Raw genomic sequence first — 55,346 nt, 5'->3', positions numbered from 1 at the left:
GGTGGTGATGAACCAGCCCTGGTCCAGGCCTCCCGAGTGGTGTCCTGGGAAGGTCAGCCACTGCGGCTTCTCGGCGACGATCCGGTCCAGGAACGGCCCGTACCCGCCGAAGTAGTGCTGCGGAACGTAGACGGCCAGGAACGCCAGCGTCGCGATCACCAGCACGTCCTTGAGCACCGACACCCACGCGCTGCCGCGCAGGCCGCTGACCACGACGAAGAGCGTGGTCACCGCGAAGCCGATGAAGTACGCCCAGTTCAGGCTGATCGCGCCGTAGGAGATGGTGGTGACGACCACGCCCATGCCGGTGATCTGGAGCTGGATGTACGGCAGCAGGCAGACCGTGGCGAGGACCGCCACCGCCGTACCGAGCCAGCGCCGCCCGTAGCGGTGCGCCACCAGGTCGGTGATGCCGACCAGGTTGTGCCGGCGCGCGTACGACCAGAGCATCGGGCCGACCACGAAGCCGACCGCGTAGCCGCAGGACATGTACGCGAGGACGTACAGGACCGGGGCGCCGAAGTTGTAGCCCCAGCCCGCCGCGCCCAGATAGCTGAAGCTGGTGTAGCTCTCGCCCGCCATCAGCACCCAGATGAAGACCGTGCCGAGGCTGCGGCCGCCCACCGACCACTCGGCCAGCCCGCCCTTGCGGCGTCCGCCGCCGCGGACCGCCAGCAGGCCCAGGGCCAGCGTCAGCACCATGAACGCGGCGAAGATGGAGGTCGCGATGGTCGCGTTCACGCCGCGCCCCGCTCTCCGGCCGGGGCGGCGGCCGACCGCCGCGCGGCCCGCTTCCGGTCGCCGCGCCAGGCCAGCCACACCGCGGCGGGTGTCAGCAGGGTCGCGAGCAGCATCCAGAAGACGAGGAAGGGCAGCCCGAGGACGGTCGGCGTCACGCGGTTCACCAGCGGCAGCGCGCCGAGGTAGAGCACATGGGGGACCAGGAGCCACAGCAGCGTGGGACGTTTCAGCACAGCGGGAGAGCCTATCGGGGCAGCGCGCCCGTCAGACGGCCCCACACCACCAGCCGGTACGCCGAGGAGTACTCCGGCGTACACGTCGTCAGCGTCAGATAGGCGCGCGGCTCGGTGTAGCGGTAGGCCGGACGGGCGCTGCTGTACGGGACGGGGGCGATGACCGTGCCGTCGGAGGGCGCGGTGCGCGGCAGGGTCCGGTCGACCGTGTACGTGTAGCGGACGGCCGCGGTGAGCACCTCGACCGTGTCGCCGGGCCGCAGCCGGTCGAGGCGGCGGAACGGCTCGCCGTGCGTGTTGCGGTGCCCGGCCAGCGCGAAGTTCCCCTGCTCACCGGGCTGCGCGGTGTGCGCGTAGTGGCCCGCGTAGCCCTTGTTCAGAACGGCGGTCCTGCTGGTGCCCTCGGCGACTGGGACGGTCAGACCGAGGCGCGGGATACGCAGGATCGCGTACGCGTCGTCCTTGCGCGGGCGCGGCGGGGCCTGTTCGAGGGTGCTGTGGAACTCCTGGCGCATGCGGGTGCGCGGCTGCTCTGGTTCCGGCTGCGTTTTCGCATGCGTTTCGGTTCCGGGCGACGGCCCGGCGGGCGGCGCGCGCCGGGCGTCCCACTGCTGCTCCAGCCGGGTGACCTGGTCGCGGGCGCTCGCCTGTGCCTGCCGGTTGGTCCAGTACAGCTGATGTACGACCAGCAGCAGCACGAGCACGCCGAACGTCACCGCCAGCTCCGCGCCCGCCCACAGCACCCGTACGGCGGGCGGCCGTCGCCGCTGCCCCTGCACCACCACCGGTATCCGCTCGCGCACGCGGGCACGGTAGGGCCTGCGGCGGAAGACTTCCAGAGGCGGCGCCGCGCGCCCTGGCCGATGCCCCGCGCCCCGGTCGGCGCCCCGCGCGCTATCCGCCGAGCAGCCGCGACACCGTGTAGATGCACAGCCCGGCGAGCGCGCCCACGACCGTGCCGTTGATCCGGATGAACTGGAGGTCGCGCCCGATGTGCGCCTCGATCTTCTTCGAGGTGTGCTCGGCGTCCCAGCTCGCCACGGTGTCGGTGATCAGGGAGGTGATCTCGTCGCGGTACGTCGTCACCACGTAGACCGCGGCGCCCTCCAGCCAGCCGTCCACCTTGCCCTGGAGCCGCCCGTCCCCGGCCATCCGCTTCCCCAGCGACAGCAGCGCCGCCCGGGTGCGCAGCCGCAGCTCGCTGTTCTCGTCCTCCGCAGCCGCCACGATCATGGTGCGGACCGAGCTCCACGCCGAGGCGATCAGATCCTGCACCTCACCGCGCCCCAGCACCTCCGACTTCAGGCGCTCGACCCGCTCGCGGGTGTCGGTGTCGGACTGGAGGTCGCTCGCGAAGTCCCGCAGGAAACGGTCCACCGCGCCGCGCGCCGGGTGCTCGGGCATGTCCCGCATCTCGGTGACGAACCGCATCAGCTCCTTGTAGACCCGCTCGCCGACCTTGCGGTCCACGAAGCGCGGCGTCCAGCCGGGCGCGCCACCGGAGACCGCCGTCATCACCGAGTCGCTGTGCTCGGCCAGCCAGTCGTGGGCCCGTACGCAGACCAGGTCCACCACCCGCCGGTGGCCGCCGTCCGCGACGATCTTCTCCAGCATCTTGCCGAGGCCCGGCGCCACCTCCTGCGCGTCGGCGCGCCGGGTGATCGCCTCGCCGACCACCGCCTGTACGTCGGAGTCGCGCAGCACGGTCAGCGCGCCGCGCAGCGCGGTGGACAGCTCCGCCGTCACCCGGTCGGCGTTCTTCGGCTCGGCGAGCCAGGCGCCCAGCCGGCGGCCGATGCCGACCTTGCGCAGGCGCTGCCGTACCACCTCGCCGGACAGGAAGTTCTCGCCGACGAAGTCGCCGAGGCTCACGCCCAGCTGGTCCTTCTTCGTCGGGATGATCGCGGTGTGCGGGATCGGCAGCCCCAGCGGGCGCTTGAACAGCGCGGTCACCGCGAACCAGTCGGCCAGCGCGCCGACCATGCCGGCCTCGGCCGCCGCCGCCACATAGCCCGCCCAGCCGCCCGCCCCGGCGGCCTTCGCCCAGGTGGCGAGGGCGTAGACCAGGGCGACGCCGATCAGCAGACAGGTCGCCAGGGTCTTCATGCGCCGTACGCCGCGCCGCTTCGCCTCGTCAGCGGGGCTGTACGGGAAGCCGCCGGGCGGTACCGGGCCGCGGACCCGGCCGCCGCCCGCGTGCGCGCCGCCGGACGGCGTCCCGCCCGCTCCCGCGGCCGTATCGCCGCCGGGGATCACGTCCGTCTTCATCCGTTCCATCCGTTCCATCCGCTCGCACCCGATCGGACCGTACGTATCGGCGGGTGCCCCGCTCCGTGCCGGTACGTGCGTTCAACTGTGTCCTACTCCGGCCGCGAACCACGAGTTCCCGCGTCCGGTCCACGGGGCCGGGCCGCCGGGCAAAGCGGCGGGCCCGCGTGGCAGCATGAGGAACGGCGGACCACGCCGCCGCTACACGCTGCCCTGTGCCCGCCCGGAGCACCCCGTTCCGCGTCCCCCAGGAGACCGTGCCGCATGTCCAGCAGAGGGGGCCTGCCCGTCGGCGGGCGCCTGTCCGCCAGAGGTGCCCGTGCCCTGATCGCCGGGCTGGTGGCGCTGGCCGCACTGATCACCGCCGTGCTCCTGCTCGTCCCGGGCGGCGACGGCGAGGGGGCTTCCGAGGACGGCAGACCGGGGCCCGCCGCCGAACGGTGGGCCGGTACGTGGTCGGCCGCCGCGGCGGCCGTCGAACCCGGCAACCTCGACGGCTACGCGGGTACGTCCATCCGCAACGTGGTGCACACCAGCATCGGCGGCACCAGCGCCCGTATCCAGCTCTCCAACCTCCTCGGCACCCGCCCGCTGACCATCGGCCACGCCTCCCTCGCCCGCGCCGCGGCACCCGGCACCCCGGCCGCCGCGCCCGGCACCATGCGCCGGCTGACCTTCTCGGGGCGGCCCGGCGTGACCGTCCCGGCGGGCGGCGCGGTCACCAGCGACCCGGTCCGGCTGACCGTGCCGGCCGCCGCCGACCTGCTGGTCACCACCTACTCCCCCGCCCCCTCCGGCCCCGTCACCTGCCACCCGCACGCCCGCCAGACCTCCTACCTGGCGCACGGCGACCGGGCCGCGGACACCACCGGCGCCGCCTACACCAAAAAGGTCACCTCCTGGCGCTACCTGACCGGCGTGGACGTGCGCGGCCCGCACACCGGCGGCACCGTCGTCGCCATCGGCGACTCGATCACCGACGGCAACACCTCCACCCCGGACGCCAACCACCGCTGGCCGGACTTCCTCGCCGCCCGGCTGCGCACCGAGCCGGGCGCGCCCCGTTACGGCGTCCTCAACCAGGGCATCAGCGGCAACCGCCTGCTGACCGACGGCAGCCGCTGGGCGGTCAGCAGCGGACCGAGCGTGCTGTCGCGGCTGGAGCGCGACGTGCTCTCCCGCGCGGGCGTACGGACGGTGATCGTGGAGATCGGCCTCAACGACCTGTTCAAGTCACCGCGCCAACTCGACCCGGAGAAGCTGGCGGACGGCATGCGGGAGATCGAGCGCCGTGCGCGGGCGCGCGGCATCCAGGTCATCGGCAGCACGCTCACCCCGTTCGGCGGGCACCGCGGCTATCGGGCGGAACTCGACTCCGTACGGCAGGCGCTCAACGCGAAGATCCGCGCCGGGGAGGTCTACGAGCGGTACGTGGACTTCGACAAGGCACTGCGCGACCCGGGCAACCCGCTGCGGCTGCGGCCCGCCTACGACTCGGGCGACCATCTGCACCCGAGCGACGCGGGTTACCGGGCGATGGCCGAAGCGGTGGACCTGCGGCAGCTCAAGGGGACGGTGCCGACGGCGCCGTGAGCCGTCCGACAGCACCCGCAGCGCCGCAAACCGTCCGAGGGAACCGGCGGAGCCGTGAGCCGTCTGCCGATACCGGCGACGCCGCGAACCGTCTCCCGGTTCCCGCGGCGCAGTGAGCCGCCTGCCCCGCCCTCAGTCCAGTTCCTTGCGCAGCCGGTCCGGCACCTCGCGCCGGCCCGGCTCCCGCGGAAGCGCCGATTCCGCCCGGCGCTCGCGCTCCAGCTTCAGCCGTTCCTTCTCCCTCTTGGACATCTTGCGCCGGACCCCGACCCCGGCCATCATCGCGAACCCGGTGATCTTCACCCGCGGGGCGCCCGGGTCCCCCGGCTCGCCGTCGCCGTTGTCGAAGCCGCCCATGAAGCCCCAGCCCGTCACCTGCACCTCGACGCCCGGCGGCACCACGACGTCGATGCCGCCCATCAGCGCGAAGCAGCGCACCGTGACCTCACCGGCCTCGAAGTAGGCGTCCCGCAGGTCGATCTCGCCGCCGGCCTGGAACACCCCGGCGGTGAAGACCCGGGGCACCGTCCAGCGCCCCTTGCGCGAGAAGCCGCTCCAGAAGGCGAAGGCGCCGCGGGAGGTCGGCTCGCCGCCGATCCGCTCGCGCCAGGACAGCGCTCCCGAGGTGGCGGCGCGGGTGGCCGCCGTCCGGTCGTCGTGCGGCTGCGGCAGGTCCGCCACCAGCGGCTTCAGCGCGCCGACCGTACGCGCCTGATAGGCCGCGGTCAGCCGCTCGTCGAACTCCGCCATCTCCAGCCGGCCTTCGGCGAGGGCCTCGCGCAGGATCTCGGCGACCCGCTCACGGTCGGCGTCCGATGCGCGCAGATCGGGGAGTTCGTCAGTCATACGTTCAGATTAATGCCTTACGGCGCTCTACTGTCCGCGTACATCCGGGAGATGACATCCTCGATGTCCGGCTCCCGCACCGACAGGTCCACCAGCGGATAGCGCTCCGCCACCGCCGAGACGACCGGCGCCGCGCTCTGCGCCGCGGGGAACGCCAGCCACTGCCGCGGGCCCTCCACCTTGACCGTACGGGCACCGGGCACCCCCTCGATCGGCGGAAGCTCCCGTTCCAGATCCACCACCAGGGTCCGTTCGCCGCGCCCCGCGGCGTGCAGCCCGTCCAGCCCGCCGTCGTACACCAGCCGCCCGTGGTCGATGACCATCACCCGGCGGCACAACTGCTCGATGTCGGTCAGGTCGTGGGTGGTCAGCAGGACCGTCGTGCCGCGCTCCGCGTTCACCTCGCGCAGGAAGCCGCGGACCTTCGCCTTGCTGATGACGTCCAGGCCGATGGTCGGCTCGTCGAGGTAGAGCACCTCCGGGTCGTGCAGCAGGGCCGCCGCGATGTCGCCGCGCATCCGCTGGCCGAGCGAGAGCTGACGTACCGGCACCGGCAACAGCGGGCCGAGGCCGAGCAGTTCGACGCAGCGCTCCAGATTGCGGCGGTAGACCGCCTCCGGCACCCGGTACATCCGCCGCACCAGCTCGTAGGAGTCCTTCAGCGGCAGGTCCCACCACAGCGTCGTCCGCTGCCCGAACACCACCCCGACGCGGCGCGCGAGCCGGGTGCGCTCGCGCGCGGGGTCGATGCCCGCCACCCGCAGCCGGCCGCCGCTGGGCACCAGGATGCCGGTCAGCATCTTGACGGTGGTGGACTTGCCCGCGCCGTTCGGGCCGATGTAACCGACCATCGCGCCGCGCGGCACGCTGAAGCTGATGCCGTCGACGGCCCGCACCTCTTCCCGCACCCGCCGCAGCCGCCCCGCTCTGCGCCGTACGTGGAAGACCTTCTCGACGCCGTCCAGTTCGATGAATCCCGGCTCCGCGCGGCGGTCCGCCGCGTCCCGCTCCGCCTCGCGCCCGGCGCCCGGCGCCGTGTCCCGCGTACCGACTCCCATGCCGCCCCTCAGCTCCCCGTGCTCCGATAGTTGCGCAGGCCCGTCCGCCAGGCCAGCCACGCCAGTACGCACATCAGCGCCGCCACCGCGGGCCCGCAGAAGTCCACCCAGCCCGGCAGCCCGAGCGGGTCGTCGCGGCCCAGCAGGCGCAGCGCGGGCAGCCAGTTGACGAACGCAAGCGGCACGACGAAGGTGACGCCGCGCACCAGGTCCTTGGCGAAGACGGCGGGCGGATACTGAAGCAGCGTCGATCCGCCGTACGTGAAGGAGTTCTGCACCTCCGCCGCGTCCTGGGCGACGAACTGGAACGCGGCGCCGAGCGTGAAGACCGCCCCGAAGATCACCGTGCCGCTCAGCAGCATGAGCGGCACCAGCAGCACCCTGCCCGGCGTCCAGTCCACCTCCACCCGGGTCAGCGACCAGCCCAGCACCAGCGCCGCCTGGGTGATCCTGCCGAGCCGACGCAGCGCGAAGCGGTCCGCCGCGACCTGCGCGAAGACCGGTACGGGGCGCACGAGCAGCACGTCCATCGTGCCGTCGCGGACCCGGGAGCCGAGCCGGTCCATGCTGCCCAGGGCCAGGTCCGCCAGGCCGAGCGCGGCGTTGGACGTGCCGTACAGGAACGCCACCTCGGGCAGCGTGAAGCCGCCGAGGACGGTGATGTGCGAGAACATCAGGAGGATGGCCAGGAAGTCCAGGCCGGTGGCGGCGAAGTGGCCGAGCGCGGTCAGCAGGAAGGACGTCCGGTAGGCGAGCGTGGAACGTACCCACATCGCCGCGATCAGCCCGTACGCCCGCAGCCCCTCCCCGATCCGCACGGCCGCACCGGCCCGTTCCCGTACGGCCGCCCCGGCGCGCACCCGCTCCTCAGCCACCCTGCACCACGACCTTCCGCGTCGCCACGGACTGCAGCAGCCGCCCGGCCGCGAGCAGCACCGCCGCCCACCCCGCCTGGAAGGCCAGCGCCCCCGCGACGCCCGCGCCGTCGTGCACGCCGAGCAGCACGTCGGCGGGCACCTGGAGCATGGAGGACCAGGGCAGCAGCCGGACCACCTCGCCGAAGGCGCCGGGGAAGACGTTCAGCGGCAGCACCATCCCCGAACAGAACATGCACAGCAGCCCGGCGACCATCGAGACGCCCGCGCCGTCCAGCAGCCAGAAGGACGTCAGCGCCACGAGGTAGCGCAGCGCGAAGCCGACGACCACGCCGAGCGCCACCGACAGCAGGAACAGCAGCCAGGTCGCCGCGGAGGCGGGCAGCGCCGAAGGAAAGACGAGCGTGCCCACCGCCATCGGCAGCAGGCCCCGGCCGATCAGCTGGAAGGCGGCCCGCCCGAGGTCGGCGGCCAGCCACCACAGCTGGAGGTCGGCGGGCCGGTGCAGATCGACGGCGATGTCCCCGCTGCGGATGCGCTCCTGGAGGTCGTCCATGCCGCCGCCCATCAGCAGCCCGGTGGCGGCCAGCAGCGCCTGGCCGGTCCAGGCGTAGGTCAGGGCCTGCGGCAGGTCGTAGCCGCCCAGGTGGGGGCGTTCGGTCCACAGGGCGATGTAGGTGTAGGCGATGATGAAGCCGAAGACGGTGTTGGTGAAGACACCGGAGGCGGTGGCGATACGGTAGGTGGCGTAGCGCCGGAAGCTCCGGGCCGCTACGGCGGCGTACAACACGTCCCGTGCCTCCCGTACCCGACCGCGCGCCGGTCCGGCGCGGGCACCGGAGCCTAGTGCGGCGGCGCGGGCCCGGCCACGCATTTATTCACCCGTTCCAGTGAGCCGAGCGCCCCATTCGGCCGGTCACGGAGCGGTCACAGGTGCGCGCCGCCCCTCGTGACCGAAGGGCATGATGCGAGAGTTTCGTATCGGGCGACAGTTCCTTTTCCGGCTATGGGCACGATTCGCCCGACACGTCACCGATCCGCCCGCGGCACAACCGTCGGCGGCGGCCGAGGAGTCCTTACAGACATGAGCGACGATCCGCAGCAGGACGGCAAGGCCGGTCCCCGCGTTCCGAGGTGGGCCGCGCGCTCCAAGGCGCCCTCGACCGGCGGCGACGCGCCGGAGGAGGCCGGGCCCGGCCCTGGTTCCGGCTCCGGCGCCGGCGGGAAGGGTGGCAAGTCCCGCCCCAGGCGCACCGGCTGGCGACGTGTCATCCCCACCTGGCGGATGGTGCTGGGCGGCTTCCTGCTCATCCTGCTGCTGATCGCGGGCGGCCTGGTCGCCGGGTACCTCCTCGTCCCCATCCCCGCCGCCAACCGGGCCGCGCAGGCGCAGAGCAACGTCTACCTGTACGCGGACGGCAGCCAGATCGCCCGCGACGGCAAGGTCAACCGCGAGAACGTCCCGCTCAGCCAGGTACCCAAGACCACCCAGGAAGCCGTACTGGCCGCCGAGGACCGCGACTTCTACTCGGAGTCCGCCGTCGACCCCGTCGCCATGCTGCGCGCCGCCTGGAACACCGTCACCGGCAAGGGCAAGCAGTCCGGTTCGACCATCACCCAGCAGTACGTGAAGAACTACTACCTCGGGCAGGAGCAGACCCTCACCCGCAAGGCCAAGGAGTTCTTCATCGCGATCAAGCTGGACCGCGAGCGCAGCAAGTCCGAGATCCTGGAGGGCTACCTCAACACCAGCTACTACGGCCGCAACGCCTACGGCATCCAGGCCGCGGCGCAGGCGTACTACAGCAAGAACTCCGACCAGCTCACCACCGCCGAGGGCGCCTACCTCGCCACCCTGCTCAACGCGCCCAGCGCCTACGACGTCGCCGCCCACCCGGAGAACCGGCAGCGCGCCCTGGACCGCTGGAACTACGTCCTGGACGGCATGGTCAAGAAGAAATGGATCGGCGAGTCCGAACGGGCGGCGCTGAAGTTCCCCGCCCCGGGCAAGGCCAAGCCGCCGACCGGCCTGTCCGGGCAGCGCGGCTACCTCGTCGAGGCGGTCCGCGACTATCTGACCAAGAACGACATCATCGACGACCGGACACTGGCCGCCGGCGGCTACCGCATCACCACCACCCTCGACAAGAAGCGGCAGGACGCGCTGGTCAAGGCGGTGGACGAGCGGCTGATGGACGAACTGGGCACCTCGAAGGCGGACCGGTACGTACGCGCCGGCGGCACCTCCATCGACCCCGCCACCGGCAACGTCGTGGCCATGTACGGCGGCATCGACTACGCCAAGCAGTACGTCAACAGCGCCACCCGCCGCGACTACCAGGTCGGCTCGATCTTCAAGCCGATCGTCTTCGCCTCCGCGGTCGCCAACAACTCGGTCACCCAGGACGGCCGCAAGATCACCCCGAACACGGTCTACGACGGCACCAACAAGCGCGAGGCCGTCAGCAACGGCCGGGGTACCGGCTTCTCGCCCGAGAACGAGGACGGCCGCTCCTACGGCCCGATCACCGTCACCACCGCCACCGACAAGTCCGTCAACGCCGTCTACGCGCAGATGGGCGTGGACGTGGGGCCGCGGAAGGTCAAGGAGACCGCCATCGACCTCGGCGTCCCCAAGGACACGCCGAGCCTCGGCTCCTCCGAGGGCGCCATCTCGCTCGGCACCGCCACGCCCAGCGTGCTGGACATGACGCAGGTGTACGCGACGCTCGCCAACCACGGCAAGCAGCGCGCGTACAGCCTCGTCTCCAAGGCCACCAAGGGCGGCGAGACCGTCGAGCTGCCGGACCGCGGCGAGAAGACCGCGGTGCCGCGCAACGCCGCGGACACCACCACCTCCATCCTGCGCAGCGTCATCGAGAGCCCCGGCGGCACCGGCGCCGAGGCCCGCGCCGCCGGACGGCCCGCGGCCGGCAAGACCGGCACCGCCGAGGAGGACCGGGCCGCCTGGTTCGCCGGCTACACGCCCGAGCTGGCCACCGTCGTCGCCGTCCTGGGGCAGGACCCGGACTCCGGTGCGCAGAAGCCGCTGTACGGCGCCGCGGGCCTGACCCGTATCAACGGCGGCGGCTTCCCCGCCCGGATCTGGGCCCAGTACACGGCCGACGCCCTGGAGGGGAAGCCGGTCAAGGACTTCGACCTGGACCTGGAGGAGGGCGCGGACCAGCCGCCCTCCCAGGAGCCGAGCACCCCCGGCGAGTCGTCGAGCAGCAGCTCCGCGTCCCCGACCGACAGCGCCCCGCCCACCGGCCCCACCGGCCAGCCGCCGACCACCGGCCCCACCACGGCCCCCGGCCCCAGCCACCCGACGTACCCGACCCACGAACCGACCACCGGCCCCACCGAGGACTGGCCCACCGTGGAACCGCCCACCGGAGGCATCGACGGCGGGACGGGCGGCGGAATGGGCGGCGTCGGCGGAGGCCGGGGCGGGATCGGCGGCGGCGTCGGCGGGGACGGGGGTATGAACGGGTACGCCGGGGCCTATGGGGGGTGGGAGAACTTGCCGGGGATGTGATGGGGGGCGGGGGCGCGGGGCGCGGAGAGCGCGGGCGCGCCCCCGGGCCGGATCAGTGCCCCGACGTCGCCTTCAACCCCACCACCGCCACCAGCAGCAAACAAATGAAGAAGATCCGCGCGGCGGTGGCGGGCTCGCCGAGCACCAGCATGCCCACGATCGCGGCGCCCGCCGCGCCGATGCCGACCCATACGCCGTACGCGGTACCGATCGGCAGCGTCCGGGCGGCGTACGAGAGCAGCAGCATGCTGGCGACGATGCCCGCGCCCGTGAAGACGCTGGGCCACAGCCGGGTGAACCCCTCGGTGAACTTCATGCCGATCGACCAGCCGACCTCCAGCAGGCCGGCGACGACGAGCAGGATCCATGCCATGACGGCACCTCCGTGGAAAACGAGCTTCTACAGGGGTGCGTCGTCTTGTCGTGACCCGGTACGGCGCGTCTCGTCGGGATGCTTCCGACCCTAGCAAAAGGCGAACAAAACGGGCGGTGACCCTGGTCACCGCCCGCCGTCCGCCCACTGCGGCCGCAGCGCTACAGGTACAGCCCCGTCGCGTCCTCGGCCCCCTCCAGGCGCTCCGCCGCCACCGCGTGCAGATCGCGCTCGCGCATCAGGACGTACGCGACGCCGCGCACCTCGACCTCGGCCCGGTCCTCCGGGTCGTACAGCACCCGGTCACCGGGCTCCACGGTCCGTACGTTCTGACCCACCGCGACCACCTCGGCCCAGGCCAGGCGGCGGCCGACGGCCGCGGTCGCCGGAATGACGATGCCGCCGCTGGAACGGCGCTCGCCCTCGGCGATGTCGGTACGGACCAGCACCCGGTCGTGCAGCATCCGGATGGGCAGCTTGTCGTGGGTGTCCTTGGCGTTATTCGGGCTCACGGCAAGACGGTACCTGGCCGCGGGACCGGACAGCGCACGCGCCGGGGACCGGCCCCGGGAGCGGCGGCGTACGGAGCCCTGGGAACGGCTGCGTACGGGCCCTGGGAGCGGCGAGGTCCAAGCCCCTTAGGAGCGGCGAGATCCGGGGCCCTTAGGAGCGCCGAGATCCGGGCCCCTTAGGAGCGGCGGCGCTTCGAGCCCACCACCAGGAGCCCGACGACGGCCACACCGATCATCGCCAGCGGCACCACGCGCTCCAGGCGGGGTGCGCCGTCCTCCGACACGAGCTGGGCGCGGATGTCCGAGACGGCGCGGTTGGCGGCCACGTAGGCCCGCCCCGCCGTACGGTCCACGGCCGCCGCCGTCTTCGCCTTGGCGTCCCCCATGATCGTCTTCGGGTGCAGCCGCACGCCGATCTCGTCCAGCGTCACAGCGAGTTCCTGCCGCCTGCGGACGATGTCCTTCTCGATCTGCGCAGGGGTCCTGGCCTCCGACACCGCGCTGCCTCCGGTCGTCTCGATCCGTCTTCCGTGCGCACAGTCTGTCAGCCCACCGGCCCCGGCGCCCCACAGCACCCCCTTTTCGGGCGGCTCAGTAATCTCGGGACGTAGCGAAAACGGGGGCGCGACCCGCTCGCGCACCCGACCCCGTACGCGATCACCGCGTGCCGCCCCACCCACGCCCCAAGGAGAGCCATGAGCGAGCGACTGCAGCCCGGCGACACCGCCCCCGCCTTCACCCTCCCCGACGCGGACGGCAAGCAGGTCTCGCTCGCCGACCACAAGGGCCGCAAGGTCATCGTCTACTTCTACCCGGCCGCGCTGACCCCCGGCTGTACCAAGCAGGCCTGCGACTTCACCGACAACCTCGACTTCCTGGCCGGCCACGGCTACGACGTCATCGGCATCTCCCCCGACAAGCCGGAAAAGCTCGCGAAGTTCCGCGAGAAGGAGGAACTGTCGGTCACGCTGCTCGGCGACCCCGAGAAGAAGGTCCTGGAGGCATACGGCGCCTACGGCGAGAAGAAGCTGTACGGCAAGGTCGTGACCGGCGTCATCCGCTCCACCGTGATCGTCGACGAGGAGGGCAAGGTCGAACGCGCCCTGTACAACGTGAAGGCCACCGGCCACGTCGCCAAGATCATCAAGGATCTGGGGCTGTAGGGGGCACGTTGGGCCGGATGGGGGGCTGGGGGCGGGCGGGGGTCTGGTCGGGGGCTGGGCGGTCCTGTCGGTCCGGGGCTCGGCTGCCCGATGACTGGCCTCCCCCATCGGTCCGGCAGCCGGGCCCGTCGGTCCGGGGTTCAGCTGCTCTGGCGGGTGGTCCGCCCCGTCCGACCTGGCGCTCGGCCGCTCCGGCGGTCCGGCACCCGGCTGCCCCGGTGACTGGCCCGCCCCATCGGTCCGGCGCTCGGCCGCTCCGGTGACTGAGCCACCCCATCGGTCCGGCAGCCGGGCCCTTCGGTCCGGGGCTCAGCTGCTCTGGCGGGGGTCCGCCCCGTCGGCCTGGCGCTCGACCGCTCCGGCGGTCCGGCACCCGGCTGCCCCGGTGACTGGACCGCCCCACGGCCCGTCAGCCGGGCCCGTCGGCCCGGGGCTCAGCTGCTCTGGCGGGGGTCCGCCCCGTCGGCCTGGCGCTCGACCGCTCTGACGGTCCGGCACCCGACTGCCCCGGTGACTGGACCGCCCCATCGGCCCGGCGCTCGGCCGCTCCGGCGACTGGCCCGCCCCATCAGCCAGCCCGGCACCCGGCCGCTCCGGCCCCGGCGCCCGGCCGCTCCCCACCGGCCCCGCGCCCAGTCGAGCCCCCGGCACCTGACCGCCGCCGCCCCACCCGGCCACCTCCGTCGGCCCGGCACCCGGTCCAGTCCTCGGTGCCTGACCGGGCACCGGCCCCCGGGCCGGCCGAGGGCCTATCTGACCGCCCCGGCCCTCGGCACCTAACCGCCGCTCCAGCCCGGCGTCGGTCCCGGCGCCCGGCCGCTCGGGGTCCTGTCACCTGACCCCTCCGGCCCGTCATCCGGGCCCGGCACCCGACCCGGCCCGCCCGGCCGCCCCGGCCTCCGCACCCGGCCGCCCCGGCCTCCGCCGAACCCTCCCCCTACGACGCCGTCACCGCTCCCCGGTCCCCCACCGGCTCGGTCTCCGCGTCCGTCTCCGCCGGCTCCGGCAGCTCCAGTACCGCTTCCGCACCACCGCCCTCGGCCGCGCCGAAGAGCAGCCGGCCGCCCAGCACCTCCGCCTGACCGGCCGCGATCGTCAGCCCCAGGCCGTGGCCGGTGCCGCGCTCGGGTGCTGCCGTACGGAATCGGCGCGGCCCCTCCGCGCACAGCTCCGGCGGGTAGCCGGGACCGTGGTCGCGTACGACGATCCGGGTGCCCTCGACCCGTACCTCCACCGGCGGCCTGCCGTGCTTGGCCGCGTTCGCCAGCAGGTTCACCAGCACCCGTTCCACCCGGCGCCGGTCGGTCTCCACCACCCGCGCCGGGCCCGCCACGACGATCTCGACGTCCGTGATGCCGCGCACCCGCTCCGCCCGGCCCACGATGCCGCGCACCAGCGACGGCAGGTCCACCGCGTCCAGCTGCGCCGATTCCACGCCCGCGTCCAGCCGGGAGACCTCCAGCAGGTCCTCGACCAGGTTGCGCATGGTCTGCGCCCGGTCCCGTACCAGCTCGACGGCGCGCTCGTGCGGCAGCAGCTCGGCCGCCGCGACCAGCCCGGCCACCGGCGTACGCAGCTCGTGCGCCACGTCCGCGGTGAACTTGCGCTCCGCCTCCACCCGCGCCGCCAGCGATGTCGCCATGTGGTGCACCGAACGGCCCAGCTCGGCCACCTCGTCCCGGCCGGACGCCGCCAGCGCCTCGGCGTCCGGCGGCTCGCCCGCCGCGATCCGGCGCGCCGCCGCGGCGCTGTGCCGCAGCCGCCGGGACAGCCGCTGCGAGACGAACCACGACACGCCGGCCATCAGCACCACCGTGCCGATGCCCGCGATCAGCAGCGCCCGGTCCAGCGCCTCCTGGGCCGGGTCGTTGTCCGGGAACGCCGCCGAGACCGACAGCGTCCGCGGCTGCGCGCCGGTCCTGCCGGACCCGGAATCACCGGTACCGGAATTGCCGCTCCCGGAACCACCGGAACCGGAATCGCCGCTCCCGGAACCGCCGCTCCCGGAATGGCCCTCCGCGACCCCGCCGCCCACGCCGGTCGCCGCCCACACCCGCGGGTCCTCGCCCTGGCTCCGGTACGTACCGGATTTGCCCTCGAGGACCGCGGCGCGCAGCGGTGCCGGCAGCGTCGCGTCGTCCAGCTGGGCGCCCAGCGCCAGCGTGCCGTCCCGCTCGTAGATCTGCAGCGCCGAACTGAGCCGGTCGTCCTGATAGGAGCGCGCCGACCGCTCCCGCTCCGCGTCCGCGATGTGGTGCACCGCGAACCCCAGCACCACCACCGCCAGCGCCGTCACACACGAAATGGCCAGGGCGATCCGGCCTCGGATGCCCATCACGCGAGGTTGTACATCTCCGTCGAGTCACCGAGTGGCGTCGAGCCCTCGTACGTGACCTCCAGCCCCGTGAACGCCCGCGCGCCGTCCACCGTCTTCGCCCCGTACAGCCGGAACGTCGCCGGGAACCCGGCGTCCGTGCCCGCCCCCGCGGCGGCCTTCTCGACCTGCACCACGCCCTTGCCCTCGGCCTCCGCCGCGCCGTACCGCTCCCAAGTGATGCCGGTCGCCACCATGGCGGCGTCCGCGCACGTCAGCGTGATGACCTTCGGCTTGATCTCCGGCTCGCCGAAGCCGCAGTCGCGCACCCCCGGCAGCCCGCCGGTCGCCTTCGCCGCGCCCTTCACGTCCCGTACCGCGGACGTCTTCGGCGCCGCGTCCACCGCCGAAGCGCGGTCCGCCGCCTGGCTGAACCACACGCCGGCCGCCGCCAGTGCGGTGACCGCGGCGAAGGTCGCCAGGGCGGTGCGGCCGCTGAACCGGCGGGCGCCTTCGCGGTCGCGGTCGGTCATGAACTTCTCCTTCCGGGGCGGCGGCCCCGTGCCGACGCGGATCGGGCCACCACGCCGAACGCGTCACGCGCGCGCGGAACAAGGGACACATACGCGAGGTATCCGCAGAGCGAACGGTTCGGAGCATAAGGGCGGTTTCGATACCCGCAACTTTCCCCTCCCCGCCACACAGGCTGATTGCCCGGACGCTGCGGTGACCACTCGGCTTTGTACCAGTCCTGTAACAGCGGCCGTCGCACCCCTGGTGAGAACCAGCCCGAAACCGGGAGAAACCGCTGCTCCGGACGGCGCATGTCACGTGACGTACATCGCGTTGTGGGGTCAGAGTGGTTTGAGCCGCGCTCCAGCGCGCAGGCGCACCTGTCGTACGACCACCTTCGCGTGATCACGGCGACCGCCGACGGCCGAGCCGGCCAAGAGGCCGCCCACGACAGCTGCGACCCCCCTGCCGCGCATCGAGCGCGCTGACCGACCGAGAGGACTCGACTCGTGCCGACCGGCAGCACCGAAGCCGAACCCGCGACCGACCGGGACCCGGAGGCGTTCAAACGCCACAGAAACCTCTTCCGGGCCGTCGCCCGCCGCCGTAACCCCCGGCTGCGGCGCACCGACATCACGGTGACCGACGAGCGCGTCGTCAAACGCGCCGTGAAGGCCGCCGCGCTCGGAAACGCCATGGAATGGTTCGACTTCGGCATCTACAGCTACCTCGCGGTCACCATCGGCAAGGTGTTCTTCCCCGGCGGCAGCGACACGGTCAGCCTGCTGTCCTCGTTCGCCACCTTCGCCGTCGCCTTCCTCGTGCGTCCCATCGGCGGCGCGTTCTTCGGGCCGCTCGGCGACCGTATCGGCCGCAAGAAGGTCCTCGCGCTGACGATGATCATGATGGCCGCCGGCACCCTGTGCATCGGCCTGATCCCTTCCTACGCCAGCATCGGCCTGTGGTCCCCGATCCTCCTGATCGTCTTCCGCATGATCCAGGGCTTCTCCACCGGCGGTGAGTACGGCGGCGCCTCGACGTTCATCGCCGAGTACGCGCCCGACAAGAAGCGCGGCTTCTTCGGCAGCTTCCTGGAGATGGGCACCCTGGCCGGCTACACCGGCGCCGCCGGCCTGGTCCTGATCCTCAACACCACGCTCGGCGGCGAGACCATGCACGACTGGGGCTGGCGCATCCCGTTCCTGGTCGCCGGACCGCTCGGCCTGGTCGGTCTCTACCTGCGGATGAAGCTCGACGAGACCCCCGCCTTCCAGAAGCTGGAAGCCGCCCAGACCCACAACGGCGAAGCGACCGTCACCGAGACGGAGTCCGAGTTCTCCCACCTCTCCGAGAACGCCCCCAAAAAGAAGCTCAGCGAGATCTTCGCGCAGCAGTGGCCCATGCTGATCCTGTGCATCGCCCTCGTCGGCGCGTACAACATCTGCCACTACATGCTGCTGTCCTACATGCCGACCTACCTGACCGACACCCTCCACTACGACGAGGCGCACGGTCTGCTGATCGTCATCGGCACCATGGTCATCCTGATGTGCATCATCAGCTCCGTCGGCAAGCTCAACGACCGCTTCGGCCGCAAGCCCCTGCTCATGACCGGCATGCTCGGCTTCTTCCTCCTCTCCGTCCCCGCGTTCCTGCTGGTCAAGGCGGGCAGCCTGGCCGCGATCATCCCCGGCATGCTGATCCTGGGCCTCTGCCTGGTCTGCCTCCTGGGCACCATGTCCGCCGCCCTCCCGGCCCTCTTCCCCACCAGCGTCCGCTACGGCTCCCTGTCCATCGGCTACAACCTTGCCGTCTCCCTCTTCGGCGGCACCACCCCCCTCGTCATCACCGCCCTCATGGACGCCGCCGACGGCAACGACATGATCCCCGCCTACTACGCGATGGGCGCCGCCCTCATCGGCGCCATCGCCGTGGCCTGCATGAAGGAAACCGCCCAACAGCCCCTGGAGGGCTCCCCGCCCGCCGTCGCCACCAAGGAGGAAGCGGTGGAGATCGTCACGGCGCAGTCGCCGGATCCTCGGTTCTGAGGGGGTTCTGATCGGTCGGGCTTCGCACCACGGCCCTCGCCCTTGTCGGGCGGGGGCCGCCGGCGTTTTTTGGGCCGGATGGCGTAACCGGGTGGGGGTGAGGTCGTTGAGCAGTTCGAGGGTGCTACTCACGGCCGATACACGGCCGGAGCAAGTAACGGGGGGTCACATGCCGGTCAGTCCTTACACCCGCGAGCGTTTGGCCGAGGCGGCGGCTTCGTCCCGTACGTTGTCGGAGGCATTGGTCGCGTTAGGGGTGGATCCGAAGGGGGCGGCGCGTGCTTACATCCGTGAGCGCATGCGGCTGATGAAGGTCGACACCTCACACTTCGTCAGCGAGGGTGTTCGCTGGACCAAAGAAGTACTGGAGCCTGCGGTGGCTTCCTCCACGAACATCTATGAGGTACTGCGGTATCTCGGCCTCGACGAGGTGGGCGGCAATCACACACACATCAGCCGCCGCATCCGCTCGCTGGGAATCGATACTTCACATTTCACGCGCAGAAGCCGCACGAAGCGCACTTCCCTCCGCCGCTGCGGCGGTGACTTGCTGACGGAAATGCCGGCCACCGGTGCCCGCCGGGTGCCGAGCAGCCGCCTGAAGGCGGCGATTCTGGCCCGCGGCGTCGAGGAGAGGTGTGCTCGATGCGGCACAGGGCCAGTCTGGCACGGCAGCGCCATTCCCCTGGAAGTTGATCACATCGACGGAAACTGGCGGAACAACCGCCCAGAGAACTTGCGGATTCTTTGCCCCAACTGCCATTCGGTGACGGACTCCTATCGAGGACGCAACAAGAGGCAGCGCCCGACCACCGCAATGCCCGCCAAGGCGGTGGCATGAGCAGCGTCACCAAATACACGCCGGAATTGCTGGCGGAGGCGGCCAAGAGTTGCTCCAGCCTCGATGAGGTCATCGTCTTCTTCGGCACCCAGCCTTACGGGCGCCTGCGCCGGTATCTGCGCCGCCGATTCGAGCAGTTCGGCATCGACATCTCACACTTCCCGAAGCGGCGCGCGTACGAGAGGAACCGACCCCGGCCGACGCGGGACGCGCTCTGTGAGGCCGTTTCCGCCTCGATGTCGGTGGCCGACGTCGTGCGCAAGCTGGACCGCCCCGACAACACGCGGACTCGGCACCTCCTGTACCAGTGGATCGCCGAGGACGGCCTCAGTACCGCCCATTTCCTGGGCCAAGCCCATCGCCGAGGAAAACCGAGTCCCACGCCCATGAAGCCGCCCGAACAGATCCTGGTGAAGCACGACGGGGTGCGTCGGACGAAAACGGTCCTGCTGCGGCGAGCCCTCCGGCAGACCGGGGTGCCCGAGCGCTGCGCCACCTGCGGGACCGGCCCGGTATGGACCGGCAAACCCCTGACGCTGGAAGTCGACCACATCAACGGCGACTGGAGCGACGATCGCACCGAAAACCTCCGCCTGCTGTGTCCCAACTGCCACGCGGCAACTCGAACATGGTGCCGAGGTGGCGCTCGGCCTGCTTCCTTCCGCTAAGCCCATGGATCACACGGCCGCGCCACCAGTACCATGGCGTGGACGCGGCCGTGGCGGAATTGGCCTACGCGCAGCACTTAGGATGCTGTGGGAGAAATCCCTTGAGGGTTCGAGTCCCTCCGGCCGCACGCCTTTGAATCGAAGGCCCGGTCCCGTGAACGCACGGGGCCGGGCCTTCGGCGTACGGCGGGGTGTGGGCCCTCAGCCCAACAACTCCCGCACCACCGGCACCAGCCCCCGGAACGCCTTGCCGCGGTGGCTGATGGCGTTCTTCTCGTCGGCGGTGAGTTCGGCGCAGGTGCGGGTGTCGCCGAGGGGCTGGAGGATCGGGTCGTAGCCGAAGCCGCCGGTGCCGGCGGGAGTGTGGCGGAGGGTGCCTTCGAGGCGGCCCTCGACGACGCGTTCCGTGCCGTCGGGCAGGGCGAGCGCCGCGGCGCACGCGAAGTGCGCCGCGCGGTGGCCGTCGGCGATGTCCGAGAGCTGGGCGAGGAGCAGGTCGAGGTTGGCCCGGTCATCGCCGTGCCGGCCCGCCCAGCGGGCCGAGAAGATGCCGGGCGCGCCGCCCAGGACGTCGACGCACAGCCCGGAGTCGTCGGCGACGGCCGGGTGGCCGGTGGCCCGGGCGAGGGCGTGGGCCTTCAGGAGGGCGTTCTCGGCGAAGGTGACGCCGGTTTCCTTGACGTCGGGGACGTCCGGGTACGCGTCGGCGCCGACCAGCTCTACGTCGAGGTCGGCGGCGTCGAGGATGGCGCGGAGTTCGGTGATTTTGCCGGCGTTGCGGGTGGCTAGGATCAGGCGCTTCATAGGCCCCGATTATCCAGGCGCGCGGATCCCTGGTGCTTGAGCAGGCGTGCGGGTCCTGGTGCTTATCCAGGCGTACGGATCGCGGTGCTTATGCAGGCGTACGGGTCAAGGTCCCGACGCCTACCCCGGCGTGCACGTCTTCGTGAGCGAGCCGGCCGCGTCCTTCAGTCCGTCCAGGTCGGGGACCTTGCCGTCGCGTACCGCGTCGTCGGCCTTGTCCAGGGCCTTGGTCAGGTCGGTGAGTGCCTTTTGGACGTCCGGGTCGTCGGTGGACTTCTGGATCTTGCCGAGGTCCTTGTTGAGGCGGTCGACGGCGCGCTGGGCGTCCTGTGGGCTGTCGGCCGCGTTGCTCAGGTCCTGCCTGAGCTGGTCCAGGTCGTTGGCGAAGGTTGTGGCGATCTTGGCGCAGCCGACGGCCTTCTCGACCGTTCCGCAGGCGGTGAGCAGGGACGCTGCCAGCGCGGCGGTGGCCAGTGCGACGGCGGTGGTCGTCGTGGAGCGGCGGGATGCGGTACGGCGGCGTACGGCCATGGATCGGTCCTCCCCTGTGTAGGCCGAGCACCGGTGGTGCGTCGGTACCAGGGATAACACCGCCGCGCTTGATTTGGTTGACAGGGGCGCGGCAAGAAGGGGAGGCGGGGCGGGGGCCCCGGCCGTCAGACCAGGCCGGTCTGGGTCAGCAGCATGGCCAGGACGACGACGAGCGTCCAGCCGACGATGTGCTCCAGCAGGTTGGAGTCGTCCTTGGGGCCGCCGGTGCGGGTCCGGGCCCCGGTGGTGGCGGTGGCAGCGGAAGTGGTCATGCGTCCACGGTGCGCGGGCGGTCGCCGTATTTCCAGAGACGCAGATCCCACGAGGGAAAGGTCACAGGGCGGGCGCCGCCACCTCGCACAGCGGCGCGCCGGCCCGCCGCAGCGAGGCCGACGCATCAAGAGGGGCGGTGGCCCCCGGTACGGACCTAACCCCACACGGCCCGCCCCCACCCCCCCACCCCTCACAACGTGCGGGCCAAAGCCTCGCGCTGGGCGGTGTCCAGGCCGGCGCAGCCGGAGACGGCCAGGTCGAGGAGGGCGTTGAGTTCGTCGCGGGCGAAGGGCTCGGCCTCGGCGGTGCCCTGGACCTCGACGAAGCGGCCGTCGCCGGTGCAGACGACGTTCATGTCGGTCTCGGCGCGCACGTCTTCCTCGTAGCAGAGGTCGAGCATGGGTACGCCGCCGACGATGCCGACGCTGACGGCGGAGACGGTGCCGATGAGCGGCTGCCGTCCTGCCTTGATCGTCTTCTTGGTCTGCGCCCAGGTGATGGCGTCGGCGAGCGCGACGTACGCGCCGGTGATGGCGGCGGTGCGGGTGCCGCCGTCGGCCTGGAGGACGTCGCAGTCCAGGACGACGGTGTTCTCGCCGAGTGCCTTGAAGTCGATGACGGCGCGCAGCGAGCGGCCGATGAGGCGGGAGATCTCGTGGGTGCGGCCGCCGATCTTGCCGCGGACGGATTCGCGGTCGCCGCGGGTGTTGGTGGAGCGCGGCAGCATCGCGTACTCGGCGGTGACCCAGCCCTCGCCGCTGCCCTTGCGCCAGCGCGGGACGCCCTCGGTGATGGAGGCGGTGCAGAAGACCTTGGTGTCGCCGAAGGAGATCAGTACGGAGCCTTCGGCGTGCTTGCTCCAGCCGCGTTCAAGGGTGACGGGGCGGAGCTGGTCGGGGGTGCGGCCGTCGATACGAGACATGGCTCCGACCCTATCGGCTCCGTAGAGGGGGTGGTTCCGGTTCGGCCGGGATCGTATGCGGGCCGGCCGCCACTGTGTCACCTGCTACGTGCCGCACGCGCGACGGGTCGAGCGTCAATGTACGTACATACGCCGAGGCCCCGGCCCACCGCCACCGCGGCGCGGACCGGGAGCCCCGGACGGAGAGCGCTTCAGCGGCTCACATCATGTCTTCGATCTCGGCGGCGATCGGGTCCGCGTCGGTGCCGATGACGACCTGGATGGCGGTGCCCATCTTCACGACGCCGTGCGCGCCGGCGGCCTTCAGCGCGGCCTCGTCGACCAGCGAGGGGTCGGCGACCTCGGTGCGGAGGCGGGTGATGCAGCCCTCGACCTCCTCGATGTTGTCGAGTCCGCCGAGCCCGGCGACGATCTTCTCAGCCTTGCTGGCCATGTCCACTCCTGCTTGTCTCGGCCACCGGCGGCGGTGCCGCTCGGTGATCACACGGTAACGCACGTTCAGCCCAGTTACCCGGGCACATGTCCGCCGTCTGGCGAAAGATGGCGACCACCCGGCAGCGCTTTCCGGGGGCCCGAAACGCACCACAAATGGTCTACACCACAAGTATGCGGCACGTACCGAGCCGGCCCGCTGCGGGCCGGGGGCCGAAAGGACGCGGATGAGCTCGAACGCGGCGGCGGCACCGAGGAAGAAGCGGTCGACGGGCCTTTTCCAGGGTCTGCAGAAGATGGGGCGCAGCCTTCAGCTTCCCATCGCGGTTCTGCCCGCCGCGGGCATTCTCAACCGGCTCGGCCAGCCGGACATCTTCGGCGCGGACGGCCTGGGCTGGCAGGACGTGGCGAAGGTGTTCGCGGGCGCGGGCGGCGCGCTGCTGGATTCCTCGCTGGGCCTGCCGCTGCTGTTCTGCGTCGGTGTGGCGATCGGTATGGCCAAGAAGGCGGACGGTTCGACGGCGCTGGCCGCGGTGGTGGGCTTCCTCGTCTACTACTCGGTGCTGCACCAGTTCCCGCAGGACTGCGCGGCGGGCTCCACGTACGCGTCGGCCGGGCAGTGGAGCGGTGTGTGCGTGGGCGGCGACGGCAAGGCGACGCCGGCGAACTTCCAGAACCCGGGGGTTTTCGGCGGCATCGTGATGGGCTTCTTCGCCGCCTGGATCTGGCAGCGCTACCACCGGGTGAAGCTGGTGGACTGGCTGGGCTTCTTCAACGGACGACGGCTGGTGCCGATCGTCATGGCGTTCGTCGGGCTGGCCTTCGCCGCCCTGTGCCTGTGGGTCTGGCCGCCCATCGGCGACGCGCTGACCAGCTTCAGCAAGTGGCTGACGGATCTGGGCGCCACCGGTTCGGGCATCTTCGGCGTCGCCAACCGGGCGCTGCTGGTGATCGGTATGCACCAGTTCCTGAATACGTTCATGTGGTTCCAGTTCGGCGATTTCACCAAGCCGGACGGTACGCAGGTGCACGGCGACATCAACCGGTTCCTGGCGGGCGACCCGACGGCCGGGCAGTTCACCACCGGCTTCTTCCCGATCATGATGTTCGCGCTGCCGGCCGCGGCGCTGGCGATCGCCCACTGCGCCAAGCCGCACCGCCGCAAGGAGATCGGCGGTCTGATGCTGTCGGTGGGCCTGACCTCCTTCGTCACCGGTGTGACCGAGCCGATCGAGTACTCGTTCCTGTTCATCGCGCCGGTGCTGTACGCGCTGCACGCGGTGCTGACCGGTGTCTCGATGGCGGTGAGCTGGGCGCTGGGCGTCAAGGACGGTTTCAGTTTCTCGGCCGGTCTGATCGACTACGTGATCAACTGGGGACTGGCCACCAAACCGTGGATGATCATTCCGATCGGGCTGTGCTTCGCGGTGGTCTATTACGCGCTCTTCCGCTTCGTGATCACCAAGTTCGACCTGCACACTCCGGGCCGCGAACCGGAAGAGGTGGAAGAGGAGCTGGAGCAGCAGAATCTGAAGTAGGCGGAGCGGGCGGGAGCCCGGGCGGCCGCTTGCGGACGGGCCCATGCGGCCCTGTCCGTACGGCCCTCAAGTCGATGGACTTGAGGGCCGCTTGGTCTGTGATCTAAACGTTGAGGAAGAACGGATTCCTTTATGTGTGGGCGACATGCTAAGAATGGTCTAAACCACTGAGTGGTGTAGACCAAGCCTGCGGGCCACCCCCCATTCTCCGAGGGCCCGCCTCCCCAGGAGGAATCCGATGAGTTCGGCCACCGCTACGGCGGCTCCCGACAAGAAGCGCCGTGGCTCCGGCGCCATGGCCGTCGCCCAGCGCATCGGCCGCAGCCTCATGCTGCCGATCGCGACGCTGCCCGCCGCGGCGCTCATGGTCCGGCTCGGCCAGGCGGACATGCTCGGCAAGGAGTCGTTCCCCGCGTTCCTGAACAAGATCGCGGAGTTCATGGCCGCCGGTGGCGGTGCGCTCCTGGACAACATGCCGCTGCTGTTCGCCGTCGGTATCGCCATCGGCTTCGCCAAGAAGGCGGACGGCTCGACCGGCCTGGCGGCCGTCGTCGGCTACCTGGTCTTCAGCAAGGTGCTGGCGACGTTCGGCGACGACAGCCTCCCGAAGATCGCCAAGGTGGTCGACGGAAAGATAGTCCAGGAGGCCGCGCCCGCCGACGCGAAGGTGCTCGGCGGCGTGGTGATGGGCATCGTGGTGGCCCTGATCTACCAGCGCTACAGCCGCAAGAAGCTGCCGGACTGGCTCGGCTTCTTCAGCGGCCGCCGCCTGGTCCCGATCCTGTCGTCCTTCGCGGGCCTGATCATCGGCATCGTCTTCGGCTACATCTGGCCGGTCCTCGGCACCGGTCTGCACAGCTTCGGTGAGTGGCTGGTCGGCTCCGGCGCGGTCGGCGCGGGCATCTTCGGCGTCGCCAACCGCGGTCTGATCGCGGTCGGCATGCACCACCTGCTGAACTCCTTCCCCTGGTTCCAGGCCGGTGACTACCACGGCAAGCACGGTGACATCGCCCGCTTCCTGGAGGGCGACCCGAGCGCCGGCCAGTTCATGACCGGCTTCTTCCCGATCATGATGTTCGCGCTGCCCGCCGCCTGCCTGGCGATCGTGCACTGCGCCCGCCCCGAGCGCCGCAAGGTCGTCGGCGGCATGATGTTCTCCCTCGCGCTCACCGCCTTCGTCACCGGTGTGACCGAGCCGATCGAGTTCACGTTCATGTTCATCGCCCCGGTGCTGTACGCGATCCACGCCGTACTGACCGGTGTCTCGATGGCGCTGACCTGGGCGCTGGGCATGAAGGACGGCTTCGGCTTCTCGGCCGGCGCGATCGACTACGTGCTGAACCTGGGCATCGCGACCAAGCCGTGGATGCTGGCGCTGGTGGGCCTGTGCTTCGCCGCCCTGTACTACGTGATCTTCCGGTTCGCGATCATCAAGTTCAACCTGAAGACGCCGGGCCGCGAGACCGACGAGGAACTCGCCGAGCTGCAGAAGGCCGAGGCCAAGTAGGCCACGGGCGACGCCCCGGAGCACCCGGGCGACGAAAGGCCCCCGCGACCACACTGGTCGCGGGGGCCTTTCGCATGCCGTCGGCCGGCGGCTCCGGCGCCCCGGCTCAGATCTCGTAGACCGCCCCCGCCTTGGCGACCTCGACCGGGCCCTCGAAGACCTCCTGCGCGTCCCGCAGGTTGATGCCCGGGTCGGTCCACGGCGGGATGTGGGTCAGGACCAGCCGTCCCGCGCGGGCGCGCGCGGCGTGCGCGCCCGCCTCGCGCCCGTTGAGGTGCAGATCCGGGATGTCCTCCTTGCCGTGCGTGAAGGACGCCTCGCACAGGAAGAAGTCGGTGCCGTCGGCCAGGCCGTCCAGGGCGTCGCAGACCCCGGTGTCGCCGGAGTACGTCAGCGACTTGCCGTCGTGCTCGATACGGAAGCCGAACGCCTCGACGGGGTGGCTGACCAGGTCGGCGCGGATGGTGAAGGGCCCGACGGTGAACGTGCCCGGGGTCAGCGTGCGGAAGTCGAAGACCTCGCTCATCGCCTGGTCGGTCGGCAGGTCCGCGTGCGCGGCGGTCAGCCGCCGCTCGGTGCCGGCCGGCCCGTACACGGGCATCGGCGCGCACCGGCCGCCGTCCGGCCGGTAGTAGCGCACGACGAAGTAGCCGCACAGGTCGATGCAGTGATCGGCGTGCAGGTGCGACAGGAGGACGGCGTCGAGGTCGTAGAGACCGCAGTGGCGCTGCAGCTCGCCCAGGGCGCCGTTGCCCATGTCGATCAGCAGCCTGAAGCCGTCGGCCTCCAGGAGATAGCTCGAGCAGGCCGATTCCGTGGAAGGGAACGACCCCGAGCAACCGACGACAGTGAGCTTCATGCGGGCGTGAACCTCCGTGGCGGGGGCGGAGCGGCGGGTCCATGCGGGGCTTCGGCGGGGGCGTGCACGGTCCCTGCCGGCCTCGCCCGGCGAGCGTCCATGCCGGGTCCGAGCGGTCATTGCGGTGCCCACGAGGGTAAGGCGCGAAAGGGCCGGTGGCTCCTCCGGCGGGGCGAGCTGTGGGCGGAATCACCAGTCCGGGTGGGTGTGTACAGGACCGGGCTCCTCTCCTGTGGTTCCCCGGTGCGGTACGCCTACACGACGGTGCCGGACGCCGGGTACGGCCCCGCCGGCCGCCCGGCCCGTGGGCGGAGGGGCGCGGGCGCGGGGCGCCCGGGGGTGGTGGGGCGCGCGTTTTTGGCCAAGAACGCGGAGCGTACGCCGGTACGCGCTCCGGGAGCCGTACGACAAAGAGGCCCGGTCCCGGAGGACCGGACCCTTGGCCTCAGCGCGTCACGCCCAGAGCTGCCCGTGCAGCGTCTCGATGGCCGCCTCGGTGGACTCGGCGGTGTAGACGCCGGTGGAGAGGTACTTCCAGCCGCCGTCGGCGACGACGAAGGCGATGTCGGCGGGCTGCCCGGCCTTGACCGCCTTGCGGGCCACACCGATCGCCGCGTGCAGGGCGGCCCCCGTCGAGACGCCCGCGAAGATGCCCTCTTCGGCGAGGAGTTCGCGGGTGCGGCGCACGGCGTCCTCGGAGCCGACGGAGAACCGGGTGGTGAGCACCGACTCGTCGTACAGCTCGGGCACGAAGCCCTCGTCGAGGTTGCGCAGCCCGTAGACCACGTCGTCGTAGCGCGGCTCGGCGGCGACGATCTGGACGCCGGGGACGTGCTCGCGCAGATAGCGGCCGACGCCCATGAGCGTGCCGGTGGTGCCCAGGCCCGCCACGAAGTGGGTGATGGACGGCAGGTCGGCGAGGATCTCCGGGCCGGTGGTGGCGTAGTGGGCGCCGGCGTTGTCGGGGTTGCCGTACTGGTAGAGCATCACCCAGTCGGGGTGCTCGGCGGCCAGCTCCTTGGCGACCCGTACGGCGGTGTTGGAGCCGCCGGCCGCGGGCGAGGAGATGATTTCGGCACCCCACATGGCGAGCAGTTCGCGCCGCTCGGAGGAGGTGTTCTCCGGCATGACGCAGACGATCCGGTAGCCCTTGAGCTTGGCCGCCATCGCCAGCGAGATGCCGGTGTTGCCCGAGGTGGGTTCCAGGATCGTGCAGCCGGGGGTGAGCCGGCCGTCCTTCTCCGCCTGCTCGATCATGTGGAGCGCGGGGCGGTCCTTGACCGAGCCGGTCGGGTTGCGGTCCTCCAGCTTGGCCCAGATGCGGACGTCGGCGGAGGGCGACAGCCGCGGCAGGCGGACCAGCGGGGTGTTGCCGACCGCCGCCAGCGGGGAGTCGTACCGCATCAGCGCTGGTCCCGGGGGCCGTCGGACATGCCCGAGCCGCCGGCCACGGCCGGGAGGATGGTGACGCTGTCGCCGTCGCTGAGCTTGGTGGAGATGCCCTCCAGGAAGCGCACGTCCTCGTCGTTGAGGTAGACGTTCACGAAGCGGCGCAGCTGGCCGCCGTCGACGAGGCGCTCACGGATGCCGTTGTGGCGGCTCTCCAGGTCGGCGAAGAGGTCGGCGAGCGTGTCCCCGCTGCCCTCGACGGCCTTCTGGCCGTCGGTGTAGGTGCGGAGGATGGTCGGGATACGGACCTCGATGGCCATGAGTGCTCCTGTGGGAGGGCGGGACGTGCGGGATGGGCGTGCGCGCGGCGCAGGCGCGGGCGTGCGTCGCGGGTGGCGCTGTGCGGGAGAGCGCGGGTGGGCGCGCGCAGGCGTGCTGCGCGCCGCGGCCGCCGCGCGGCCGGGGGTCCGGCGGCGTCAGGCGGCAGTGCGCTTCGGACAGATGGCGCTGGCGAGGCGGCACAGGTCGACGTGCAGCCGCGCCACAAGCAACATGCCCGGCGTCTTCTCGCTCACGTCGTGGAAAACCATGCGGTCATCGTATCGATTCCCGGTCCGGCGACTGGAACCTCGTCTTGCGATCCGGACGGTTGCCGCCTGCCTGGTGGGACGCGGAGCGGCCGGAGTACGGCTCAGGTGCGCCCCTCGTACGCCGCGATGCGGTCGTCCCTGCTGGTCAGGCAGCAGCTGGCGCAGCGTACGGCTTCGGCGCTCGTGTAGAAGAGGCAGCAGGTCCTGCGGAGGTACACCAGACGCCGGGTGCCGTCGGGGCGCGTGACGGCGACCACATCGCCCAGCGCGGCGAGCCCGCCGGGAGCGCCGTCCAGGAAGGCGGCCCAGCGGCGGGCCAGCAGGTCCGGGTCGGCGCGGGAGGCGCCGAGGGCGGTCGCGCAGCCGTGGGCCACTCCCCCGCGCAGCTGCCGCAGCCCGGCCCGGGTGCGCTCTCGCAGGGCGTCGGCCAGGGGAAACAAGTGCTGGGTGAGGACAACGCGTTGGACCGTTGCCGCGCTCCCGGTGCCCGCCTCCGGTGCATCCGGAACGTCCGGCTCGTCCAGCATGCGGAACGCGCGCAGCCGTACCTCCGCGATGCCGTGCCCGGGGTCCGGCCGCAGCCACACGTTCCCGGGCCGTACGTCCAGGACGCGCCCGGTCAGCGCCCAGTGCAGAACGGCCGCCGCCGTGACCCGGCCCGCGTAGACCGCGATCAGGGTGAGGGCGGCGGCGTGCGCGGTGCGGTGACCGCTGCCGCGGTGCTCGGTGTCCAGCAGATGGGACAGTTCCGGGCCGTACGGATCGAGCAGGCGGTCGGCCGCGAGCCAGCCGGGCGCATCGGGCGGCGGGGCGCCGAGCCCGAGGCGGTAGCGGGGACCGTGCGCGGCGAGTGCGGCGAGCGGGCCGTCCTGGGCGGTCGTCGCCTCGTACGCGCTCGCCGCCTCGTACGCGCTCATCGCGGGCGCTTCCTCGTACGCGCTCATCGCCGTACCCCCTCGGCAGCGTCCGCCCCCGGCGGCAGGTACACCACCGTCGGCGCCCCCGTCACCGGATGCACGCTGACCTCCGCCGCCACCCCGTACACGTCGGCCAGCAGCGCGGGCGTGAGGATCTCGTGCGGCGTGCCGTGGGCGACGACGCGGCCCGCGCGCAGCACGTACAGGCGGTCGCAGTAGTACGCGGCGAGGTTGAGGTCGTGCAACGCGAGCAGGGCGCTGGTGCCGAGGCCGGTCACGAGGGCGAGGATGTCGAGCTGGTAGCGGATGTCGAGGTGGTTGGTCGGCTCGTCGAGGACGAGCAGCGACGGCTGCTGTACGAGGGCCCGCGCGACCAGGACGCGCTGCCGCTCGCCGCCGGAGAGCGCGGCGAAGGAACGGTCGTGCAGCGCCGCGGCGCCCACCCGGGCCAGCGCCTGGCCGGTGAGCGCGGCGTCGGCCGCCGAGTCGGTCTCCCAGAAGCGCTTGTGCGGGGAGCGGCCCATGGCGACGATCTCGCGCACGGTCAGCTCGAACGCGGCGCCGCCGTCCTGCGGGACGGTGGCGATGCGCCGGGCCCGCTCCTTGGCGGAGAACCCGGCCAGGTCCCGCCCGTCGAGGGTGACCCGGCCGTGGGTGGGGGCGAGGGTGCCGTAGACGCAGCGCAGCAGGGTGGTCTTGCCGCTGCCGTTGGGCCCGACGAGTCCCACCGTCTCGCCGGGCGCGACGTAGAGATCGGCGCCGTCGACCAGGTGGCGGCCGTCGATGCCGTACGACAGGCCCTCGGCCCGCAGCTCGGCGGGGGCGGGTGCGCCGGTCTCCATGGTCCGGCCGTTCATCCGGTGATCCCTTCCGTACGCGTCGTGCGGCGCAGCAGCCACAGGAAGAACGGTCCGCCGGCCAGCGCCGTGACCACGCCGACGGGGATCTCCTGGGAGCCCGCGACCGTACGGGCCAGCAGGTCGGCGAGGACCACGAAGGCCGCGCCCGCCAGCGCCGCGACCGGCAGCAGGGCGCGGTGCGAGGCGCCGACGAGCATCCGTACGGCGTGCGGCACCATCAGGCCGACGAAGCCGATCGAGCCGCTGGCCGCCACGAGCACGCCGGTGACCAGCGACGCGAGGACGAAGACGGCGGCGCGGAAGCGGCCGGTGTCCAGGCCGAGGGCGGTGGCGCCCTCCTCCCCCACCAGCAGCAGGTCCAGCGGCCGGGCGAGGGTGAGCAGCAGCGCGAGCCCGGCGAGCAGCACGGCGGCGGGCAGCCACAGGGTGTTCCAGCGGGCCTGGCCGAGGCCGCCGAGCGTCCAGAACATGATCGCCCGCAGATGTTCGGCCTCGGCCGCGGTGACCAGGACGAGGCTGGTGAGCGCGGACAGGATGTACTGCACCGCGACGCCCGCCAGCACCAGCCGCCCGGTGGTCATGGTGCCGCCGCGCCGGGCCATCGCGTACACGGCGATCAGCGCGGCGAGCGAGCCCGCGAAGGCTCCCAGCGGCATCGAGACGGTGGTGGCCACGCCGCCGCCGACGCCCAGGACGACGACCATGACGGCACCGGTCGAGGCCCCCGAGGAGGCGCCGAGCAGGAACGGGTCGGCGAGCGGGTTGCGGACCAGCGCCTGGAGGACGGTGCCGATGACGGCCAGCCCCGCGCCGACGACGGCGCCGAGCAGCACGCGCGGCAGCCGGACGTCGAGCACGATGGTCGGGTACGGGCCGGGCGGCGCGTCCCCGGTCAGGATGCGCAGCACGTCACCGGGCGGGATGGTGACGGAGCCGAGGACGAGGCCGGCCAGGCCCGCCGCGAGCAGGGCGGCGAGCAGGACGGTCAGGACGAGGGGGTAGCGCAGGCGGCGCGGCGGTGCCGCGGTCTCGCAGGTCACCGGGGCTACTTGAAGGAGTCCGGGTGCAGCTGCCCGGCCAGCGACCGGACCGCGTCCGGTACGCGTACGCCGAGCACCGCGCTGGACAGCGGCAGCACCGCGAACCGCTTGTTCTTCACGGCCGGTACGTCCTGGAGCGCCGGGTCGTCCAGCAGCCGCTTCTTCTTCGCCTCGACGGTGGTGCCGCCGTAGTCGTAGATCACGATGATCTCGGGCTTGCGCTCGACGATCTGCTCCCAGGACACGTCGGCGAAGTTCCGGCGCTGGTCGGCGAAGACGTTGCGGCCGCCGGCGAGGGTGATGATCTCGTTGCCGATGCCCTTGCCGCCCGCGGTGTGCACGGCGGTGTCGCCGCTGTCGTAGACGAAGACGGAGGCCGGGGCGACGCCCTTGAGTTTCGCCTTGGTGGCGTCGATCGTCGTCTCGGCCTTCCTGACCAGTTCCTCGGCCCGGTCGCGTACGCCGAAGGTGGCTCCGACCTCGCGGATCTCCTGGGCGAGCTGCTGCACGCCGGTCTTGCCCTGGGCGCAGTACTCGATGTTCAGGCGGGTCTTGATGCCGGACTTCTCCAGGGCCGCCCGCTCGCGCCCCTCGGCCTTGTCGAAGGCGCTGGCGTACCCGCCGTAGACGAAGTCGGGGTTGGCGCCGAGCAGCGTCTCGTAGGAGGGGTACTTCTCGGCGAGGACCTTGACGCTCTTGTAGTCCTTCTCGTACTGCGGCAGCACCTTGTCGTCGAGGTAGGCGGTGCCCGCGAGCCGGTCCTTGAGGCCGAGGGCGAGCATGATCTCGGTGGTGTGCTGGTTCATGGTCACCGCGCGCCGGGGCGGTGCCTGGAAGGTGGTGCGTACGCCGCAGTTGGTGACGGTGTACGGGAAGCCGGCCGCCTTGGCCTCCGCTCCGCCCGACGCCTTGCCGTCGTCGCCGCTGCCGCAGGCGGCGAGCGGCAGCAGGAGCGCCGCCGAGATGAGCGCGCGCAGGGCGCGATGGGACCTGGACATGGCCGTGCCTCCTCCGGGGGATCCGCGTCCCCTGGTCGGTGTGGTGAGGGCGGCAGGTCAGTTCCTGGCTTCCGGGCCGCTCGGCGGCCCGGTCACAGTGGCGGGACCGTCCCGGATTCGCACCGGGTTCCTGGGTCCTGCCGCCCGAGGTGATGCGGCACAGTGTGTCAGGCGTCCGGCCGGCGCCCGCCGCCGCGGTGGTCCGTACGGCCCGGCGCCCGGCGGTCAGTACGCGTCGACGACCTCGACGTCTTCCTCCGTGACCACGCCGTCCACGATCCGGAACGAGCGGAACTGGAAGGGCCCCGCGTCGTCGGTGTCGGCCGTGGAGACCAGGACGTAGTGCGCGCCCGGCTCGTTCGCGTAGGAGATGTCCGTACGGGACGGGTACGCCTCGGTCGCGGTGTGCGAGTGGTAGATGATCACCGGTTCCTCGTCCCGGTCGTCCAGCTCGCGGTAGAGCTTGAGCAGGTCCTGGGAGTCGAACTCGTAGAAGGTGGGCGAGCGGGCGGCGTTGAGCATCGGGATGAACCGCTCGGGGCGTCCGCTGCCGGCCGGGCCCGCGACCATGCCGCACGCTTCGTCCGGGTGGTCCTTGCGGGCGTGGTCCACGATCTGGTCGTACAGGGCCTTGGTAAGGGTCAGCATGGGGCCAAGAATAAGCAGGCGGGCCGATCCGTACCGGAGGTCGGTACGGATCGGCCCGCATGCTGGACAGTTACCTCAACGGCCCGTACGGGGACGGGCCGGCCTCAGCCCTTCTCGCCGTCCTTCGCGGTCGCATCCGCCCCCACAGCGGTAGCGGCCGGCTTGGCGAACGACTCCGGGTTGCGCGCCTTGAGCACCAGGTAGCTGACGCCCAGGACCAGCGCCCAGAACGGCGCCGCGTACAGCGAGACGCGGGCGTCCGGGTCCACGCCCATCATCACGATGACCATGCCGATGAAGGCCAGCGCGAAGATCGAGGTGTACGGGGAGCCGGGCGCCTTGAACTCCGACTGCGGCAGCTCGCCGCGGTTGGCCTTGGCCCGGTAGCGCAGCTGGGACAGCAGGATCATGATCCAGGCCCACATACCGGAGATCGTCGCGAAGGAGACCACCAGGTCGAACGCCTTGCCCGGCCACTGGTAGTTGATCCACACGCCGGCCAGCATCATCGCGACGGAGACGCCGGTACCCCAGGTGGGCAGGCCGTTCTTGCTCAGGCGGGTGAACAGCTTCGGGCCCTGCCCGTTGAGCGCGAGGTCGCGCAGCATCCGGCCGGTGGAGTACATGCCGGAGTTGGCCGAGGACAGCGCCGCGGTCAGTACGACGAAGTTGACGATGGCCGCGCCGGCCGGCAGGCCGATCTGCTGGAAGGCCGCGACGAACGGGCTCACGCCCGGCTTGAAGACGGTCCAGCTGACGACGGACAGGATGATGATCAGCGCGCCGATATAGAAGAGGCCGATGCGCCACGGCACGGTGTTGATCGCCTTGGGCAGGACCTTCTTCGGGTCGGTGGCCTCGCCCGCGGTGACGCCGACGAGTTCGACCGCCAGGAAGGCGAACATCACGATCTGGAGGGTCATCAGCGTGCCGCCGATGCCCTTCGGGAAGAATCCGCCCTCCGACCACAGAAGCGTGAAGGAAGCGGTGTCGCCGGCGTCGGAGAAACCGAGGGTGATCACGCCGAGACCGATGAGGATCATGCCGATGATCGCGGTGACCTTGACCATCGAGAACCAGAACTCCAGCTCACCGAAGAGCTTCACGGAGATCAGATTGATTCCGAACAGGGCGACCGTGAACACCAGGGCGGACGCCCATTGGGGTATTCCCTTGTTCCAGTACTGCACATAGGTGGCCGCGGCAGTCACTTCGGTGATGCCGGTGACCACCCAGAACAGCCAGTACGTCCAACCGGTCACGAAGCCCATGAACGGGCCGAGGAATTCGCGGGCGTATTCCGAGAAGGAGCCCGACACCGGGCGGTACATGAGCAGCTCGCCCAGGGCCCGCATGATGCAGAAGATGACCAGGCCCACGATGGCGTAGGCCAGGATGATGCTGGGTCCCGCTTTCGAGATCGCCTTGCCCGCTCCGAGGAACAGACCTGTTCCGATGGCGCCACCAATGGCGATCATCTGGATCTGCCGGTTTCCCAGCCCCCGCTGGTAACCCTCTTCGGAAGCAGACCCCGCGGCGTCGCTGCCGCCGACTTTCTTTTCGACCTGCACAGAGGTCATGAGTGGTGCGCCCTTCTCCATTCCGACCCGGTCTGTCCGGATCGGGTTCCGATCCCCCCGGATGGAGTTCCTGCACGCCGACGGTCGGTCGGCCAAGCGCTCCCGGAGCAACAGGGGTGGCGTCACTCACGGCAGGTCGTGAACATCTATCACGGCCTCGCACACCTCTACCAGTGATGCCGCGAAGCCGAGCACAAGAAAAGTAGGATAAATGCTGGAATGGCCTGGTGGGTAGTCAGGGCCGGTGACGCGATCGTTATCCGGATTTGAGCGTCCGTTGAGCGGGTCCCGGACGGTCCGCTCCGCACGGCGCGCGCCACGGCCGCGAAACGGCCCGGATGCCAGGCGCGGGGCGGGTCGCACGCCGGAGGCGGCACCCGGTGACGGCCCGGCCGAGGGCACCGGCCCGCCGGCCGGACGCTCCGGGCCACCGCGCCGGGAGCGACGTAAATCACCGGCCTGTAGGGGCCGCCCGTACGCCTCGCCCCGTACCCCTCAGGCCGTCAACGTCTCGATCAAGCTCTCCTGAAGGCCGCCCAGCCACAGGTACGCCATCACCATCGGCTTGCGCGGATCGCTGTCCGGCAGGCGCAGCAGCTCACCGCTCTCGTCCTCGTCGGTGACCTCCAGGCGGGTGCCGATGGCCAGCCGGAGGTCGTTCAGGGCCCCCAGCCACTGCCGCGACTCGTCCGGCTTCAGACGCAGCACGGCGCCGTCCACGGCGCCGTGCTCGCTCCCGCCGACGGGTCCGAGCGAGTCCAGGGCCCGTACGACGGCGAGCGCGTCCTCGCGCTTGCGGGCGCGCAGATCGTTTTCCGTATAGCGGCGGAACTCGGCGGCCGCGGCATGCGTGGCGTCGTCCGGCACCTCGTCCGGGCCGCCGTACGCGTTCGGGAAGAGCCGGGCCAGCGCCGGGTCGGAGGGCGGCTCGCTGGGGCCGTCCGTGAACAGCGCGGCGAGCGGGTCCGCGCCCTCGGCCGGCTCCTCGCCCGGTCCGATCAGCTCCATGAGCTGGACGGCGAGGCTGCGCAGGATGGAGATCTCGACCTCGTCGAGGGGGGCGGCCGCACCGCCGCCGGGCAGGGGTTCGAAGTGTCCGGCCATCAGCGGTCCTGGGTGAGGGTCGCCCACAGGCCGTAGCCGTGCATCGCTTGCACGTCGCGCTCCATTTCCTCGCGGGTGCCGCTGGAGACCACCGCCCGCCCCTTGTGGTGAACGTCGAGCATGAGCTGCTTGGCCTTGCCCTTCGAGTAGCCGAAGTACGTCTCGAAAACGTACGCCACGTAGCTCATGAGGTTGACGGGGTCGTTGTGGACCACCGTGACCCAGGGCACGTCCGGGTCCGGCACCTCGGAAGGTGCCTCGCTGGACTCCGGGCGTTCGATCTCCACGGGGGCGCTGAGCGCGCAGCGCGTCGATCGAAGGGCGAGGGTGGCAGACGGGTCGGCGCTCACGGTCTCCATGCTGCCACCCGTGGTGGGGCATCGCACAAACGGCCCGGGGAAATCGTCAAAGTGACGAGTACGGGAGGTAGCATCTCACCATGAACACAGCAGACCTGGGGCTGCCGGTGGCCGTGCCGTCGACTGCGCTCTTCACCGACCAGTACGAACTCACCATGCTGCAGGCCGCGCTGCGGTCCGGGACCGCCGACCGCCGCTCGGTCTTCGAGGTCTTCACCCGGCGCCTGCCCGAAGGCCGCCGCTACGGAGTCGTCGCCGGAACCGGCCGGGTCCTGGACGCGGTGGAGAACTTCCACTTCGACGAAACGATCCTCGGCTTCCTGCGCGAACGCGGCATCCTCGATACGCGCACGCTGGACTGGCTGGCCGACTACCGCTTCCGCGGCGACATCTGGGGCTACCCGGAGGGCGAGGTCTACTTCCCCGGCTCGCCGATCATGCGGGTCGAGGGCACCTTCGCCGAAGCGGTCCTCCTGGAGACGGTGATCCTCTCCATCCTCAACCACGACTCCGCGGTGGCCGCCGCCGCGTCCCGCATGGCGGTGGCCGCCGGCGACCGGCCGCTGATCGAGATGGGTGCCCGCCGCACCCACGAGCTGGCGGCCGTCGCCGCCGCCCGTTCGGCCTACGTGGGCGGCTTCCACTCCACGTCCGACCTGGCGGCCGGCTTCCGCTACAACATCCCGACCGTCGGCACCAGCGCCCACTCCTTCACCCTGCTGCACGACAGCGAGCGGGACGCGTTCCAGGCGCAGGTCGACTCCCTCGGCAGCGGCACCACGCTGCTCGTGGACACCTTCGACGTCGCCGAGGCGGTCCGCACCGCCGTGGAGGTCGCGGGGCCCGGCCTCGGCGCCGTACGCATCGACTCCGGCGACCTGCTGCTGCTCGCCCACCGGGTCCGCCAGCAGCTGGACGAGCTGGGCGCCCAAGACACGAAGATCGTCGTGACCAGCGACCTGGACGAGTACGCCATCGCCTCCCTCGCGGCCGCGCCGGTCGACGCGTACGGCGTGGGCACCCAGTTGGTCACCGGCAGCGGACACCCCACCGCCTCCATGGTCTACAAGCTCGTCGCCCGCGCCGACAACGACGCACCGGACGCCCCGCTGCGGCCGGTCGCCAAGAAGTCCATGGGCGGCAAGGCGTCCCTCGGCGGCCGCAAGTGGGCCGCACGCCGCCTGGACGAACACGGCGTCGCCGAAGCGGAGGTCGTCGGCACCGGCCCCGTACCCCCGGAACTCGCCGACCGCCTGCTGCCGGTGCCGCTGGTCCGCGGCGGCGAGGTCGTCGCACGCGAGCCGCTGGACGCGGCGCGGGAGCGGCATATCGCGGCGCGGGGCGGGTTGCCGATGTCCGCGATGCAGTTGTCCCGGGGGGAGGCGGTGCTGCCGACGGAGTCGGCGTAGCGGTGCGGTGCCCGCTGCGCGGGCGGTCGGCCGCGGTCCTGGCCCGCCGGGGCGGTGCCCGCCTGCGCGGGCGGCAGGTCGAAAACATGGCCCTCCGGAACGGGCGGGTCTGCGCGGGCGGTAGGCCGAAATCCTGGTTCGCCGGGGCGGGTGGGTCTGCCCGGGCGTGCTCCCGGTGCCCACTCCCCCTGGGCGCGGAGAGTGGCTACCCTCGGTCACACCTGCTCCGCGCCCCCTCCCTCCCCTCCCAGCCGGAAGGCTCGCACCATGCACCGGGCATTGATCGTCGTAGACGTGCAGAACGATTTCTGCGAGGGCGGCAGCCTCGCTGTGGCAGGTGGTGCGGATGTGGCCGCCGCCATCACCGACCTGGTGGGGCAGGCGGCGGGCAGCGGCTACCGGCACGTCGTGGCGACCCGCGACCACCACATCGACCCCGGCGACCACTTCTCCGTACGCCCGGACTACGAGACGTCCTGGCCCCCGCACTGCGTCGCCGGCACGGAAGGCAGCGGCTTCCACCCGAACTTCGCGCCGGCGCTCGCGTCCGGGGCGGTGGACGCGGTCTTCTCCAAAGGCTCGCACGCTGCCGCTTACAGCGGCTTCGAAGGCGAAGACGAGAACGGCCGCCCCCTGGCGGACTGGCTGCATGGTCACGGGGTGACCGAGGTGGACGTGGTCGGGCTGGCCACGGATCACTGCGTGCGGGCCACGGCGCTGGATGCGGTGCGGGAGGGGTTCCGTACGCGGGTACTGCTCGACCTTACGGCCGGGGTGGCGGCGGGAACGACGGAGGCGGCGCTGGAGCGGATGCGGGCCGCCGGCATCGAGCTGACCGGAAAGCCGGTGGTTATCGCTGCGTGAGGGGTCGGTCATCGGGGGGTTTGCGGTTGCCCCGGTGGGGGTGCGGTTCTGCCCGGTGGGTTTGCGGTGCCCCGGTGGGGGTGCGCCTTGGCGCCTGGGGCTCGGTGGGTGGGGGCTCGGGGCCCCGCAGGGGTCACTCCTCGGCGCCTGGAGCGGCCGAATAGTTTGGACGCAACCGGGGCTTCGGTCGCCTGCGGGGAGACCCCTACGTGTCCCCGAGCCCGCGCCGTGGGCGGCTTTCCCGCCGCCGTGGCGGGGGTCTTTTACAGACCCCTGGCGGCCGGACCCATGCGGCCCCCTCCGCACGACGCGGAGCCGCCCGGGCCCTGCGCCTACGCAAGGGCGAGCTTCCGCTCATGGGGGGGCGCGCACCAGGCTTCTTTCCCCCTCCCCCCACCGGCCCGCACACGCCACACCGACGGGAGGGGGTGTGCAGGGGGACACTCCCCGCAGGCGACCGTTACATGGTTGCGTCCAGACATGACGGCCGCTCCAGGCGCCGAGGAGATGGCCCCCTGGGCACCCCCGCCCCACAGACCAGCCAATGCGCACCCGCGCGACAGCGCATGCGCGGGCCAGACCCCCACAAACCCGCGGCTCCGCCGCGATCAGCGGCACCGCAACAGCGCCCGAATCGGATGCCAAGACTCCGTATCGTCCTCCGGCGTCTCGCGCCACACCAGCCCGTCCGGGTGGTGCAGCACCGCCGTGACCTCGTCAGGCGTCGGCGGCTCCGTGTTGCCGCGCAGGTACACCGCCCGCAGCCCCAGGTTCCGCAACCGCGTCAGCGCCCGCTGGCGGTTCACGGCGTGTACGAGCACCCGTACGCGGTGCCCCGTATGGCCCGGTCTGGGTAGCGCGAGGGCGACCACCACGCTTCCGCCGGGAAGCCTGATGAACCCTCCTCCGGTCATGGACATGAACTCCCCGTAAGACTCGGTGTCAACAAGAACTCGCAGAATGCATCTAAACGCGAACGGCCGCCGCCCGCTAGGGGGCGACGGCCGATCGGTCTATGACCTGCGGTTTTGCTGATTACTTGGTGGAGGGGCCCACCTGGAGCAGCACCGAGGAGCCATTCCAGGCTTCCGCGAGGATCTTGATGCGGGTGTTGGTGTCAGCAACGATCACGCCGCCGGTCGGGTTCGACTCGTCGTAGTAGTCGCCCTTGCGGTCGTCGAAGACGGTCACCCCGGGCTTCGACGAGATCTTGGTGACCTTGCCGTCCTTGTGGAGCGTCAGCGCATCCGTGCGGTGCGCGGTGAAGGTCGAGTCGTAGGTCTGGAAGCGGTTGCGCATCAGCTTGCCGTCCGACCACTTCTCGGCCTGCGGGTGGGCGTCGACCGGGAGGATCTGCCCGTGGCCCGGGTGCTGGCCGACGTTGTTGTCGGGCTGCGAGGTGTCCCACAGCCAGATCAGGACGCCGTTCTGGTACGGGAAGTGCTCGACCCACTGGGGACGGGTGGACGCCCAGCCGAAGTTGTACGGGCCGGTCTGGAGGGTCTTGTCGTACGAGATGTACTGGCGGTTCTCGGCGATGTAGTAGCGCGGGTAGTCCTTGGTGAAGGACGCGCCGATGCGCGAGAAGCCCTTGGCCGTCCAGCCGTTGTCCCCGGCCTCGCCGCCATCCGTGAAGAGCGCCGCGCCGTCCGCGGTCACCGAGATCGCGTCGGCGGTGAAGCCCTTCTGGGCGGCCCCGCCGTCGGTCTGGTAGCGGAAGCGCAGGTCGATCTTCTTGCCGGCGTAGGCGTCGAGCGGGAAGACCAGGTCCTTGTAGGAGTCCGAGGTGCCGGTGAGGGCGGGCTTGTCGCTGCCGTCGCGGGGGATCGCCTTGCCGTCGGCGGTGCCGTCCAGCGGCGTGTAGTTGGCGCCGCCGTCGGTGGAGACCTCGGCGTACGCGTAGTCGTAGTTCTGCTCGATGTCCCACCAGCCCTTGAGCGTCAGGGCGGCGCTCTTCTTGCCGGTGAGGTCCACGGAGCGGGTGAGGGTGTTCTTCAGGTCGTTGCCCATGCCGCTCCACCACTGCTGGGTGCCTTCGGCGGGCTTGACGACGTCGGTGCGGACCGACTTGGCGGGCAATTCGACCACCACGGCCTGCTTGTTCTTGGTGTTGTACTCGGCGACGCCCAGCATGTGGGTGGACTTGGTGGCCGCCTTCGCCTTGGCGTAGTTGAGCCAGCCGAGCTGGAGCTTGTCCCAGGCGCTCATGTCGCCGGGGAGGTCGCCGATGGCGTCCTTGCCGCGGCCGAGCCAGGAGCCGCCGGACATCAGCGACCAGGAGTCGACGGAGGATTCACCGGTGCCGGTGGTGTCGTACTCGTCCGGCAGACCGAGGTCGTGGGCGTACTCGTGGGCGAAGACGCCCAGGCCGCCGTTCTCGGGCTGCATCGTGTAGTCACCGACCCAGACACCGGTGTTGCCTATCTGGGTGCCACCGGCCTTGTTGCCGGCGGGGCCGGTGTGGCCGGAGTCGCTGCCGTACGCGTACCAGCGGTGTGCCCAGATGGCGTCCTTGCCCTGGGCGCCGCCGCCCGCGGACTCGTCCTCGCCGGCGTGCACGATCTGGAAGTGGTCGATGTAGCCGTCGGGCTCGTTGAAGTTGCCGTCGCCGTCGTGGTCGTAGCGGTCCCACTGGTCGTACTTGGCGAGGTCGGCCTTGATCTGGGCGTCGGTACGGCCCTTGGCCTTCTGGTCCTCGGCCCAGCGGTTGACGCCGTCGCGGATCAGGTCCCAGGCGCTGGGGCAGTTGGTGGAGCCGCAGTAGTTGGACCCGTAACGGGCCTCGTTCCAGTCGACCTTGACCCAGTCGGAGACCTCGCCGTCGACCGAGTAGCGGCCCGAGGACTGCTTCTCGTAGTACTTGGCCAGGGACTCCTTGTCCTTGTCGTGCGAGAAGTAGAGGTCCTGGAAGTGCTGGCGGTTGTAGTCCTTCTGCCAGGCGGTGGAGTTGTCGTTGCGGCGGTCGGGCTGCGCGATGGTGTTGTGCGCGGGGCCGGCCGTGCCGCCGTACTTCTTCACCGGGGGCTTGGGGCCGTCGCCGTCCGGGTCGTACATCGTGGTGTCGTCGACCTTGTCACCGAAGTCGACCAGGATGGTGAAGATCTTGTCGGTCTTCTCGCGGGCGAGTTCGACGTACTTGCCGCCGTTGAGCTTCACGACCTGCGAGGCGCCGCGCTTGGTGGGCTTGGCGTCGCCGGAGATGACCTGCTGGAGCGCTTCCTTGCGCTGCGCCGCCTGCTGGTCGCTGAACGGGCCCTTCAGGTCGTGGTCGACGGCCTGCTTGGCGGGGGACCCGGGGTCCTGCCGCTGGACGGCGAGCGGCCCGGGGCCGTCGTCGGCCTGCGCCGGCGCGCCGGAAGACAGGGCGGCCGCCCCGATCGCGGCGGCGGCGGTGACCAGGGCGGCCGGTCTGAACGCCCGTCTCTTGGCTCTCACTTGGCGCATTCCTCCCCTTGGGAATTGGTCGCTGGATGGCAGCATTTGACCGGAAGGGGAAGGGAAAAGACAGACCTTGACTTGGGCACGTCAGAGAAGTACGGTTTTCGACCCCCAGGTTGCGGCTATCGGACATCTCCGTGCACGTTTTCCGTGCGTACCCGCACTCCCCCCGGCGGCTCCCCCATGGCGTGCTCCGCACACCCCAACCAGCGCCCCGATCAGGGACGTTCAAACTCCGGATGAATCCGTGCGCCCCCTATGCTCCGGAACCGTGGGTTAGGTCACGCTTACCGCCAGTTCCGCTCGGGCAGTAAGGACCGTAGAGTCATTTGACGGCGCGCGCCCCTGTCGACCACACCCCTGCCGACCTCTTGAGGACGGATCCGCCATGCCTCGTCCGACTGCCGCACAGCTCGCCTACGGTTCGGCCACCGTCATCTTCTCGACCCTCGCCATGCTGCTGCTCTCACAGACACGCAACGGCGCCGGCATCACGGTCATCGCCGTCGCCGCGCTGGCCCTCGGCCTGCTGGTCGCCATGACGGCGCCGCTGCCGGGGGCTTTTCATGTGGCACGGCGTACGGCCCGGCGCGCGGCCGCGGGCGCGCAGCTGCCGTCCAGCGCCGGTACGGCGACCGCGCGCCTGCCGCGCCAGCGCACCCACGCGGGCGTCTCCTCCGAGGCGCGCGTCAGTGAGCACTCCCGTTAGTCACCCGTCCGTGGCTGGTGGACGCGCGTAGGCGGCCGGGCACCGCTCGGAAGAGGGGTGCGCCGACCGCCGGTTGACGCGCCGGAGCCGCCGCGGCCGCCGGGCCGTCAGGCGGCGGAGACCACCACGGTCTTCGCCGCCTTGTCGTGCAGGCACTGCTGGTACGGCTTGTCCCAGGTGCACCACAGGACGTTGACGAGCCAGAAGATGAAGCCGCAGCACGGCACGATCTCCGGGAGCGTGTACACCACCGCCCGCACCCATCCCGCCTGCCCGGCCGGCACCGCGCCGTTCTCCAGCATCCCCACCCGGATCTTCATCACCATCTTGCCGACGGTCTGGCCGCGGCTGGTGAGCATCAGGCCCTCGTAGACGAGGTAGGCCAGCATCGTGACGCCGGAGACCCACGCCTGCCGGCCGGTCTGCGTGTCGTCCGTCGTCCAGTAGTCGAAGCCGCCGACGATCGCGCTCATGATCAGGCCGACCGGTACGCAGACGATGATCCAGTCGATGATGCGGGCCACCAGCCGGCGGCCCCGGTTCGCCAGCGGCGGCATCCCGGCGAGCGGATCGGCGGCGCCGTACTGGCCCCCATAGGGGTTCCCGCCGTACGGGTCGCCGCCGTACGGGGGCGGGGGCATCCCGCCGGGCGGCGGGCCGCTGCCGGGGGGCGGGGCGCCGCCGTACGGGTCACCGCCGGGGGGCTGTTCACCGTACGGGGTGGCGTTCGCCGGCCGGTCGTACGGGGAGCCCTCCGCAGGGCGGCCGCCGTACGGAGAGCCACCGGCCCGCTCGTCCCCGTACGGAGAGCCGCCCCTCGGCGGGTCCTGCGGCCTCTTCAGGAACGGGTCTTCCTCCGGCGGTTCGCCGCCGGAGCCGGGCCTGGGCTGGTCGGTGCTCATGGCCCGAGTCGAACCCGGGCCGCGCGGCTCCGCATCCGGCGAGGGCCGGGCGGGTGACGCGGCCGGGCGGGCGGGCTACTTCTCGGCGACGAACGTCCGCGCGAGCTTGTCGTGCCAGCACTGCCGCCACGGGCGGTCGAACAGGCACCACACCGCGTTGACGATCCCGACCGCCAGGACGCCGAGCACCCCGTACACCAGCCAGCGCTTGATCACCGAGGACAGCGGCGGGGTGTCGTGCCCCTCGATGTCCAGCACCCGCACGCCGCACAGCTTCTTGCCGAGCGTGTGGCCCCACTTGGCGGTGGGCAGCACCTCGTACAGCCCGCCGCCGATGAGCAGCACGGCGAGCACGATGGCCAGGTAGGGGCCGGTCGTGCCGTCCAGCAGGTAGACCGTGACCTCGCGCCCGGACTGCTTGGCGGCCTCCACCTTGGCGTCGATGTGCTCGGTGGCCGGGCCCCACAGCGGTACGGCGGCGGCGCCGGTGATGACGGCCAGGGCGAGCGTGTCGATCAGGCGGGCGGCGAACCGGCGGCCCAGGGAGGCGGGGCGGCCCTGCGCCTGCGCCGCCGCGGCGAACGGGTCGGAGGTCGGCGGCTTCCAGGGCACGACGCCCTCGGCCGCGCCGGCGTCCTGCTGCGGCGGGAAGCCGGAGAAGGGGGGCGCGGGCTGGGCCTGGGGGGCGTGCGGAGCGGGGCCCGGCGCGGGCTGCGGCGCCTGATGGACCGGCGCGTGGGGCGCGGGTGCCTGCTGGGGCTGCTGGGGCTGGAACGGATGGTGCGGGGTCGGCGCCGCGGCGGGCGCGGGCCCGGACTGCGGCTGTACGGGCCCCTGCGGCGCCTGCTGGGCCGGTCCCTGGGCGGCGGCGCCCGGACCACCGGGGCCGGGCTGCGCGGGCCCCTGCCGCGGTCCTGGAGCCGTCGGCGGCTGCTGCGCGCCGGTGGACGGCAGCGGCTGCGGCGCCGTGCTGCCGGGAGCGGGCGACGACGGCGCGGGGCCGGGCTGCGGCGCCACCCGGAACGCCATCGTGTCGCTCTTGCCGCCCGCGTTCGCGCCTGGGCGCACGGCGCGGATCGTGGTCGTGCCGTGGTCGCGGCGCGGGTCCTCGTCCGGTACGGCGCGGATGGTGACCGTACCGTCGGAGCGCGGGGCGCCCTCCCCCTCCGCCGGTGTCCCGGCCTCGTCCCGCTGCTGCGGCAGCCCGCCCTGCCGCTCCTCGGGCGAGCCCCAGGCGACGTGCCGGTCCTGCTCGCCGAAGCCGTTCTGCCTCGCCGTGTCGGCCTGCCAGGCGGAGGCCGGGGCGTCCGTACCGGAAGACGGCCCGCCGGACTCCCCCTCGTCGTCGAGGAAGACCGGACCGGTCTCCTCCACGGCGGGGGTGGGGGCCGGCGCGGGCGCCGGGGCCTGGGCGGCGGCGCCGGGCGGCGGTGCGGGCAGCGCCTCGCCCTCGGCGGGCGCCGGACGGCTGGTGCCCGGCACCCACGCGGCACCGTTCCAGTACCGGATGTAGCCGGGGATGGACGGGTCCGGATAAAAGCCTGGCGTGGGGCTGCCGCCGGCGGATCCTGAGGAAGGGGCGCTCATGTCCGAAGTCCCGTATCTGTTCTCGGCCTGGTGTGGTGGGTGGGGCATGTGCAGTCTGCCGCAACGCAGCGTCCACATCTATCAGACGGAGGGTCGGGCCGGGCGTCCCGGCCGGGCGGGACCACCTGGAAGAGGCCCGCGAAAAAAGTTGTGCGAAGTCGCGTAATGGTCCGGGCGCAGCGGCCTCTATCCAGGTGCGGGCCTCGTCCCATGGGTCCGCAGCAGGTACAGAGAGAGGCGGACCGCATGCACACCGTGGTGGAACGAGAGCTGGAGCTGGGCCTGGTCCTGTCGCCGGAGCGCAGCATTCCCGTACCGGCCCGGCTGACCTACCGCACGGACGACCCCTACGCCATCCACGTGACCTTCCACATCGGCTCCGACGCCCCCGTCAACTGGACGTTCGCCCGCGAACTGCTCGTCGAGGGGGTGTTCCGGCCGTGCGGCAACGGCGACGTGCGGGTGTGGCCCACGAAGGTGGACGGGCGCAGCGTGGTCTGCATGGCGCTCAGTTCCCCGGACGGCGACGCGCTGCTGGAGGCGCCGGCCGCGGCGGTCTCGGCGTGGCTGGAGCGCACGCTGCGCGTGGTGCCGCCGGGGTCCGAGCAGGAGCACCTGGGGCTGGACAAAGGGCTGAGCGCGCTGTTCGCGATGGCGTCGCGGGACGACCTGTGGCTGTCCGACCCGTGGCCGTCCGACGAGTCGCCGGAGGCCGGGGCGTGACGCCGGGCCGTACGGTCCGGGCCGGACGTACCCGCGTCAGGACGCTTCGGTACCGAGGTCCGCCAGGCTGTGCTTGCGGGTGAGGAACTCGATGGCGTGGCCGTCCGGGTCGCTGACGTAGACCCCGCGCCCGCCGGCGAGGTGGTTGATCTGCTGCGGCTTGCGGTGGTACGGGTCCGCCCAGTACGGCAGTTCGCGCTCCTGGATACGGGCGAAGATCGCGTCGAACTCCTCCTCGGAGACCCGGAACGCGAGGTGCTGGGGCACGATCGCGGCCGGCTCCACGACGTGCTCGGCGTAGTCGATGGTCAGGCCGGCCGCGGCCTGTACGGCGGCGAACGGGCCAAAGCCCGTCGGCTCGTCCAGCCCGGCCAGCTCCGCGAGGAAGCGGGCGGACGCGAACTTGTCGGTGGCGTGGACGATGGTGTGGTCGAGGTGTACGGACACGGTGGTCCTCCTGCGAAGGTCGCTGACGTTCAGGTCCGTTGAGCTCTGGCACTCCTGACCGTATGGCGGCACCTCGCCCGCGGGTATCGGGAATCCGACCTACACCGCCGGACCGGCCGCCCCCGGTCCGGCGCCCTCCGTCCCCGGTCCGGGGACGGCCCGGTCCGCGGTCCTCAGCCCCGGTACGTCTCCAGCAGCCGCAGCCACACCTCGCTGATCGTCGGATAGGCCGGTACGGCGTGCCACAGGCGGTCGAGGGGGACCTCGCCGGCCACCGCGACGGTTGCCGAGTGGAGGAGTTCGCCCACCGCGGGGCCGACGAAGGTGACGCCGAGGAGGACTTCGCGGTCCTGGTCGACGATCATGCGGGCGCGGCCGCGGTAGCCGTCGGCGTAGAGGCCGGCGCCCGCGACGTTGCCGAGGTCGTGGTCGACGACGCGGGTGCGGTGGCCGGCGTGTTCGGCTTCGGCGGCGGTCAGGCCGACGGAGGCGACCTCGGGGTCGGTGAAGACGACCTGGGGTACGGCGGCGGTGTCGGCGGTCGCGGCGTGCGCGCCCCAGCGGCCGGTGTCGAGGTCCGTGGTGCCCTGGGCGCGTGCCGCGATGGCGGCGCCCGCGATACGGGCCTGGTACTTGCCCTGGTGGGTGAGGAGCGCGCGGTGGTTGACGTCGCCGACGCCGTACAGCCAGCCGTCCGCCACGCCCCGTACCCGGCAGGTGTCGTCCACCTCCAGCCAGGTGCCGGGCTCCAGGCCCACCGTCTCCAGGCCGACGTCGTCGGTGCGCGGCGCGCGGCCGGTGGCGAACAGGACCTCGTCGGCGACGATCTGCTCGCCGCCGTCCAGGACGACGGTGGCGGGCCCGTTGGGCATCTCGCGCCGTACGGCGGTCACGGACACGCCGGTGCGGACGGCGGCGCCCGCCTCGGTCAGCGCCTCGGCGACCAGTTCGCCCGCGAAGGGCTCCATCTTGGGCAGCAGCCCGCCGCCGCGTACCAGGAGGGTCACCGCGGAGCCCAGGGCCCGCCAGGCGGTGGCCATTTCGACGCCCACGACGCCGCCGCCGACCACCACCAGGCGCGGCGGCACGGACTGGGCGCTGGTCGCCTCGCGGCTGGTCCAGGGGCGGGCCGCGGTGAGTCCTGGCAGGTCGGGGAGGAGGGCGCGGCTGCCGGTGCACACGGCGACGGCGTGCCGGGCGGTGAGTACGCGCTCGTCCGCGCCGGTGGCGACCACCACGCGCCGGGGCCCGTCGAGACGGGCCTTGCCGCGTACGAAGTCGATGCCGGCCGAGTCCAGCCACTGGACCTGGCCGTCGTCCTTCCAGTGCGACGTGAACGCGTCGCGGTGCGCGAGCACCGCCTTGGTGTCCAGCGGCGCGGACGCGGCCTGGTGCAGGCCGGGCACGCGGCGCGCGTCGGCGCGGGCGGTGACCGGGCGCAGCAGCGCCTTGCTGGGCATGCACGCCCAGTACGAGCATTCGCCGCCGACCAGCTCGCTCTCCACGATCACCGCGCTCAGGCCGAGGGCATGGGCCCGGTCGGCCACGTTCTCGCCGGTCGGCCCGGCGCCCAGCACGATGACGTCGTACGTGTCCTGGCCTGCGGTCTCCGTGGTTCCTGGCATCGCTCTCGCTCCCTGCGGTCGGCATCGCGGCGGTCGGGTCCATCCTGGTGCCGGACGCCCGGCCGGACCACATGGATCGGGGCATTCGCGGGCACGGCTCGCTCAGCCCTCCCGGCGCTCCACGGCGTCCTTGGCCTCGGCCAGTCCGGCGCCGGTCAGCTCCCGGTACCGCTTGATCGCCTCGATCTTCCTGCCCTTGTGCAGCAGCGCGTCGATCTCGGCCATGCCCTCGGGGCCGGTCTCCTCGACGCCCAGGTGTTCCATGATCAGGTCGAGCTTGCGGTCGATGCGCCGGAGTCTGCGGTCCAGCGCCTTGTGGCGCACGTCCGCGGAGGAGGCGAGCACGACGATGACGACGACGGCTGCGGCGATGGCCGTCCAGAGTTCGGAGTTCATGGCCATGACCCTAGAAGGTCCCGGTCAGAACACCTTCCCGGGGTTGAGCAGCCCCAGCGGGTCGAAGACCGCCTTGATGCCGCGGTGCATCTCCAGGCCCACCGGGCCCAGCTCGCGGGCCAGCCACTCCTTCTTCAGGACGCCGACGCCGTGCTCGCCGGTGATGGTGCCGCCCAGTTCCAGGCCGAGCGCCATGATCTCGTCGAAGGATTCGCGGGCGCGCCGGGACTCGTCGGGGTCGGCCGCATCGAAGCAGACGGTGGGGTGGGTGTTGCCGTCGCCCGCGTGGGCGCAGACGCCGATGGTCAGGCCGTATTTCTCGGCGATGGCGGCGGTGCCGTCGAGCATCGCGGCGAGCTGTGAGCGCGGTACGCACACGTCGTCGATCATCGTGGCGGACTTGACCCGTTCCAGGGCGGTCAGGGTCAGCCGCCGGGCCTGGAGGAGGAGGTCGGATTCGGCCGGGGTGTCGGCCGGTACGACGTCGGTGGCTCCGGCGGCCGTGCACAGCGCGCCGACGGCGGCGAGGTCGGCGGCCGGGTCGGGGGTGTCGAAGGCGGCGAGCAGGAGCGCTTCGGTGCTCTCGGGCAGGCCCATGTTGGCCATCGCGTTGACGGCGCGGATGCTCGTACGGTCCATGAGTTCGAGCAGCGCGGGGGCGTGGCCGCGGGCCATGATCTCGCAGACGGCGTCGCACGCGGCGGCGGTGGAGGGGAACTCGGCGGCGAGCGCGAGCTGCTGGGGCGGCTCGGGCTTGAGGGCGAGCACGGCGCGTACGACGATGCCGAGGCTGCCCTCGGAGCCGACGAACAGCCGGGTGAGGTCGTAGCCCGCGACGCCCTTGGCGGTGCGCCGGCCGGTCTTCAGCAGCCGTCCGTCGGCGAGGACGACGTCCAGGCCGAGGACGTACTCGGCGGTGACGCCGTATTTGACGCAGCACAGGCCGCCGGAGGCGGTGCCGATGTTGCCGCCGATGGAGCATTCCTCCCAGCTGGAGGGGTCCGGCGGGTAGTAGAGGCCGTGTTCGTTGACGGCGCGGGAGAGCACCGCGTTGATCACGCCGGGCTCGACGACCGCGATCCGGTCGACGGGGTTGATCTCGATGATCCGGTCCATCTTGACCAGGGAGAGCACGATGCAGCCGTCGGAGGCGTTGGCGGCGCCGGACAGTCCCGTACGGGCGCCCTGGGGGACGACCGGGACGCGCAGTGCGGTGGCGGTGCGCATCACGTGCTGGACCTGTTCGACCGTACGCGGCAGGACGACCACGGCCGGGCTGCCGGCCTCGCAGAAGCTCGCCATGTCGTGGGCGTAGGCGCCGGTGACGTCGGGGTCGGTGAGGATCGCTTCCCCGGGGAGGCCGTCGCGCAGGCGTGCGATGAGGTCCATGCCGCCAGCCTCCCATCCGTGGGCCGTACACGGAAGATCCCCTCCCGCACCCGGGCGGCGGTGTCCGGGTGCGGGAGCGCCGCTCCCCGCGGGAAGGGCCGCGGCCCCGCCGGGTCAGGGTCCGGCGGGGCCGCGGGGTGGGGGGGGTGGCGTTCAGGGGGCCCTGGGAAGGCGGGCCGGTCGCGGGCCGGCGGTCAGAGGTTGCCGCGCCGCTCCTGCTCCCGCTCGATCGCCTCGAACAGGGCCTTGAAGTTGCCCTTGCCGAAGCCCATCGAGCCGTGCCGCTCGATCAGTTCGAAGAAGACGGTGGGGCGGTCCTGGACCGGCTTGGTGAAGATCTGCAGAAGATAGCCGTCCTCGTCCCGGTCGACCAGGATCTTCAGCTCGCGCAGCGTCTCGACCGGGACGCGGGTCTCGCCCGCCCACTCGCCGAGGGTGTCGTAGTAGGAGTCCGGGGTGTCCAGGAACTCGACGCCGGCCACGCGCATGGCCCGGACGCTGGCGACGATGTCGTTGGTGGCCAGGGCGATGTGCTGGCAGCCGGGGCCGCCGTAGAACTCCAGGTATTCGTCGATCTGCGACTTCTTCTTGGCGATGGCCGGCTCGTTGAGCGGGAACTTCACCTTGCGGGTGCCGTCCGCGACCACCTTCGACATCAGCGCGCTGTATTCGGTGGCGATGTCCGAGCCGACGAACTCCTTCATGTTCGTGAAGCCCATGACGTTGTTGTAGAAGGCCACCCACTCGTCCATCTTGCCGAGTTCGACGTTGCCGACGCAGTGGTCGATGGCCTGGAAGCGGCGGGCTCCGGGCTCGACGATCGGGTCGGCGGCGACGTAGCCGGGCAGGTAGGGGCCGTCGTAATCGGTGCGCTCGACCAGGGTGTGCCGGGTCTTGCCGTACGTGGCGATGGAGGCGCGCACGACGACGCCGTGCTCGTCCTTGGTCTCGTACGGCTCCTCTATGCCGGTGGCGCCGTGCTCCAGGGCGTAGGCGTAGGCGGCGCGCGCGTCCGGCACCTCTATGGCGAGGTCGATGACGCCGTCACCGTGCGCGGCGACGTGGTCGGCCAGGAAGCGGCCCCAGTCGGTCGTCGGCTTGATGACGGAGGTGAAGACGAAGCGGGCGGCGCCGGATTCGAGCACGTAACTGGCGGTCTCGCGGCTGCCGTTCTCCGGTCCGGAGTAGGCGACGCGCTTCATGCCGAAGGCGGTGGCGTAGTAGTGCGCTGCCTGCTTGGCGTTGCCGACGGCGAAGACGACCGCGTCCATCCCCTTGACCGGGAAGGGATCGGCCTGCCGCGCACTCGTGGGGGTGGTGTGGTCCGTGGTCTGAGTCATGGCGGCAGGCTCTCCCCGGCCCACACAATGCGCAATAGTTTGCACATCCACTGGGCAATATGCACAGCGAAGCGCGCTATTCACCGGACGATTCGTACATGATGACCATCAATTTCGGAGGCAACGGCCGTGGCGATCGATCATTTGGACGGCAGGCTCCTGGAACTGCTCGCCGAGGAACCGCGCATCGGCGTGCTGGAGGCGTCACGCCGGCTCGGCGTGGCGCGCGGGACGGCGCAGGCGCGCCTGGACCGGCTTCAGTCGAACGGAGTGATCCGGGGATTCGGGCCCGACGTGGACCCCGCGGCGCTGGGCTACCCGGTCACCGCGTTCGCCACGCTGGAGATCAAACAGGGCCAAGGGGCCGACGTACGCGCGCACTTGGCGTCCGTACCCGAAGTGCTTGAGCTGCATACAACGACGGGACATGGGGACATGCTGTGCAGGCTCGTTGCCCGTTCGAACGCCGACTTGCAGCGGGTCATCGACCTGGTTGTGGGCTTTGATGGCATCATGCGGGCTTCCACCGCCATTGTCATGGAAAACCCGGTTCCGTTGCGCATCGTCCCGCTGGTCAAGCAAGCCGCGGGGGACTGACCGAGGAGGGCGCGTGTGAGCTTCTGGGAGTACGTCGGCAGCCGGCACACCCAGCTGCTGACGGACACGTTTCAGCACGCCAGCGCCGTCTTCCAGTGCATGGTGCTGGCCACCGTGCTCGGGGTGCTGCTCGGCGTCGCCACCTACCGCAGCGAGTGGGCCGGGAACCTGGCCACCGCCACCACCGCGACGATCCTGACGGTGCCCTCGCTGGCCCTGATCGGCCTGCTGGTGCCGATCGTCGGCCTCGGCGTGGCACCGACCGTCATCGCCCTGACGCTGTACGGGCTGCTGCCGGTGGTGCGCAACGCCGTCGTCGGCCTGCGCGGCGTCGATCCCGCGCTGATCGACGCCGCCAAGGGCATCGGGATGTCCCGTACGGCCCGGCTGCTGCGGGTGGAACTGCCGCTGGCCTGGCCGCCGATCCTGACCGGCATCCGGGTCTCCACCCAGATGCTGATGGGCATCGCGGCCATCGCCGCCTACGCCTCGGGCCCCGGCCTGGGCAACGAGATCTTCCGCGGGATCTCGTCGCTGGGCAGCGCCAACGCGCTCAACCAGGTGCTGTCCGGGACGCTCGGCATCGTCGTCCTGGCCCTGCTCTTCGACGCCGCGTACGTACTGATCGGACGCCTGACCATTCCCAGGGGGATCCGTGCCTGAGACCACCGCATCCGGCGCCGGCATCGCGCTGGAGCACCTGACCAAGCGGTACCCGGGCACCCCGGCGCCCGCGGTCGACGACGTGAGCATGGAGATCAAGCCGGGCGAGACGGTGATCCTCGTCGGGCCCTCGGGGTGCGGCAAGTCCACCACCCTGAAGATGATCAACCGGCTGATCGAACCCACCTCCGGGACCATCCGGATCGGCGACGAGGACGTGACCGGCATCGACCCGGTCGGGCTGCGCCGCAAGGTCGGCTACGCGATCCAGTCGTCCGGCCTGTTCCCGCACATGACCGTCGCGCAGAACATCGCGCTCGTCCCGAAGATGGTCGGCTGGAAGAAGGCGAAGGTGGACAGCCGCGTCGAGGAGATGCTCGACCTGGTGGGCCTGGACCCGCGCGAGTTCCACGGCCGCTACCCGCGCCAGCTCTCCGGCGGGCAGCAGCAGCGCGTCGGCGTGGCGCGCGCGCTGGCCGCCGACCCGCCCGTCCTGCTGATGGACGAGCCGTTCGGCGCGGTGGACCCGATCACCCGCGACCACCTCCAGGACGAGCTGATCCGGCTCCAGCACGAGCTGCGCAAGACGATCGTCTTCGTCACCCACGACTTCGACGAGGCGATCAAGCTGGGCGACCGGATCGCGGTGCTCCGCGAGCACTCGCACATCGCCCAGTTCGACACCCCCGAGGCCATCCTCACCAACCCCGCCGACGACTTCGTCTCCGGCTTCGTGGGCGCGGGCGCGGCCCTCAAGCGCCTGAACCTCACCCGCGTACGGGACGTGGGCGTGGTCGACTTCCCCACCGCTTCCGTGGAGGACCCGCTCCAGTCGATCTTCGACCTGCTGCGCTCCGGCACCACCAACGAGGTGCTGCTGCTGGACAGACACCGGCGCCCGTACAAGTGGCTGCGCCGCGGCGACCTGATGCGCGCCAAGGGCTCGCTGGCCCGCGCCGGCACCCTCGTGCACGACACGGTCACCCGTGACGCGACGCTGCGCGACGCGCTGGAGGCGGTGCTGACCGACAACGCCGGCCGGGTCGCGGTGACCGGGCGGCGCGGCGCGTACATCGGCGTGGTGGACATGGAGACACTGATGAACAACGTCCACGACCTGCTGGAGGCGGACCGGATCGACGCCCTGGAGCACCGGCACGAACTGGAGGAGCAGCGCGCCCGGCACACCCGGCTGGCCCAGGAGGGCGTCGATCCGGCGGGTGGCGCGCACGGAGTCAAGGCGTGAGCCCCCGGGACGAGCGCCGGCCGCCGAAGGACGAGCGGCCGGCGGGCGAGCACGAGGTACGCGGCGTACGGTTCCGCGACGAGGCGGCGGCCGCCGGGGAGCGCGGACCGCTCCTGACGGCCGAGCCGGAGCCCGCCGCACCGGCCACCCGGCCGCCCCGCCGGATCACCTGGAAGAAGGTGGTCACGGTGCCCGCCGTGCTGGCGGCGGTGCTGCTCGCCACCTGGCTGTGGTTCCGCGGCACCGACCTGGACTCGATCGCGCACCAGGCGGTGGACGGCGGCAAGGTGTGGCTCGCGCTGCGCCAGCACATCCAGCTGACCGCCGTCTCGACCTTCTTCGTACTGATCATCGCGCTGCCGCTGGGCATCGCGCTGACCCGCGCCAAACTGCGCAGGGCCGCGCCGGCCGCGGTCGCGGTGGCCAACCTCGGGCAGGCGGTGCCCGCCCTGGGTCTGCTGGTGCTGCTGGTCATCTGGCTGGGCATCGGCCCTGAGGCCGCCGTCATCGGCATGGTGCTGTACGCCGTACTGCCGGTGCTGGCCAACACCATCGCGGGCCTGAAGGCCATCGACCCGACGCTGACCGAGGCGGCCCGCGGCATCGGCATGTCGGCGCCCGGGGTGCTGGGCAAGGTCGAACTGCCGCTGGCCGTGCCGCTGATCCTGGCGGGCGTGCGCAACGCGCTGGTCCTGAACGTGGGCACCGCGACGCTGGCCACCTTCGGTGGTGGCGGCGGCCTCGGCGACCTGATCTCGGCGGGCATCATCACCCAGCGCATGCCGGTGCTGGTGCTCGGCTCCGTCCTGACGGTGGTGCTGGCGCTGTTCGTCGACTGGCTGGCGTCCCTCGTCGAACTGCTGCTGCGCCCGCGCGGGCTGGAGGTGGGGGAAGGATGACCCGAGCACGGCGATGGCGCCGTACGGTACCGGCGGCGGCCGGGTGCCTGCTGCTGGCCGCGGCCGGGCTGAGCGGCTGCGGCCTGGTCAGCGGCAGCCCGATGAGCGACGACGTACGGCCCGGCACGGTCGGCCGGGGGCTGCCCCTGAAGGGCGCCGAGCTGACCGTGACGTCGAAGGAGTTCACCGAGAACATCATCCTGGGCCAGATCATGGGCCTGGCCTTCAAGGCGGCCGGCGCCACGGTCGTGGACAAGACCAACATCCAGGGCACGATCGGCGCCCGCGAGGCGGTCAAGTCCGGTACGGCGGACGGGATGTACGAGTATACCGGCACCGGCTGGATCACCCACCTCGGCCACGAGAAGCCCATCGTGGACCCGCAGAAGCAGTGGGAGGCGGTGCGCGACGGCGACCGGGCCAACGGCGTCGAGTGGCTGCCGCAGTCGAAGCTGAACAACACGTACGCGCTGGCGCTCAACCCCGGGCACCACAAGCAGCTCGGCACCGAGACGCTGTCGGACGTCGCCGAGCTGTCCCGCAAGAACCCGAGCGCGGTCACGCTGTGCGCGGAGGCCGAGTTCTCCGCCCGTAACGACGGCCTGCCGGGCATGGCCAAGGCGTACGGCATGCAGATCCCGGCCGGCAACATCAAGAAGATGACCAGCGGCGTCGTCTACACGCAGGCGGCCGAGGGCCGGGCCTGCACCTTCGGTGAGGTGTACACGACCGACGGCCGGATCAAGGCGATGGGCCTGCACGTCCTCAAGGACGACAAGCACTTCTTCCCGAACTACAACGCGGCGCCCGAGATGAACGCGGCGACCATGAAGAAGTACCCGCAGATCGCGGACATCCTGGCGCCGATCACCCAGGCCCTGGACAACACCGTCGCGCAGTCCCTGAACGCGAAGGTGGACGTGGAGGGGCAGGACCCGCACGAGGTCGCCAAGGACTGGATGATCGAGAAGGGGTTCATCAAGGCCGGCGGCTGAGGCACCGGCTCTACGTGGGGGCGCTCAGCAGCTGGGGACCGTACCGCCGGACTTCAGCGCCTTGAGCGCGTCCACCGTGCCGGAGAGCGTGCTGACGGGGACCAGCCGCATGCCCTCCGGCAGCTCGGCCTGCGCGTCCTTGCACTCCGACTTGGGGACGAGGAAGACCTTGGCACCATCGC

The 55,346-nt window shown here is 71.5% G+C and carries 57 protein-coding genes, 1 tRNA gene and 2 riboswitches (2 of these 60 only partly in view); of the genes, 18 read left to right on the top strand and 40 right to left on the bottom strand.

Going from position 1 to position 55,346, the window contains the following annotated elements:
• The 4 genes from CP984_RS25710 to CP984_RS25695 all read right to left on the bottom strand — a co-directional run.
• On the bottom strand, nt 1–741 hold the beginning of the coding sequence (locus CP984_RS25710) for a sodium:solute symporter family protein (protein ID WP_003984892.1). Its footprint begins 807 nt before the window's first position; the window shows 741 of its 1,548 coding nt (coding positions 1–741); its start codon is at nt 739–741; its stop codon lies beyond the left edge, outside the window.
• Entirely contained in the window at nt 738–974 is a 237-nt protein-coding gene (locus CP984_RS25705) for a DUF3311 domain-containing protein (protein WP_003984891.1), read from the bottom strand. Before CP984_RS25705 ends, CP984_RS25710 begins: the two co-directional genes overlap by 4 nt.
• Nucleotides 975–985: 11 nt before the next feature.
• Nucleotides 986–1,777, bottom strand: a complete 792-nt coding sequence (locus CP984_RS25700; RefSeq protein ID WP_030185509.1) for a class E sortase — start codon at nt 1,775–1,777, stop codon at nt 986–988.
• Between the two features lie 91 nt (nt 1,778–1,868).
• On the bottom strand, nt 1,869–3,260 hold the full coding sequence (locus CP984_RS25695; RefSeq protein WP_003984889.1) for a DUF445 domain-containing protein: 1,392 nt from the start codon (nt 3,258–3,260) through the stop codon (nt 1,869–1,871).
• 246 nt (nt 3,261–3,506) lie between these two features.
• Here CP984_RS25695 and CP984_RS25690 point away from each other — a divergent pair, with 246 nt between their 5' ends.
• Nucleotides 3,507–4,835, top strand: coding sequence for an SGNH/GDSL hydrolase family protein (locus tag CP984_RS25690; RefSeq protein ID WP_003984888.1), 1,329 nt, complete (start codon nt 3,507–3,509; stop codon nt 4,833–4,835).
• 132 nt (nt 4,836–4,967) lie between these two features.
• Here the strand turns inward: CP984_RS25690 and CP984_RS25685 are convergent, their stop codons facing one another.
• The 4 genes from CP984_RS25685 to CP984_RS25670 are packed head-to-tail and all read right to left on the bottom strand — an operon-like array spanning nt 4,968 to nt 8,404.
• Nucleotides 4,968–5,681: a DUF1707 domain-containing protein gene (locus CP984_RS25685; RefSeq protein WP_003984887.1), complete on the bottom strand. Its 714-nt coding sequence runs from the start codon at nt 5,679–5,681 to the stop codon at nt 4,968–4,970.
• Between the two features lie 17 nt (nt 5,682–5,698).
• Nucleotides 5,699–6,739: an ABC transporter ATP-binding protein gene (locus CP984_RS25680; RefSeq protein WP_003984886.1), complete on the bottom strand. Its 1,041-nt coding sequence runs from the start codon at nt 6,737–6,739 to the stop codon at nt 5,699–5,701.
• Between the two features lie 8 nt (nt 6,740–6,747).
• Nucleotides 6,748–7,614, bottom strand: a complete 867-nt coding sequence (locus CP984_RS25675; RefSeq protein ID WP_371281916.1) for an ABC transporter permease — start codon at nt 7,612–7,614, stop codon at nt 6,748–6,750.
• A complete protein-coding gene (locus CP984_RS25670) occupies nt 7,607–8,404 on the bottom strand; it encodes an ABC transporter permease (protein WP_003984884.1) in 798 nt (265 codons plus the stop codon). Before CP984_RS25670 ends, CP984_RS25675 begins: the two co-directional genes overlap by 8 nt.
• 294 nt (nt 8,405–8,698) lie before the next feature.
• Between CP984_RS25670 and CP984_RS25665 the strand changes: the two genes are divergently transcribed.
• Entirely contained in the window at nt 8,699–11,152 is a 2,454-nt protein-coding gene (locus CP984_RS25665) for a transglycosylase domain-containing protein (RefSeq protein ID WP_003984883.1), read from the top strand.
• A gap of 52 nt (nt 11,153–11,204) precedes the next feature.
• Here the strand turns inward: CP984_RS25665 and CP984_RS25660 are convergent, their stop codons facing one another.
• The 3 genes from CP984_RS25660 to CP984_RS25650 form a co-directional block, all read right to left on the bottom strand.
• Entirely contained in the window at nt 11,205–11,525 is a 321-nt protein-coding gene (locus CP984_RS25660) for a DMT family transporter (RefSeq protein ID WP_003984882.1), read from the bottom strand.
• A 34-nt stretch (nt 11,526–11,559) separates the two neighbouring features.
• A riboswitch (guanidine-III (ykkC-III) riboswitch) is annotated at nt 11,560–11,625 on the bottom strand.
• 61 nt (nt 11,626–11,686) lie between these two features.
• Nucleotides 11,687–11,989: a GroES family chaperonin gene (locus CP984_RS25655; RefSeq protein ID WP_176564603.1), complete on the bottom strand. Its 303-nt coding sequence runs from the start codon at nt 11,987–11,989 to the stop codon at nt 11,687–11,689.
• Nucleotides 11,990–12,213: 224 nt separating this feature from the next.
• Nucleotides 12,214–12,534, bottom strand: coding sequence for a DUF3618 domain-containing protein (locus tag CP984_RS25650; RefSeq protein WP_003984880.1), 321 nt, complete (start codon nt 12,532–12,534; stop codon nt 12,214–12,216).
• 198 nt (nt 12,535–12,732) lie between these two features.
• Here CP984_RS25650 and bcp point away from each other — a divergent pair, with 198 nt between their 5' ends.
• Nucleotides 12,733–13,200: a thioredoxin-dependent thiol peroxidase gene (gene bcp, locus CP984_RS25645; RefSeq protein ID WP_003984879.1), complete on the top strand. Its 468-nt coding sequence runs from the start codon at nt 12,733–12,735 to the stop codon at nt 13,198–13,200.
• A 937-nt stretch (nt 13,201–14,137) separates the two neighbouring features.
• On the opposite strand, the gene CP984_RS25640 is transcribed toward bcp, so the two are convergent.
• Both CP984_RS25640 and CP984_RS25635 read right to left on the bottom strand, forming a co-directional pair.
• Complete coding sequence (locus tag CP984_RS25640; RefSeq protein ID WP_003986012.1) at nt 14,138–15,535, bottom strand: sensor histidine kinase; 1,398 nt, start codon at nt 15,533–15,535, stop codon at nt 14,138–14,140.
• Nucleotides 15,535–16,047, bottom strand: a complete 513-nt coding sequence (locus CP984_RS25635) for a hypothetical protein (protein WP_003986013.1) — start codon at nt 16,045–16,047, stop codon at nt 15,535–15,537. Before CP984_RS25635 ends, CP984_RS25640 begins: the two co-directional genes overlap by 1 nt.
• Before the next feature lie 489 nt (nt 16,048–16,536).
• On the opposite strand from CP984_RS25635, the gene proP reads away from it, so the two are divergent.
• From proP to CP984_RS25615, 4 genes are all read left to right on the top strand, one after another.
• Nucleotides 16,537–18,075 (top strand): glycine betaine/L-proline transporter ProP, encoded by a 1,539-nt coding sequence (proP, locus tag CP984_RS25630; RefSeq protein WP_003986014.1) that lies wholly within the window; start codon nt 16,537–16,539, stop codon nt 18,073–18,075.
• 169 nt (nt 18,076–18,244) lie between these two features.
• The gene (locus CP984_RS25625) at nt 18,245–18,916 is read left to right on the top strand and encodes an HNH endonuclease signature motif containing protein (RefSeq protein ID WP_003986016.1); all 672 of its coding nucleotides are present in this window, start codon (nt 18,245–18,247) and stop codon (nt 18,914–18,916) included.
• A complete protein-coding gene (locus tag CP984_RS25620; protein ID WP_003986017.1) occupies nt 18,913–19,584 on the top strand; it encodes an HNH endonuclease in 672 nt (223 codons plus the stop codon). The genes CP984_RS25625 and CP984_RS25620 overlap by 4 nt, the downstream gene beginning before the upstream one ends.
• 44 nt (nt 19,585–19,628) lie before the next feature.
• Nucleotides 19,629–19,712, top strand: a tRNA-Leu gene (locus CP984_RS25615).
• 73 nt (nt 19,713–19,785) lie between these two features.
• Here CP984_RS25615 and rdgB read toward each other — a convergent pair.
• The 5 genes from rdgB to CP984_RS25590 form a co-directional block, all read right to left on the bottom strand.
• Nucleotides 19,786–20,388, bottom strand: a complete 603-nt coding sequence (gene rdgB, locus CP984_RS25610; protein WP_003986018.1) for an RdgB/HAM1 family non-canonical purine NTP pyrophosphatase — start codon at nt 20,386–20,388, stop codon at nt 19,786–19,788.
• 120 nt (nt 20,389–20,508) lie between these two features.
• Nucleotides 20,509–20,919, bottom strand: a complete 411-nt coding sequence (locus tag CP984_RS25605; RefSeq protein ID WP_003986019.1) for a hypothetical protein — start codon at nt 20,917–20,919, stop codon at nt 20,509–20,511.
• A gap of 125 nt (nt 20,920–21,044) precedes the next feature.
• Nucleotides 21,045–21,191, bottom strand: coding sequence for an SCO1431 family membrane protein (locus CP984_RS25600; RefSeq protein WP_003986020.1), 147 nt, complete (start codon nt 21,189–21,191; stop codon nt 21,045–21,047).
• A 191-nt stretch (nt 21,192–21,382) separates the two neighbouring features.
• Entirely contained in the window at nt 21,383–22,114 is a 732-nt protein-coding gene (gene rph / locus CP984_RS25595; protein ID WP_003986021.1) for a ribonuclease PH, read from the bottom strand.
• 199 nt (nt 22,115–22,313) lie between these two features.
• On the bottom strand, nt 22,314–22,547 hold the full coding sequence (locus tag CP984_RS25590) for a glucose PTS transporter subunit EIIB (RefSeq protein WP_003986022.1): 234 nt from the start codon (nt 22,545–22,547) through the stop codon (nt 22,314–22,316).
• 226 nt (nt 22,548–22,773) lie between these two features.
• Between CP984_RS25590 and CP984_RS25585 the strand changes: the two genes are divergently transcribed.
• Nucleotides 22,774–24,084, top strand: coding sequence for a PTS transporter subunit EIIC (locus CP984_RS25585; RefSeq protein ID WP_003986023.1), 1,311 nt, complete (start codon nt 22,774–22,776; stop codon nt 24,082–24,084).
• A 238-nt stretch (nt 24,085–24,322) separates the two neighbouring features.
• The gene (locus CP984_RS25580) at nt 24,323–25,591 is read left to right on the top strand and encodes a PTS transporter subunit EIIC (protein ID WP_003986024.1); all 1,269 of its coding nucleotides are present in this window, start codon (nt 24,323–24,325) and stop codon (nt 25,589–25,591) included.
• 106 nt (nt 25,592–25,697) lie between these two features.
• On the opposite strand, the gene CP984_RS25575 is transcribed toward CP984_RS25580, so the two are convergent.
• From CP984_RS25575 to clpS, 12 genes are all read right to left on the bottom strand, one after another.
• On the bottom strand, nt 25,698–26,450 hold the full coding sequence (locus CP984_RS25575) for an MBL fold metallo-hydrolase (RefSeq protein ID WP_003986026.1): 753 nt from the start codon (nt 26,448–26,450) through the stop codon (nt 25,698–25,700).
• A 453-nt stretch (nt 26,451–26,903) separates the two neighbouring features.
• A complete protein-coding gene (locus CP984_RS25570; protein ID WP_003986028.1) occupies nt 26,904–27,854 on the bottom strand; it encodes a PLP-dependent cysteine synthase family protein in 951 nt (316 codons plus the stop codon).
• A complete protein-coding gene (locus tag CP984_RS25565; RefSeq protein WP_003986029.1) occupies nt 27,854–28,159 on the bottom strand; it encodes a MoaD/ThiS family protein in 306 nt (101 codons plus the stop codon). Before CP984_RS25565 ends, CP984_RS25570 begins: the two co-directional genes overlap by 1 nt.
• 156 nt (nt 28,160–28,315) lie before the next feature.
• Complete coding sequence (locus CP984_RS42835) at nt 28,316–28,429, bottom strand: putative leader peptide (RefSeq protein ID WP_317985625.1); 114 nt, start codon at nt 28,427–28,429, stop codon at nt 28,316–28,318.
• 101 nt (nt 28,430–28,530) lie between these two features.
• Nucleotides 28,531–29,373 carry a (2Fe-2S)-binding protein gene (locus CP984_RS25560; protein ID WP_003986616.1) on the bottom strand — a complete coding sequence of 281 codons (843 nt, stop codon included), beginning with the start codon at nt 29,371–29,373 and terminating at the stop codon, nt 28,531–28,533.
• Complete coding sequence (locus CP984_RS25555) at nt 29,370–30,203, bottom strand: ABC transporter ATP-binding protein (RefSeq protein WP_003986615.1); 834 nt, start codon at nt 30,201–30,203, stop codon at nt 29,370–29,372. Before CP984_RS25555 ends, CP984_RS25560 begins: the two co-directional genes overlap by 4 nt.
• On the bottom strand, nt 30,200–31,246 hold the full coding sequence (locus CP984_RS25550) for a FecCD family ABC transporter permease (protein WP_003986614.1): 1,047 nt from the start codon (nt 31,244–31,246) through the stop codon (nt 30,200–30,202). Before CP984_RS25550 ends, CP984_RS25555 begins: the two co-directional genes overlap by 4 nt.
• 5 nt (nt 31,247–31,251) lie before the next feature.
• Nucleotides 31,252–32,244: an ABC transporter substrate-binding protein gene (locus tag CP984_RS25545; RefSeq protein WP_003986613.1), complete on the bottom strand. Its 993-nt coding sequence runs from the start codon at nt 32,242–32,244 to the stop codon at nt 31,252–31,254.
• Nucleotides 32,245–32,282: 38 nt separating this feature from the next.
• Nucleotides 32,283–32,400, bottom strand: a riboswitch (cobalamin riboswitch).
• Between the two features lie 69 nt (nt 32,401–32,469).
• Nucleotides 32,470–32,892, bottom strand: coding sequence for a Mov34/MPN/PAD-1 family protein (locus CP984_RS25540; protein WP_003986612.1), 423 nt, complete (start codon nt 32,890–32,892; stop codon nt 32,470–32,472).
• A 104-nt stretch (nt 32,893–32,996) separates the two neighbouring features.
• Nucleotides 32,997–34,472 (bottom strand): amino acid permease, encoded by a 1,476-nt coding sequence (locus CP984_RS25535; protein ID WP_003986611.1) that lies wholly within the window; start codon nt 34,470–34,472, stop codon nt 32,997–32,999.
• A gap of 495 nt (nt 34,473–34,967) precedes the next feature.
• The gene (locus CP984_RS25530; RefSeq protein ID WP_003986610.1) at nt 34,968–35,576 is read right to left on the bottom strand and encodes a DUF2017 domain-containing protein; all 609 of its coding nucleotides are present in this window, start codon (nt 35,574–35,576) and stop codon (nt 34,968–34,970) included.
• The gene (clpS, locus tag CP984_RS25525) at nt 35,576–35,935 is read right to left on the bottom strand and encodes an ATP-dependent Clp protease adapter ClpS (protein ID WP_003986609.1); all 360 of its coding nucleotides are present in this window, start codon (nt 35,933–35,935) and stop codon (nt 35,576–35,578) included. Before clpS ends, CP984_RS25530 begins: the two co-directional genes overlap by 1 nt.
• An 80-nt stretch (nt 35,936–36,015) precedes the next feature.
• On the opposite strand from clpS, the gene CP984_RS25520 reads away from it, so the two are divergent.
• Nucleotides 36,016–37,344 (top strand): nicotinate phosphoribosyltransferase, encoded by a 1,329-nt coding sequence (locus CP984_RS25520; RefSeq protein WP_003986608.1) that lies wholly within the window; start codon nt 36,016–36,018, stop codon nt 37,342–37,344.
• A gap of 267 nt (nt 37,345–37,611) precedes the next feature.
• Complete coding sequence (locus CP984_RS25515) at nt 37,612–38,208, top strand: isochorismatase family protein (protein WP_030185366.1); 597 nt, start codon at nt 37,612–37,614, stop codon at nt 38,206–38,208.
• Nucleotides 38,209–38,816: 608 nt separating this feature from the next.
• Here CP984_RS25515 and CP984_RS25510 read toward each other — a convergent pair.
• Nucleotides 38,817–39,122: a hypothetical protein gene (locus CP984_RS25510; protein ID WP_032929744.1), complete on the bottom strand. Its 306-nt coding sequence runs from the start codon at nt 39,120–39,122 to the stop codon at nt 38,817–38,819.
• A 121-nt stretch (nt 39,123–39,243) separates the two neighbouring features.
• Nucleotides 39,244–41,643 (bottom strand): immune inhibitor A domain-containing protein, encoded by a 2,400-nt coding sequence (locus tag CP984_RS25505; RefSeq protein WP_003987161.1) that lies wholly within the window; start codon nt 41,641–41,643, stop codon nt 39,244–39,246.
• 391 nt (nt 41,644–42,034) lie between these two features.
• On the opposite strand from CP984_RS25505, the gene CP984_RS25500 reads away from it, so the two are divergent.
• The gene (locus tag CP984_RS25500) at nt 42,035–42,355 is read left to right on the top strand and encodes a hypothetical protein (protein ID WP_003987162.1); all 321 of its coding nucleotides are present in this window, start codon (nt 42,035–42,037) and stop codon (nt 42,353–42,355) included.
• A 107-nt stretch (nt 42,356–42,462) separates the two neighbouring features.
• Here CP984_RS25500 and CP984_RS25495 read toward each other — a convergent pair whose 3' ends face one another.
• Both CP984_RS25495 and CP984_RS25490 read right to left on the bottom strand, forming a co-directional pair.
• Nucleotides 42,463–43,257, bottom strand: a complete 795-nt coding sequence (locus CP984_RS25495) for an RDD family protein (protein WP_003987163.1) — start codon at nt 43,255–43,257, stop codon at nt 42,463–42,465.
• Between the two features lie 75 nt (nt 43,258–43,332).
• The gene (locus CP984_RS25490) at nt 43,333–44,844 is read right to left on the bottom strand and encodes an RDD family protein (protein WP_030184540.1); all 1,512 of its coding nucleotides are present in this window, start codon (nt 44,842–44,844) and stop codon (nt 43,333–43,335) included.
• 246 nt (nt 44,845–45,090) lie between these two features.
• Between CP984_RS25490 and CP984_RS25485 the strand changes: the two genes are divergently transcribed.
• Complete coding sequence (locus CP984_RS25485; RefSeq protein ID WP_030184537.1) at nt 45,091–45,567, top strand: SsgA family sporulation/cell division regulator; 477 nt, start codon at nt 45,091–45,093, stop codon at nt 45,565–45,567.
• 36 nt (nt 45,568–45,603) lie between these two features.
• Here CP984_RS25485 and CP984_RS25480 read toward each other — a convergent pair whose 3' ends face one another.
• The 5 genes from CP984_RS25480 to hppD form a co-directional block, all read right to left on the bottom strand.
• On the bottom strand, nt 45,604–46,014 hold the full coding sequence (locus tag CP984_RS25480) for a VOC family protein (protein WP_003987244.1): 411 nt from the start codon (nt 46,012–46,014) through the stop codon (nt 45,604–45,606).
• A gap of 173 nt (nt 46,015–46,187) precedes the next feature.
• On the bottom strand, nt 46,188–47,639 hold the full coding sequence (locus tag CP984_RS25475; RefSeq protein WP_003987245.1) for a dihydrolipoyl dehydrogenase family protein: 1,452 nt from the start codon (nt 47,637–47,639) through the stop codon (nt 46,188–46,190).
• 102 nt (nt 47,640–47,741) lie between these two features.
• On the bottom strand, nt 47,742–48,035 hold the full coding sequence (locus CP984_RS25470) for a ribosomal protein L7/L12 (RefSeq protein ID WP_032916377.1): 294 nt from the start codon (nt 48,033–48,035) through the stop codon (nt 47,742–47,744).
• A gap of 24 nt (nt 48,036–48,059) precedes the next feature.
• Nucleotides 48,060–49,424 carry an FAD-binding oxidoreductase gene (locus CP984_RS25465; RefSeq protein WP_003987247.1) on the bottom strand — a complete coding sequence of 455 codons (1,365 nt, stop codon included), beginning with the start codon at nt 49,422–49,424 and terminating at the stop codon, nt 48,060–48,062.
• Nucleotides 49,425–49,618: 194 nt separating this feature from the next.
• Nucleotides 49,619–50,764, bottom strand: a complete 1,146-nt coding sequence (gene hppD, locus CP984_RS25460) for a 4-hydroxyphenylpyruvate dioxygenase (RefSeq protein ID WP_003985658.1) — start codon at nt 50,762–50,764, stop codon at nt 49,619–49,621.
• 129 nt (nt 50,765–50,893) lie between these two features.
• Between hppD and CP984_RS25455 the strand changes: the two genes are divergently transcribed.
• Genes CP984_RS25455 through CP984_RS25435 form a run of 5 tightly spaced genes read left to right on the top strand, consistent with a single transcriptional unit; the run spans nt 50,894 to nt 55,164 of the window.
• Nucleotides 50,894–51,361: an Lrp/AsnC family transcriptional regulator gene (locus CP984_RS25455; RefSeq protein ID WP_003985659.1), complete on the top strand. Its 468-nt coding sequence runs from the start codon at nt 50,894–50,896 to the stop codon at nt 51,359–51,361.
• A 15-nt stretch (nt 51,362–51,376) separates the two neighbouring features.
• Nucleotides 51,377–52,024 (top strand): ABC transporter permease, encoded by a 648-nt coding sequence (locus tag CP984_RS25450; RefSeq protein ID WP_003985660.1) that lies wholly within the window; start codon nt 51,377–51,379, stop codon nt 52,022–52,024.
• The gene (locus CP984_RS25445) at nt 52,017–53,270 is read left to right on the top strand and encodes a betaine/proline/choline family ABC transporter ATP-binding protein (protein ID WP_003985661.1); all 1,254 of its coding nucleotides are present in this window, start codon (nt 52,017–52,019) and stop codon (nt 53,268–53,270) included. The genes CP984_RS25450 and CP984_RS25445 overlap by 8 nt, the downstream gene beginning before the upstream one ends.
• On the top strand, nt 53,267–54,169 hold the full coding sequence (locus tag CP984_RS25440) for an ABC transporter permease (RefSeq protein WP_003985662.1): 903 nt from the start codon (nt 53,267–53,269) through the stop codon (nt 54,167–54,169). The genes CP984_RS25445 and CP984_RS25440 overlap by 4 nt, the downstream gene beginning before the upstream one ends.
• Nucleotides 54,166–55,164, top strand: a complete 999-nt coding sequence (locus tag CP984_RS25435) for a glycine betaine ABC transporter substrate-binding protein (RefSeq protein ID WP_003985663.1) — start codon at nt 54,166–54,168, stop codon at nt 55,162–55,164. Before CP984_RS25440 ends, CP984_RS25435 begins: the two co-directional genes overlap by 4 nt.
• A 24-nt stretch (nt 55,165–55,188) precedes the next feature.
• Here the strand turns inward: CP984_RS25435 and CP984_RS25430 are convergent, their stop codons facing one another.
• Nucleotides 55,189–55,346, bottom strand: partial view of a S16 family serine protease gene (locus tag CP984_RS25430; RefSeq protein WP_003985664.1) — the 3' portion only. Its footprint extends 622 nt past the window's final position; only the last 158 of its 780 coding nucleotides appear in the window; its start codon lies beyond the right edge, outside the window; the stop codon is at nt 55,189–55,191.

It is taken from the genome of Streptomyces rimosus, assembly GCF_008704655.1.
Lineage (GTDB): Bacteria > Actinomycetota > Actinomycetes > Streptomycetales > Streptomycetaceae > Streptomyces > Streptomyces rimosus.
Note: the sequence above shows the minus strand (reverse complement) of the source record. Positions and strands in the feature narration are given on the sequence as shown.

Coding starts and splice junctions, on each gene's coding strand:
- CP984_RS25695 (WP_003984889.1), bottom strand. CDS start 3,260: ATGGAACGGATGGAACGGATGAAGACGGACGTGATCCCCGGCGGCGAT.
- CP984_RS25585 (WP_003986023.1), top strand. CDS start 22,774: ATGAGCTCGAACGCGGCGGCGGCACCGAGGAAGAAGCGGTCGACGGGC.
- CP984_RS25520 (WP_003986608.1), top strand. CDS start 36,016: ATGAACACAGCAGACCTGGGGCTGCCGGTGGCCGTGCCGTCGACTGCG.
- CP984_RS25545 (WP_003986613.1), bottom strand. CDS start 32,244: ATGTCCAGGTCCCATCGCGCCCTGCGCGCGCTCATCTCGGCGGCGCTC.
- clpS (WP_003986609.1), bottom strand. CDS start 35,935: ATGGAGACCGTGAGCGCCGACCCGTCTGCCACCCTCGCCCTTCGATCG.
- CP984_RS25515 (WP_030185366.1), top strand. CDS start 37,612: ATGCACCGGGCATTGATCGTCGTAGACGTGCAGAACGATTTCTGCGAG.
- CP984_RS25680 (WP_003984886.1), bottom strand. CDS start 6,739: ATGGGAGTCGGTACGCGGGACACGGCGCCGGGCGCCGGGCGCGAGGCG.
- CP984_RS25690 (WP_003984888.1), top strand. CDS start 3,507: ATGTCCAGCAGAGGGGGCCTGCCCGTCGGCGGGCGCCTGTCCGCCAGA.
- CP984_RS25530 (WP_003986610.1), bottom strand. CDS start 35,576: ATGGCCGGACACTTCGAACCCCTGCCCGGCGGCGGTGCGGCCGCCCCC.
- CP984_RS25470 (WP_032916377.1), bottom strand. CDS start 48,035: ATGAACTCCGAACTCTGGACGGCCATCGCCGCAGCCGTCGTCGTCATC.
- CP984_RS25500 (WP_003987162.1), top strand. CDS start 42,035: ATGCCTCGTCCGACTGCCGCACAGCTCGCCTACGGTTCGGCCACCGTC.
- CP984_RS25485 (WP_030184537.1), top strand. CDS start 45,091: ATGCACACCGTGGTGGAACGAGAGCTGGAGCTGGGCCTGGTCCTGTCG.
- CP984_RS42835 (WP_317985625.1), bottom strand. CDS start 28,429: ATGGTTTTCCACGACGTGAGCGAGAAGACGCCGGGCATGTTGCTTGTG.
- CP984_RS25510 (WP_032929744.1), bottom strand. CDS start 39,122: ATGACCGGAGGAGGGTTCATCAGGCTTCCCGGCGGAAGCGTGGTGGTC.
- CP984_RS25465 (WP_003987247.1), bottom strand. CDS start 49,424: ATGGACCTCATCGCACGCCTGCGCGACGGCCTCCCCGGGGAAGCGATC.
- CP984_RS25560 (WP_003986616.1), bottom strand. CDS start 29,373: ATGAGCGCGTACGAGGAAGCGCCCGCGATGAGCGCGTACGAGGCGGCG.
- CP984_RS25575 (WP_003986026.1), bottom strand. CDS start 26,450: ATGAAGCTCACTGTCGTCGGTTGCTCGGGGTCGTTCCCTTCCACGGAA.
- CP984_RS25665 (WP_003984883.1), top strand. CDS start 8,699: ATGAGCGACGATCCGCAGCAGGACGGCAAGGCCGGTCCCCGCGTTCCG.
- CP984_RS25625 (WP_003986016.1), top strand. CDS start 18,245: ATGCCGGTCAGTCCTTACACCCGCGAGCGTTTGGCCGAGGCGGCGGCT.
- CP984_RS25495 (WP_003987163.1), bottom strand. CDS start 43,257: ATGAGCACCGACCAGCCCAGGCCCGGCTCCGGCGGCGAACCGCCGGAG.
- CP984_RS25605 (WP_003986019.1), bottom strand. CDS start 20,919: ATGGCCGTACGCCGCCGTACCGCATCCCGCCGCTCCACGACGACCACC.
- CP984_RS25635 (WP_003986013.1), bottom strand. CDS start 16,047: ATGACCGACCGCGACCGCGAAGGCGCCCGCCGGTTCAGCGGCCGCACC.
- CP984_RS25590 (WP_003986022.1), bottom strand. CDS start 22,547: ATGGCCAGCAAGGCTGAGAAGATCGTCGCCGGGCTCGGCGGACTCGAC.
- CP984_RS25580 (WP_003986024.1), top strand. CDS start 24,323: ATGAGTTCGGCCACCGCTACGGCGGCTCCCGACAAGAAGCGCCGTGGC.
- CP984_RS25660 (WP_003984882.1), bottom strand. CDS start 11,525: ATGGCATGGATCCTGCTCGTCGTCGCCGGCCTGCTGGAGGTCGGCTGG.
- CP984_RS25655 (WP_176564603.1), bottom strand. CDS start 11,989: ATGCTGCACGACCGGGTGCTGGTCCGTACCGACATCGCCGAGGGCGAG.
- CP984_RS25565 (WP_003986029.1), bottom strand. CDS start 28,159: ATGGCCATCGAGGTCCGTATCCCGACCATCCTCCGCACCTACACCGAC.
- CP984_RS25490 (WP_030184540.1), bottom strand. CDS start 44,844: ATGAGCGCCCCTTCCTCAGGATCCGCCGGCGGCAGCCCCACGCCAGGC.
- CP984_RS25540 (WP_003986612.1), bottom strand. CDS start 32,892: ATGCTGACCCTTACCAAGGCCCTGTACGACCAGATCGTGGACCACGCC.
- CP984_RS25570 (WP_003986028.1), bottom strand. CDS start 27,854: ATGCGGTACGACTCCCCGCTGGCGGCGGTCGGCAACACCCCGCTGGTC.
- CP984_RS25620 (WP_003986017.1), top strand. CDS start 18,913: ATGAGCAGCGTCACCAAATACACGCCGGAATTGCTGGCGGAGGCGGCC.
- CP984_RS25555 (WP_003986615.1), bottom strand. CDS start 30,203: ATGAACGGCCGGACCATGGAGACCGGCGCACCCGCCCCCGCCGAGCTG.
- CP984_RS25685 (WP_003984887.1), bottom strand. CDS start 5,681: ATGACTGACGAACTCCCCGATCTGCGCGCATCGGACGCCGACCGTGAG.
- bcp (WP_003984879.1), top strand. CDS start 12,733: ATGAGCGAGCGACTGCAGCCCGGCGACACCGCCCCCGCCTTCACCCTC.
- rdgB (WP_003986018.1), bottom strand. CDS start 20,388: ATGAAGCGCCTGATCCTAGCCACCCGCAACGCCGGCAAAATCACCGAA.
- rph (WP_003986021.1), bottom strand. CDS start 22,114: ATGTCTCGTATCGACGGCCGCACCCCCGACCAGCTCCGCCCCGTCACC.
- CP984_RS25600 (WP_003986020.1), bottom strand. CDS start 21,191: ATGACCACTTCCGCTGCCACCGCCACCACCGGGGCCCGGACCCGCACC.
- CP984_RS25435 (WP_003985663.1), top strand. CDS start 54,166: ATGACCCGAGCACGGCGATGGCGCCGTACGGTACCGGCGGCGGCCGGG.
- CP984_RS25535 (WP_003986611.1), bottom strand. CDS start 34,472: ATGACCTCTGTGCAGGTCGAAAAGAAAGTCGGCGGCAGCGACGCCGCG.
- hppD (WP_003985658.1), bottom strand. CDS start 50,764: ATGACTCAGACCACGGACCACACCACCCCCACGAGTGCGCGGCAGGCC.
- CP984_RS25475 (WP_003987245.1), bottom strand. CDS start 47,639: ATGCCAGGAACCACGGAGACCGCAGGCCAGGACACGTACGACGTCATC.
- CP984_RS25640 (WP_003986012.1), bottom strand. CDS start 15,535: ATGGGCATCCGAGGCCGGATCGCCCTGGCCATTTCGTGTGTGACGGCG.